The sequence below is a fragment of the Microcoleus sp. K4-B3 genome, from assembly GCF_036704615.1.
Classification (GTDB): domain Bacteria; phylum Cyanobacteriota; class Cyanobacteriia; order Cyanobacteriales; family Microcoleaceae; genus Microcoleus.
Genome location: NZ_JAUBSF010000032.1, coordinates 1 through 57,671, shown reverse-complemented (window position 1 = coordinate 57,671; position 57,671 = coordinate 1). Strand labels below are relative to the sequence as shown.

Annotated in this window: 42 protein-coding genes, 1 tRNA gene and 2 pseudogenes (1 of these 45 running past the window's edge); 21 read left to right on the top strand and 24 right to left on the bottom strand. The window is 45.1% G+C overall.

Annotation, left to right across the window (positions count from 1 at the left end; genetic code table 11):
• The 7 genes from QUA78_RS15845 to QUA78_RS15815 all read left to right on the top strand — a co-directional run.
• On the top strand, positions 1–452 hold the 3' portion of the coding sequence (locus QUA78_RS15845) for a Uma2 family endonuclease (RefSeq protein ID WP_333302187.1). The gene continues 88 nt to the left of window position 1, outside the view; only the last 452 of its 540 coding nucleotides appear in the window; its start codon lies beyond the left edge, outside the window; it ends in the stop codon at positions 450–452.
• A gap of 196 nt (positions 453–648) precedes the next feature.
• Positions 649–1,830, top strand: a complete 1,182-nt coding sequence (locus QUA78_RS15840; RefSeq protein ID WP_333302186.1) for a GTPase — start codon at positions 649–651, stop codon at positions 1,828–1,830.
• Between the two features lie 129 nt (positions 1,831–1,959).
• Entirely contained in the window at positions 1,960–2,505 is a 546-nt protein-coding gene (locus QUA78_RS15835; RefSeq protein ID WP_333302185.1) for a Uma2 family endonuclease, read from the top strand.
• 243 nt (positions 2,506–2,748) lie between these two features.
• Positions 2,749–3,066: a 2Fe-2S iron-sulfur cluster-binding protein gene (locus QUA78_RS15830; protein WP_333302184.1), complete on the top strand. Its 318-nt coding sequence runs from the start codon at positions 2,749–2,751 to the stop codon at positions 3,064–3,066.
• A 57-nt stretch (positions 3,067–3,123) separates the two neighbouring features.
• The gene (locus QUA78_RS15825; protein ID WP_333127563.1) at positions 3,124–3,315 is read left to right on the top strand and encodes a hypothetical protein; all 192 of its coding nucleotides are present in this window, start codon (positions 3,124–3,126) and stop codon (positions 3,313–3,315) included.
• On the top strand, positions 3,312–4,502 hold the full coding sequence (locus QUA78_RS15820; RefSeq protein ID WP_333302183.1) for a DUF3326 domain-containing protein: 1,191 nt from the start codon (positions 3,312–3,314) through the stop codon (positions 4,500–4,502). Before QUA78_RS15825 ends, QUA78_RS15820 begins: the two co-directional genes overlap by 4 nt.
• Before the next feature lie 31 nt (positions 4,503–4,533).
• Positions 4,534–5,127: a CPBP family intramembrane glutamic endopeptidase gene (locus QUA78_RS15815; RefSeq protein ID WP_333302182.1), complete on the top strand. Its 594-nt coding sequence runs from the start codon at positions 4,534–4,536 to the stop codon at positions 5,125–5,127.
• Between the two features lie 346 nt (positions 5,128–5,473).
• Here the strand turns inward: QUA78_RS15815 and QUA78_RS15810 are convergent, their stop codons facing one another.
• The 16 genes and pseudogenes from QUA78_RS15810 to radA all read right to left on the bottom strand — a co-directional run bounded on the left by QUA78_RS15810 (position 5,474) and on the right by radA (position 35,587).
• The gene (locus tag QUA78_RS15810; RefSeq protein ID WP_333302181.1) at positions 5,474–6,508 is read right to left on the bottom strand and encodes a methyltransferase; all 1,035 of its coding nucleotides are present in this window, start codon (positions 6,506–6,508) and stop codon (positions 5,474–5,476) included.
• A gap of 273 nt (positions 6,509–6,781) precedes the next feature.
• Positions 6,782–7,354 (bottom strand): REP-associated tyrosine transposase, encoded by a 573-nt coding sequence (locus QUA78_RS15805; protein ID WP_333302180.1) that lies wholly within the window; start codon positions 7,352–7,354, stop codon positions 6,782–6,784.
• A gap of 133 nt (positions 7,355–7,487) precedes the next feature.
• Entirely contained in the window at positions 7,488–11,330 is a 3,843-nt protein-coding gene (locus QUA78_RS15800; RefSeq protein WP_333302179.1) for a beta-ketoacyl synthase N-terminal-like domain-containing protein, read from the bottom strand.
• A complete protein-coding gene (locus QUA78_RS15795; RefSeq protein WP_333302178.1) occupies positions 11,323–15,942 on the bottom strand; it encodes an amino acid adenylation domain-containing protein in 4,620 nt (1,539 codons plus the stop codon). The genes QUA78_RS15800 and QUA78_RS15795 overlap by 8 nt, the downstream gene beginning before the upstream one ends.
• A 101-nt stretch (positions 15,943–16,043) precedes the next feature.
• Positions 16,044–17,222 (bottom strand): annotated as a pseudogene (locus QUA78_RS15790) (non-ribosomal peptide synthetase); the annotation flags it as partial.
• A 168-nt stretch (positions 17,223–17,390) separates the two neighbouring features.
• Positions 17,391–18,425 (bottom strand): methyltransferase, encoded by a 1,035-nt coding sequence (locus tag QUA78_RS15785; RefSeq protein WP_333302177.1) that lies wholly within the window; start codon positions 18,423–18,425, stop codon positions 17,391–17,393.
• A 285-nt stretch (positions 18,426–18,710) separates the two neighbouring features.
• On the bottom strand, positions 18,711–24,542 hold the full coding sequence (locus QUA78_RS15780; RefSeq protein WP_333302176.1) for an amino acid adenylation domain-containing protein: 5,832 nt from the start codon (positions 24,540–24,542) through the stop codon (positions 18,711–18,713).
• A 346-nt stretch (positions 24,543–24,888) separates the two neighbouring features.
• Positions 24,889–30,549, bottom strand: coding sequence for an AAA family ATPase (locus tag QUA78_RS15775; RefSeq protein WP_333302175.1), 5,661 nt, complete (start codon positions 30,547–30,549; stop codon positions 24,889–24,891).
• 712 nt (positions 30,550–31,261) lie between these two features.
• Entirely contained in the window at positions 31,262–31,468 is a 207-nt protein-coding gene (locus tag QUA78_RS32885) for an IS1/IS1595 family N-terminal zinc-binding domain-containing protein (protein ID WP_445302359.1), read from the bottom strand.
• Positions 31,469–31,544: 76 nt separating this feature from the next.
• On the bottom strand, positions 31,545–31,949 hold the full coding sequence (locus QUA78_RS15770) for a TIGR02588 family protein (protein WP_333302174.1): 405 nt from the start codon (positions 31,947–31,949) through the stop codon (positions 31,545–31,547).
• A complete protein-coding gene (locus QUA78_RS15765; RefSeq protein WP_333302173.1) occupies positions 31,946–32,800 on the bottom strand; it encodes a TIGR02587 family membrane protein in 855 nt (284 codons plus the stop codon). The genes QUA78_RS15770 and QUA78_RS15765 overlap by 4 nt, the downstream gene beginning before the upstream one ends.
• Positions 32,801–32,879: 79 nt before the next feature.
• A complete protein-coding gene (locus QUA78_RS15760; protein ID WP_333302172.1) occupies positions 32,880–33,119 on the bottom strand; it encodes a type II toxin-antitoxin system HicA family toxin in 240 nt (79 codons plus the stop codon).
• Complete coding sequence (locus tag QUA78_RS15755; protein ID WP_333177424.1) at positions 33,119–33,343, bottom strand: type II toxin-antitoxin system HicB family antitoxin; 225 nt, start codon at positions 33,341–33,343, stop codon at positions 33,119–33,121. Before QUA78_RS15755 ends, QUA78_RS15760 begins: the two co-directional genes overlap by 1 nt.
• A gap of 31 nt (positions 33,344–33,374) precedes the next feature.
• The gene (locus QUA78_RS15750; RefSeq protein WP_333302171.1) at positions 33,375–33,758 is read right to left on the bottom strand and encodes a type II toxin-antitoxin system VapC family toxin; all 384 of its coding nucleotides are present in this window, start codon (positions 33,756–33,758) and stop codon (positions 33,375–33,377) included.
• Positions 33,759–33,763: 5 nt separating this feature from the next.
• Complete coding sequence (locus QUA78_RS15745) at positions 33,764–33,985, bottom strand: type II toxin-antitoxin system prevent-host-death family antitoxin (RefSeq protein ID WP_333302170.1); 222 nt, start codon at positions 33,983–33,985, stop codon at positions 33,764–33,766.
• 45 nt (positions 33,986–34,030) lie between these two features.
• A complete protein-coding gene (gene radA / locus QUA78_RS15740; RefSeq protein WP_333398896.1) occupies positions 34,031–35,587 on the bottom strand; it encodes a DNA repair protein RadA in 1,557 nt (518 codons plus the stop codon).
• A gap of 163 nt (positions 35,588–35,750) precedes the next feature.
• Between radA and rpaB the strand changes: the two genes are divergently transcribed.
• Both rpaB and QUA78_RS15730 read left to right on the top strand, forming a co-directional pair.
• A complete protein-coding gene (gene rpaB / locus QUA78_RS15735) occupies positions 35,751–36,482 on the top strand; it encodes a response regulator transcription factor RpaB (protein ID WP_071587789.1) in 732 nt (243 codons plus the stop codon).
• A 160-nt stretch (positions 36,483–36,642) separates the two neighbouring features.
• Positions 36,643–37,293, top strand: a complete 651-nt coding sequence (locus tag QUA78_RS15730; RefSeq protein ID WP_333303844.1) for a cofactor assembly of complex C subunit B — start codon at positions 36,643–36,645, stop codon at positions 37,291–37,293.
• A 284-nt stretch (positions 37,294–37,577) separates the two neighbouring features.
• On the opposite strand, the gene hpsJ-A is transcribed toward QUA78_RS15730, so the two are convergent.
• The 4 genes from hpsJ-A to rfbB all read right to left on the bottom strand — a co-directional run bounded on the left by hpsJ-A (position 37,578) and on the right by rfbB (position 41,451).
• Positions 37,578–38,255 carry an HpsJ-like protein, cyanoexosortase A-associated gene (gene hpsJ-A / locus QUA78_RS15725; protein ID WP_333303843.1) on the bottom strand — a complete coding sequence of 226 codons (678 nt, stop codon included), beginning with the start codon at positions 38,253–38,255 and terminating at the stop codon, positions 37,578–37,580.
• Positions 38,256–38,434: 179 nt separating this feature from the next.
• A complete protein-coding gene (locus QUA78_RS15720; protein ID WP_333303842.1) occupies positions 38,435–39,103 on the bottom strand; it encodes a cyanoexosortase A system-associated protein in 669 nt (222 codons plus the stop codon).
• Entirely contained in the window at positions 39,103–39,954 is an 852-nt protein-coding gene (crtA, locus tag QUA78_RS15715) for a cyanoexosortase A (RefSeq protein WP_333303841.1), read from the bottom strand. The genes QUA78_RS15720 and crtA overlap by 1 nt, the downstream gene beginning before the upstream one ends.
• A 390-nt stretch (positions 39,955–40,344) precedes the next feature.
• Positions 40,345–41,451, bottom strand: a complete 1,107-nt coding sequence (rfbB, locus tag QUA78_RS15710; RefSeq protein WP_333303840.1) for a dTDP-glucose 4,6-dehydratase — start codon at positions 41,449–41,451, stop codon at positions 40,345–40,347.
• Between the two features lie 817 nt (positions 41,452–42,268).
• On the opposite strand from rfbB, the gene QUA78_RS15705 reads away from it, so the two are divergent.
• The 3 genes from QUA78_RS15705 to QUA78_RS15695 all read left to right on the top strand — a co-directional run bounded on the left by QUA78_RS15705 (position 42,269) and on the right by QUA78_RS15695 (position 45,209).
• On the top strand, positions 42,269–42,814 hold the full coding sequence (locus QUA78_RS15705) for a hypothetical protein (protein ID WP_333303839.1): 546 nt from the start codon (positions 42,269–42,271) through the stop codon (positions 42,812–42,814).
• Between the two features lie 592 nt (positions 42,815–43,406).
• Positions 43,407–44,012: a DUF1517 domain-containing protein gene (locus QUA78_RS15700; RefSeq protein WP_333303837.1), complete on the top strand. Its 606-nt coding sequence runs from the start codon at positions 43,407–43,409 to the stop codon at positions 44,010–44,012.
• Positions 44,013–44,318: 306 nt separating this feature from the next.
• The gene (locus tag QUA78_RS15695; RefSeq protein WP_333303836.1) at positions 44,319–45,209 is read left to right on the top strand and encodes a hypothetical protein; all 891 of its coding nucleotides are present in this window, start codon (positions 44,319–44,321) and stop codon (positions 45,207–45,209) included.
• A 97-nt stretch (positions 45,210–45,306) separates the two neighbouring features.
• On the opposite strand, the gene QUA78_RS15690 is transcribed toward QUA78_RS15695, so the two are convergent.
• The 3 genes from QUA78_RS15690 to QUA78_RS15680 form a co-directional block, all read right to left on the bottom strand.
• Positions 45,307–45,684 carry a transcriptional regulator gene (locus tag QUA78_RS15690; RefSeq protein ID WP_333303835.1) on the bottom strand — a complete coding sequence of 126 codons (378 nt, stop codon included), beginning with the start codon at positions 45,682–45,684 and terminating at the stop codon, positions 45,307–45,309.
• Between the two features lie 14 nt (positions 45,685–45,698).
• Positions 45,699–45,992 carry a type II toxin-antitoxin system HigB family toxin gene (locus QUA78_RS15685; protein WP_333303834.1) on the bottom strand — a complete coding sequence of 98 codons (294 nt, stop codon included), beginning with the start codon at positions 45,990–45,992 and terminating at the stop codon, positions 45,699–45,701.
• Between the two features lie 254 nt (positions 45,993–46,246).
• Positions 46,247–47,617: a hypothetical protein gene (locus QUA78_RS15680; RefSeq protein ID WP_333303832.1), complete on the bottom strand. Its 1,371-nt coding sequence runs from the start codon at positions 47,615–47,617 to the stop codon at positions 46,247–46,249.
• 153 nt (positions 47,618–47,770) lie between these two features.
• On the opposite strand from QUA78_RS15680, the gene QUA78_RS15675 reads away from it, so the two are divergent.
• The 4 genes and pseudogenes from QUA78_RS15675 to QUA78_RS15660 all read left to right on the top strand — a co-directional run bounded on the left by QUA78_RS15675 (position 47,771) and on the right by QUA78_RS15660 (position 51,321).
• Positions 47,771–48,634: a Uma2 family endonuclease gene (locus QUA78_RS15675; protein WP_333303831.1), complete on the top strand. Its 864-nt coding sequence runs from the start codon at positions 47,771–47,773 to the stop codon at positions 48,632–48,634.
• A 12-nt stretch (positions 48,635–48,646) separates the two neighbouring features.
• Positions 48,647–48,871 carry a DUF3370 family protein gene (locus QUA78_RS15670; protein ID WP_333303829.1) on the top strand — a complete coding sequence of 75 codons (225 nt, stop codon included), beginning with the start codon at positions 48,647–48,649 and terminating at the stop codon, positions 48,869–48,871.
• Between the two features lie 144 nt (positions 48,872–49,015).
• A pseudogene (locus QUA78_RS15665) lies at positions 49,016–50,221 on the top strand (DUF3370 domain-containing protein).
• 77 nt (positions 50,222–50,298) lie between these two features.
• Positions 50,299–51,321, top strand: a complete 1,023-nt coding sequence (locus QUA78_RS15660; RefSeq protein ID WP_333303827.1) for an S-layer homology domain-containing protein — start codon at positions 50,299–50,301, stop codon at positions 51,319–51,321.
• 97 nt (positions 51,322–51,418) lie between these two features.
• Here QUA78_RS15660 and QUA78_RS15655 read toward each other — a convergent pair whose 3' ends face one another.
• Complete coding sequence (locus QUA78_RS15655) at positions 51,419–52,999, bottom strand: peptidoglycan-binding protein (protein WP_333303826.1); 1,581 nt, start codon at positions 52,997–52,999, stop codon at positions 51,419–51,421.
• Between the two features lie 134 nt (positions 53,000–53,133).
• Between QUA78_RS15655 and alr the strand changes: the two genes are divergently transcribed.
• The 5 genes from alr to QUA78_RS15630 form a co-directional block, all read left to right on the top strand.
• On the top strand, positions 53,134–54,336 hold the full coding sequence (gene alr, locus QUA78_RS15650) for an alanine racemase (protein WP_333303825.1): 1,203 nt from the start codon (positions 53,134–53,136) through the stop codon (positions 54,334–54,336).
• A gap of 361 nt (positions 54,337–54,697) precedes the next feature.
• Positions 54,698–55,546, top strand: a complete 849-nt coding sequence (locus QUA78_RS15645; protein WP_333303824.1) for a mechanosensitive ion channel family protein — start codon at positions 54,698–54,700, stop codon at positions 55,544–55,546.
• 47 nt (positions 55,547–55,593) lie between these two features.
• Entirely contained in the window at positions 55,594–56,721 is a 1,128-nt protein-coding gene (locus QUA78_RS15640) for a patatin-like phospholipase family protein (protein WP_333303822.1), read from the top strand.
• A 153-nt stretch (positions 56,722–56,874) separates the two neighbouring features.
• Positions 56,875–56,963, top strand: a tRNA-Ser gene (locus QUA78_RS15635).
• Positions 56,964–57,182: 219 nt separating this feature from the next.
• Positions 57,183–57,671 (top strand): DUF6932 family protein (locus QUA78_RS15630; RefSeq protein ID WP_333398895.1); only part of this gene is annotated, 489 nt, incomplete at its 3' end.

Genomic DNA, 57,671 nt, shown 5'->3' with positions numbered 1-57,671 from the left:
AACTCGTGGAGAAAAATGGAGCCACGCTCAAGCATGGTAAAATTCAATCAAGCCTGGGTTGTGCTTGGGCAAATTACATGATTTCCAGCAAACAAGGAGGAGAAGTTTATATTTCACCACCTTGCCGCACTAACCAACAAATTCGCCGCCCCGATGTCGCTTATCTTACACCCGAATTAGTTGCACAATTTGGCAATCTTGCCACTTTACCCCAAAGTTTCCCTTTAATTGCCGAAATAGTTTCACCCACCGATATCGCTGAAGATGTATTTCTCAAAGCACAGGAATATTTAGAATCAAGCTGTCAGGAAGTCTGGTTAGTTTTTCCCGAAAGTCGTTTAATATTCGTGATGACTCAAAATCCAATATTGACATTTCGATCGGGCGATACCGCCAGCACCCAACAAATCCTGACAGGTTTTAGCATTGATGTCGATCGATTGCTAGCTTAAACTAAATTCTACAACCTTTCATTTAGCAGCACGCGACACAAAACTCTCCTCTACCCGTTGCACCAGTTCTTAAATCAAATTGCTACAATATTCTTAAGACTTCCCCAGTCCGCCTTCGCGGACTTCGTTTGTAGAGCATTGGAATTATATTCGGTGGTATTGAATTAATATCCCACCATTATCGGAGCAAACCGCCATGTCAGACGACTTTTCCTTAGACGAGCTTTTAAATAGAAGTTACTACGCCTTCAAAGATGCAGAAAATCAAGTGGGACAGTGCAATGTTTTAGTCATCGGCAAAACCGGAGTCGGCAAAAGTACCCTGATCAATTCCGTTTTTCGCCAACGCTTAGCAGAAACCGGAGTCGGCCGCCCCATAACTCAAGGCATTCGCCAATATACAAAACCGAATTGCCCAATTACAGTCTACGATACTCCCGGACTCGAACTCAACGCCGAACAAATTAAAGTTATTCAATTAAACGTTGCTAAACTAATTGAAGACCAAAGACTCCTGCACCCTAAAGAACACATTCACGTCATTTGGTACTGCATCAATCACAGCGCCAATAGAATAGAATCTGTGGAGGAAAGCTGGCTAAAAGAAATGGAAGTCAAAGATGTACCAGTGATTTTAGTGCTGACTCAGACGACATCTAAAAAGCCGAGCGAATTTTTCAAGCAACTGGAACACATGAATTTACCAGTCAGTCAAATTATCCCCGTCATGGCTGAACCGGAAGAAATAGATGAGGATTATACAGTAAAATCTCACGGTTTAGATAAGTTGGTAGATGCAACTTTTCAACTGCTGCCCGAAGTAGCTAAAAAAGCTTTTGTTAAAGAACAAATTGCCAACATAGCGCTCAAATCAGATATGGCATTTAAGTATCTAAGTGCTTATGTTGCAGGTTCTGCCATTGTCGGTGCGACTCCTGTACCGTTTGCTGATGCGCCGATTTTGATGACGATGCAAACGGCAATGATTGCTAATATTACAGTGATTTTTGGAATGCCCTTTGATAAGGGGTTTATTTCGGCGATGCTGTCGGCAATTAGCGGTGCTGGCGGGGTGACTGCTGTTGGCAGAAGTATTGTTACTAATTTGATTAAAATGATTCCTGGTGCGGGTACTGTTGTCGGCGGTGCAATCTCCGGTGCAACGGCAGCAACTCTCACGCTTGCCCTCGGTTTGGCTTACATTGAAGTGCTTAAAGCTTATATGAAAGCTCAAGTTAATGGGGAACAACTTTCTTTGCAGCAGTTAACCAAGATGTTTGTGGAAATGTACAAGGATTATGCTAGTTCTGGGCGTAAAACTTTGAAGGATGAGCAACAGAATCAACCTAAACCTCCCAATCAAATTGAGATTGATTAAATTGGGCATGGGGCATAGGGCATGGGGCATAGGGCATAGGGCATAGGTTATTTGTTAGTTCCAATTACCAATTCCCAATTACTACCAATTGATTGCTACAATATCAGTGAATTCTGCAAAAGGGAGTAAATGGCTATGGTAATGGCTGCCGTTTTATCAGAAAATGTTTCTCTAGAAGACTTTATGGCTAATCCCCCCGAGTGCATGGAATGGGTGGAGGGGCAAATCGCGGAGAAAAATGGCATGACAGTAAAACACAGTCGAATTCAATCTAGACTAGATCGTTCTTGGGGAAATTACAAAGATTCTAGCGGACAGGGAGGCGAAGTTTATGTCGAAGTTCCTTGTCGTACTGACAGGCGAGTGCGCCGTGCTGATGTAGCTTATCTGACTCCTGAACTTGTGGCTCAATTTGGCGATGTTCCTACTTTGCCTCAAAGTCCGCCGTTAATTGCTGAAATAGTTTCTCCTATTGATAGTGCAGAAGAGATTTTTCTTAAAGCACAAGAGTATTTAGATTCGGGTTGTCTGGAAGTTTGGATAGTTTTTCCAGAAAGTCGCTGGATATTGATCGTGACTCAAACTCAAAAGTTAAGCTTTAATCAGGGTTCTACCGTCAGCACTCAGTTAGTGCTGACGGGTTTTAGTGTTGCTGTTGAGGAATTGTTGGCTTGAAGGCAAAAATTAGTTACGTATAAGTGCTTTCTGGCAGAGTTCGCCCGCGATCCTCGTGATAATTTGTGAAACAGTCCTTGACAAAATGCAGATCGCTCGCCCCAGGCAATTAATAAAAATTTTTAGCAATAAAAAGTGCAGTTGTAAATTTGCACAAAATCACCAACAGCGGTAAAATACTCATTGCTTTGTTTGCAAATCTAGCGTAAATTCCAATTGGGAATTAAAACGAATAATTGAAATATGTCTAAGACTTACACTGTTGAATTGATCCACCAAGGCTCTACCTATACGGTTGAAGTGCCGGAAAATCAACAAATTTTGCGGGCGGCCAATGCTGCGGGCATTGATCTGCCGAACTCTTGCAATGCGGGGGTTTGTACTACTTGCGCTGCTAAAGTTATTGAGGGTGAAGTTGAGCAAGTTGATTGCATGGGCGTTAGTCCCGAACTTCAGGCAGAAGGTTATGTGTTGCTGTGCATTGCTTATCCCCGATCGAACTTGAAGATAGAAACCGAAAAAGAAGACATTGTGTACCATCGCCAGTTCGGTAAATCCTAGGACTAAGCTAAAATTTACCTAAGTACCGATCGCAGTAAAACCACTATGGATCGCCCGATGACTACCCATTTCATTTCCGCAGAAGTTGACCTCCACGATACCGCCGAAGAATTGCACTCGGCTATTGAAATTGAACTGCAAAAGCACGGGGAACCCCTGCGGTGGGCAGTCACAGACGTGGATGTCGATCGGCAAAAGGCTGTGGTAGAAGGCTACGTGCTCGTGGAAGCATCCCCCGCAACAGTGTGAACCGGCGCCCTTTAACAGTGGTTTTGATAGTCCCCACAGGCGTTGGAGCCTCGATTGGTGGGTTTGCAGGAGATGCGCTGCCCGTTGCTAGGGCGATCGCCCAAATTTCAGATACCCTGATCACTCACCCCAACGTCCTCAACGGCGCTCAACTTTATTGGCCGATACCTAACGCTCTCTACGTTGAAGGTTACGCCCTTGACAAATTTGCTGCCGGATGCTGGGGCTTACAACAGGTACATCAAAATCGCATCGGCTTAATCCTAGATTCCGCGATCGAACCAGACTTGCAGTTGCGGCACTTGCAAGCCGTTGATGCTGCTAGAGCCACATTAGGTTTGAATATAACGGATTGCATTTTAACCGATCGCCCCCTGCAAGTAGAATTGCGTATTTCTGAATCAGGGGCATCCTGGGGGACGATCGGCAATCCAGACAGTTTATTGCGCGCTGCAGAAAAATTGATCGAACAAGCAAGAGTAGAGGCGATCGCAGTTGTAGCCAGATTTCCCGACGATGAAGGCAGCCTTGCCCTCGAAAACTACCGCCGCGGCAAAGGAGTTGACCCCCTCGCCGGCGCGGAAGCTGTCATCAGCCACCTCATCGTCAGGACGTTTAAAATCCCCTGCGCCCACGCCCCCGCGCTGTCTGCGCTTCCCCTCGATCCGCACCTGTCCCCGCGATCGGCTGCTGAGGAAATCGGCTATACTTTCCTACCTTGCGTCCTTGCCGGCCTCAGCAAAGCTCCCCAATTTGTCACTCCTGCTGTGGGACACGCATCTTGCCTGTCGCAGGTATTGGGCGGGCATCTGGCCCGCACGCAGGTATTGGGCGGGCCAGATGCCCGCCCCACAAGAGAGAAATTCTATGCAAACAGGCGAGATTTCGAGTCCCAGGATTTGTGGGCCGATCGAGTCGATGCGGTGGTGATACCCGCCACAGCCTGCGGCGGCAGTGCTATTCTGAGTTTGAGCGGGCGATCGTCCGTACAAATCATCGCTGTGGGCGACAACAAAACCCAGATGCAGGCGACTCCAGAAAAACTCGGAATCAAAGCTTTGCAGGTAAACTCATATTTAGAGGCGATCGGAGTTTTGGTCGCTTTGCGAGCGGGCATTAGTCCAGTTTCCTTGGGTGCAGACATCTCCTCCCTGCGTTGTTTGTCTGACTCAACAAAACAAATCTAAAATCTCAAACCTCAAATCTAAAAGTGATTAAGTGGCAGAAAAACTTCCCGGAAATCCTGAAATTGAACCCTTGACGCGCACCCAAGTTTTAGTAGCAATGGGCGTGACAGCAATTATGTTGCTGGCGGTAGCTAAATTGTGGTTGCTATTTGGATCGGTATCGCTTTTGCCAGTCAAATTGATAGGAATGGACTTGCTCAAAGGATGTGCGCTCGGACTGGCAATTACAGGCGGCAGTGCGATCGTTTATCACCTCTGGCCCGGTTATCGCCGGAGTGCGGATGTGTACTTGGAAGTAGTGCTCAAACCTTTGTTTTGGCCTGATTTAATTTGGCTGGGACTGCTGCCGGGACTTAGCGAAGAATTGCTATTTCGAGGCGTGATGCTGTCTGCTTTGGGATTGAATGTTACCGGTTTAGTTTTATCGAGTTTTTGTTTCGGCATTCTGCACTTGGGAGGCATGGATCAGTGGCCTTATGCTGTTTGGGCAACGGCTGTCGGATTGCTGTTGGGTTACAGCGTTTTAGCTACTGGGAATTTGTTAGTGCCAATTACGGCTCATATCTGCACGAATTTGATTTCTAGCTGTGTTTGGAAGTGGGAAAATCATGCGGTGAAGCGGTAGGATAGATGGATATCGACCATAAACCGGGCGATTGAAATTGCTAACAACGCGATCGCACAGTCAAAGTCCGATCGTTTTTTCGCTTGGCTGCAACATAATGGTGAGGTATTTGCCTGACACATAGCAAGTTCGATGCTCTGTTTGGACTCACAATTTGTTCAAGTCCCGATAATAGCAATTATGAAAAATATTCCTACAGTCATGAGGTTGGATTGCACTTCGTTCCACCCAACCTACTTTTGTTGTTGTTGCAGAATTTTTCAGAATTGCTATAAGAGGATGGAGATTAATTGAGCAATAGGAATCCTACACCAGAATAATCCCGGTGTTTTTAGAGCTGGGAATGTCAAGCAGGTTTCGCCTCGATCACACTTACTGGCCCTTTTGTTTCTATCATATTAGTCACTTTAAACCCTGCGGAAGAAAGTAAATTATAAAATTCATCCTTTGTCCGCATAAAAGTACCCCCCAGAATGAACAAAGTTAAGCTACCCATGCCAATAAATGGCGACATTTTGCCTTCAGGCAACATAAAATCAACAATCATCAGCCGATCTTTAGCTGTCATAGCTTGATAGCAATTTTTAAGAATTGTAATAGCATGAGCATCGTCCCAATTGAGAAGGACACGAGAGAGTAAGTAAAGATCGCCAGTAGGGGGAACCGCCTCAAAAAAGCTGCCTCCAACTATTTGACACCTATCTGCAACTCCAGCCACTTCCAAAACCGGATTTGCATCGACAACAACATCTTCGCGATCGAACAAAATAGCTTGTAGCTTGGGATTCGCATTCAGAATCACAGCCGTTAGAGTTCCAATTCCCCCTCCAACATCCACAAGTGTCTTAACGTCTGAAAAATCATAAGCTTCAAGCACCGGAAGCAGCCACTCCCTTGTTGTCTCCTTCATCCACTCATTAAAATTTACTGCAGCATCAGAATTCTGCTTCAAATAGCTATAAAAATTAGTCTTAAAAGTATGTTCAAATGGAGTTTCTCCAGTCTTTATACCGTAGAGTAAATTCCCCCATCCCTGATATAGTTCATCACCCATTGCCATCACTGTACCTCGTAAAGAATCAGAAGTACCAGTTATAAGATGTTTTCCCAGAGAATTTAAGCAAAACTTTTCATTATCTTCCAGAGAAAATACACCAACGCTTACTAGCATACGCATCAGGTGATAAATACCCTGAGAATTTACACCAGCAGCTTTCCCCAGTTCATCAGCAGTCTTAGAACCATCATTCAGAATATCTGCAATTTCTAGTTTTGCCGCTACAAAAAGAGCCTGGGATATTTTAAACCCGTACATCATTTCTAGTAGCAATGACGATGAGTTTTCGTCTTCTGGTTGTGCATTCTCTGTATATAAAGTCATGAATTCTCCTTAAAAAATCATCTATTTAAAAATTGCAGAGGTAAGTAGTTGGGCTTCAGCCCTCTTAAAAAGTACGTAGTTGGGCTTCAGCCCTCTTAATGCGCCCAAGCGGTACGTACAGAGGTAAGTAGTTGGGCTTCAGCCCTCTTAAAAAGTACAGAGGTAAGTAGTTGGGCTTCAGCCCTCTTAAAAAGTAAGTAGTTGGGCTTCAACCCTCTTAAAAAGTACGTAGTTGGGCTTGAGCCCTCTTAATGCGCCCAAGCGGTAAGTACCTTAATCATCCCATCCTTTTCCACAATCTCTTACCGGATATTCTACCCATGCACTTCTTAGCCACTCTCTTCCATGATACTCTAAATACGAATGTAAGCTACTCGCTGACCAATCATAAGGAGATTTTGCCCAGCCATGTTTGACAGGATTGTAATGGATATAATTAATGGTTGTATAATAATGTCTTTCCGAACGAATAGCGCGATCGCTAAACGAATGCCACACTTTACCTGTAAGATTCTCCTCAAGATTCCATTGTCGAGCTAATGGGCCGTGAATGGAACGAAAGAGTACACTTAAGTGTGACATATTAATATGATGCACTAAGAGATGATAATGATTTGGTAAAACTACCCAAGCATTAATTTCTATACCATCTGAAATAAACCTATCAAAAATTATATCTAAAAGTTGCTGACGGCGTTCCTGAGTATTAATGCGAGATTTATGCTCAAAACAACTAACTGTAAGATGGTAAAATTCAGAATCTTGCACTGGATGAGGTGGAGAATGAGCAGGATATCCCTTAGCCAACCTTTGATTGACAAGTTGCACCCGTTCTTCGAGTGTCAATTTACGATATTCATACATAAAGGTAAGTAGTTGGGCTTCAGCCCTCTTTAAAAGTAAGTAGTTGGGCTTCAGCCCTCTTTAAAAGTAAGTAGTTGGGCTTCAGCCATAAGAGGGCTGAAGCCCAACTACGTACCTAATCAAGATATACTCTAAGTTGTTCAGCCATAACCTGAACATGAGGAGGGTAATTCATAGTAATATGATTTCCCGGCACTTCTCGAACCTCTACTCCTCCTGTAGCAACCTCAATCCAGGGCAATTCTGGATTTTTGGCATTAACTTCATTTTGCTCTGTAGCACGGAAAAATATAATTCGACCTCCATAAGTTTGAGGGATGTAATTTAGCATCGCTTGGGCGTGTACTTTAAACAGATGAAGAAACTGGCGAATCTGAGGTAATCCAAAATCGGGAGGAACTACCCTATTAGCGATCTTTACCTGCTCCAAAAAATAGAGAAGTTGCTCATCAGGCTCTAGTTTTTGAAGGACATCCATAGAAAGAGATAGATTGAACCCAACACCTAATAAATATAGCAAAATTGCTGTATCATCTTCCGTTTCTAAAACAGGCATTTGACCTGGACCAGGAGTATCTATTAAAGTTAGCAGTGCTATCTTTTCACCTTGGGCATTGAGTTGCTGTGCCATCTCAAAAGCAACAGTGCCTCCAAAGGAAGAACCACCCAAAAAATAGGGGCCTTCAGGTTGTTGAACTCGCACTGCTTCAATATAGCGAGCAGCCATTTCCTCAACTTTAGTAAAAGACTCAGTTTCCCCATCTGAGACGTGCGCTTGTATTCCAAAAATAGGCCGATCAGAACCTAGATAACGTGCTAAATCCCGATAAATGTAAACGTGACCGCCTACCGGATGAACTAAGAACAAAGGTTGTTTAAAACTACCGCGCTGAATTTCTACTAATAAAGATTCAGAAGCTGGCTGGAGTAGCTGGTTAGTATTATCCGATAAGTCGGAATTGTCTTTAATTAATGCCGCCAAAGCTGCAATAGTCGATGATTGCAATAGGCTATGGGGAGACAAGGATTTTTGCAGTGTTTCGTTTAATTTAGTTATTAGTTGAACGGCTAATAAGGAATCTCCGCCTAAATCAAAAAAATCATCATGAATCCCTACTTGCTCGATACCGAGAAATTCTTGCCAGATACTAGCCATAGTTTGCTCAATCTCATCTCTAGGAGCAATATAGGTATTGTCTAAATTCGGTCTAGAGTGGTGTGGTGTTGAATCGACTGGTTGGGAATTTTCATCTGGTAAAGATGCAATTTTAATCGGTTGCTCGATTCCTGGTGCTTCAATCCAATAACGTTGGCGCTCAAACGGATAGGTCGGCAATGGGAGACGATAACGCTGCTCATCAGCATAAAATTTAGACCAATCTATTTGTACTCCTCCTAACCAGAGTTTACCCAATGTAGTAAGTAAGAAAGCTAAATCTGAATTTTGGTCTTGTGGATGGCGCAATGAAGAAATTACAATCTGCTCAGCCCCCTTGTTAGGATGCTGTTTTGCTAGCGTGTTCAACGTCCGTCCGGGCCCCACTTCTAGCAATATTTGATTTTGGTCTTTTAATAGCTGTTGTAACCCATCTGCAAAGCGTACTGTTTGCCGCAAATGTTGAGCATAATAACTCGGATTTGTCGCCTCTGCCGCTGTAATCCAATTACCAGTAACGTTCGACAAATATGGAATTTTAGGCGATTTCAGCTTAACTTTTTGCACCTGTTTGGTAAATGGTTCTAAAATTGGCTCCATCATCTGTGAATGGAAGGCATGAGAAGTGTGCAATCTGCGACAATCTACACCTTTATCGAGTAGTTTTTGTGCCAATTCATCTACGGCATCAGTAGCACCTGAAACCACGCTCATAGATGCTCCGTTAATCACAGCTAAATCGAGTTTATTGCCCAAAAATGCTTGCACTTGCTGTTCTGGAAGTGGAACTGCAAGCATGGAACCACTCGGCAGTTGTTGCATTAATTTACCTCGTGCAGCTACCAAGGACAAGCCATCTTCCAAGGAAAAAACACCTGCTAAACAAGCGGCTACATATTCACCAATACTATGACCAATCATCGCTTTAGGATGTACTCCCCAAGACATCCACAATTTAGCTAAAGCGTACTCGATCGCAAACAGTGCTGGTTGTGTGATCGCCGTCTGTTTTAGTTGGTTTGTAGCTGCTTCTGCTTGTGCTTCACTTGGATAAAGTACGTCGCGTAGATCAATTTCCAAGTGAGGTTTAAGAATTTCCGAACATAGATCGATTTGTTCGCGAAATGTTGGTTCAACTTGGTATAGTTCCAAGCTCATATTGATGTACTGCGAACCCTGTCCTGAGAACATAAATACGACAGGTCGATCTTTAGACTCTTGGAAGCTAGTAAAAACTCGTTTTGCATCGAGTGTTTCGAGGGCAATAACACTTTCTTCTATGTCATTACCAACTACTATCCGTCGATGGCTGAAAGCTCTTCTACCAACTTGAAGCGTATAAGCAACATCAGCAAGATTTCCATCTGGATGTTGCTTTAAATATTCGCTCAAATTTACCGTTGCACTATCAAGTGCAGAGCTAGTTTTTGCCGATAAAACCAACAGTTGTGATGGTCTAGATTCTCCCGATTTTTCTACAGTAGGCGCTTCTTCTAGTACCACATGAGCATTAGTTCCACCGATGCCAAAAGAACTAACTCCAGCACGACGGGGAGTTTTACCTGCTTTCCATTCGGAAAGCTTAGTATTGACATAAAAAGGACTGTTTACAAAATCAATCTTGGGATTAGGCTGTTCAAAATGCAAGCTAGGCGGTATTAACTTGTGTTTGAGAGCTTGGACAGTTTTGATTAAGCCAGTGACACCAGCAGCAGTATCCAAATGTCCGATATTGGATTTGGCAGAACCGATCGCACAAAAGCCTTTTTTCTTAGTTTCAACAGAGAAAGCTTGCGTCAGCGCCGCAATTTCGATCGGATCGCCGAGGGGTGTTCCGGTTCCGTGAGCTTCTATATAGCTGATAGTTTCAGCGGGAATTTCTGCTAGTGCTAGAGCATCTGCGATCGCCCGCGCTTGACCATCTATACTGGGAGCTGTGTAGCCAATTTTGAAAGCACCATCATTATTAAGCGCAGAACCTTTAATCACCGCATGAATATAATCTCCGTCTGCGATCGCCTCCTCTAATCTTTTCAAAACCACAATTCCCACACCGCTACCGCTAACAGTTCCCTGTGCCTTAGCATCAAAGGCTCTACAGTGTCCGTCTGGCGAAAGAATCATTCCCTCTTTATAAAAATATCCTGTTTTTTGGTTAGTGCCAATAGAAACGCCACCAGCCAAAGCCATATCGCATTGATAATTTAGCAAACTTTGGCAAGCCATGCTAATAGCAACCAATGAAGTAGAACAGGCTGTTTGGACAGTAATACTCGGCCCTTTCAAGTTTAATTTGTAAGAAACGCGAGTTGACAGGAAATCTTTCTCATTGGCGATCGTAAGTTGGAAATCTCCAACTGATTCTCTGAGCTTGCGGTTGGGATAAAGGTTGTGCAATAAATAAGTATTGAAACTCCCTGCACCTGCGTAAACCCCAATCGAACCTTCGTAAGTTTCCGAGTTGTAGCCAGCATTTTCTAGAGCCTGCCAAGCCGACTCCAAGAAAAAGCGGTGTTGTGGATCTGTGATTTCAGCTTCTCTAGGATTAAACCCAAAAAATGAAGCATCAAACAACTCAATATCTTCTAGTACGGCTCTTGCTTTTACATAGCGGGGGTCACGCACCACTGATTGGTCAATACCTAAAGATTCTAATTCTTGTTCAGAGAAGAAAGAAATAGATTCCACACCATCGCGTAGGTTTTGCCAGAACTCATCAACATTTTTAGCACCAGGAAAGCGACCGGCCATGCCGATGATAGCGATACCTTCTATAGACTCGGAAGTTTCAGAGTTATCCATTTTTATTCTTTCCTTGCAAGCGCTGTTTTTGCTTTTGGCGATGGATTGCGTCTTTTTGTTTATTGATGCGATCGCGGCTTTGCCCAACAGAGGATTTTTCCTCGGGTTCCTCACTTAAATATTTAGCCAAAGAGCTGATGGTTGGATATTTAAACATCTCCATCATTGAAACATCTCTGTCGATCGCTTCTCTCAGTTTACTCTGAGCCTGAGCCATCAGTAATGAATGACCGCCTAAATCGAAGAAATTATCATCGACACCGAGTTTCTCTAGGTGTAATACCTGTTGCCAAACGGTAGCGATCGCTTGCTCGATATCGGTCTGCGGTGCAACATAAGTTGTTTCTAACTCTATTTTAAGAGCATCTGGAACTGGTAGCGCCAGAGCGTCTACTTTGCCGTTGGGTGTCAGCGGCAAGGCATTCAAGAACACAAAGCTGGAGGGCATCATATAGTTGGGCAGCTTCTGCTTGAGAACATTGCGTAAACTCCTCACCGCTGTGCGTTGCAAAACTTTCCAGAAACCCTGAGTTTCCAGAAGATACGCTATGCTCTGTTGAAAAAGATCTTGTTCGATCGCACCCAGAGCCAACTCAATCCCTGCTTGGTTTCCCCGACACCAAGCCACACTTCCCGCCAACCACCGCTCTTCACCGGAACCGGGCATACGCAAGCGCAGGCGGACGGTTTGACCGGGCCCACAAGTATCTGGCACGCCCAGTATGCCGACGCCACCGATGGAAATGTCTTCTGTGCGAAGTTCCACCGCTGGATGACCGTCAAATTCTCCCAGACACTCGCTCTTGAAGGGAGTACGTTCTGGTGTGAGGTTGGAAACGATATAGGCTACGAGGCGCTGATTGCCGGACGTATCTTCCCGCTTCATAACTACAGACTCTCGTACATCCGGGTGTTGGCTCAATATCGCCTCGATATCGCCCAGTTCGATGTCCAATAAATTATCATCGACACCAACTTTTTCTGGGTGTAATACTTGTTCCCAATCTGTAGCGATCGCATCTTCGATCTCAGTCTGGGGTGGAATATAATCCAACTGTGGGTTAAAAGTATCTGGCTCTGGCAGGGTCTTGCGGTCTATTTTGCCGTTGGGTGTCAGCGGCAAAGCATTCAAAAACACAAAGTTGGAGGGCATCATATAGTTGGGCAGCTTCTGCTTGAGAACATTGCGTAAACTCCCGACTGCTGTGCGTTGCAAAGCTTTCCAGAAACCCTGAGTTTCCAGAAGATACTCTATGCTGTGTTGAAAAAGATTTTGTTCGATCGCACCCAGAGCCAGCTCAATCCCTGCTTGGTTTCTCCGACACCAAGCTACAGTTCCCTCCAACCATAGCTCCCGATCTAATCCGGGCATACGCAAGCGCAGGCGGACGATTTGACCGGGCCCACAAGTATCTGGCACGCCCAGTATGCCGACGCCACCGATGGAAATGTCTTCTGTGCGAAGTTCCACCGCTGGATGACCGTCAAATTCTCCCAGACACTCGCTCTTGAAGGGAGTACGTTCTGGTGTGAGGTTGGAAACGATATAGGCTACGAGGCGCTGATTGCCGGACGTATCTTCCCGCTTCATAACTACAGACTCTCGTACATCCGGGTGTTGGCTCAATACCGCTTCAATCTCGCCCAGTTCGATGCGGAAGCCGCGAATTTTAACCTGCTGGTCGATGCGACCGAGGAATTCGATATTGCCGTCGGGTAGGTAGCGGGCTAAGTCGCCAGTTTTGTAGAGGCGATCGCCTTGTTCATGGCTAAAGGGGTTGAGGATAAAGCGATCGGCTGTTAGGTCGGGTCGGTTGAGGTAGCCCCGCGCTAAACCAGCACCACCAATATACAATTCTCCCGGAATGCCGATCGGGACAGGTTGTTTTTGGGCATCTAGAATATAGACCTGCGTGTTGGCGATCGGTTGTCCTATAGGAATAGAATTTTCTATCAGATTTACCTCTGTTATCCGGTAGCAGCAGGTGAAGGTGGTGTTCTCCGTCGGGCCATAACCATTAATCAACTGGCATCCTTTTAGTTCTTGCAGCACTTTTTGTACGTGAGGTACAGATAATACATCGCCCCCCGCTAGTAGTTGACGTACCTGTTTTAAGTCCTCTAACTGTTCGTCCACCATGATGTGAAACAATCCAGCGGTGAGCCACAGCGTCGTGATCTGGTATCCCCGAATAGCCTGTCCTAACTCCTGCAAAGATGGTGTATGAGGGGGCATGATTACCAACCGTGCTCCATTGAGCAGGCTGCCCCAAATCTCCAAAGTCGAGGCATCAAACGAGATAGGAGCCAACTGTAGGAAGACTTCTTCTGCACTTAGGTTGACATAGTTGGTATCTTTGACTAACCGCACTACGCCCTGATGGATGACGCTAACCCCTTTGGGTATCCCGGTAGAGCCTGATGTATACATCACATAGGCTAAGTTGTCAGGTGTCACTTGAGGTGAGAGATTTTCCTCACTCTGTCGCTCAATGACTTCCCAGTCTGTGTCAAGGCAAACGATACGTGCTTGGTGTTCAAGAAGAGATTCGACCAACCGCGTCTGAGTCAGCAGCAGTGGCACAGAGGCATCTTCTAGCATGAAGGCCAACCGCTCTTTAGGATAAGCCGGGTCTAGCGGTACATAAGCCCCACCAGCTTTGAGAATGCCCAGCAGACCTACTACCATTTCTAGCGATCGCTCTACACCAATACCCACCAATACCTCTGGCCCCACACCCAAATTCCCAAGGTGGTGCGCTAGCTGATTAGCTCGTTGATTCAGCTCTTTATAGGTAAGTTGCTCATCCTCAAAGACTACTGCCACCGCATCAGGTGTCTGCTCCACCTGAGCCTCAAATAACTGATGGATACACTTATCCTTGGGGTAATCTGCCTGAGTATCATTCCAAGCCACCAGAATTTTGTGACGCTCTGGATCAGATAGCAGCGGAATTTCAGCAACGCAACAGGCAGGGTCGGTGACAATACCTTGCAAAAAAATAGCAAACTGATCTTGCATCCTGGCAATGCTGTCATCATCCAACGCCGAGGTGTTATAGAACCAAAAGCATTCTTTTCCATCTGACGCAATAACTAGAGTCAGCTCATTCCCAGGCTCTGCTTGGTAGTTATCCAGCTTTTCTACCCGCTCTACGACCACCGGAAACATTTGCTCACAATCAGTCTGCGACAATGAACGAAGAGCCGGATACCGACGCACGACATCACGCGCATAAGTCAAGTGAATTTTGGTTAACTCCACCTGTTTCCTAAAAGCTTCAAAAACTTCCTCAAAACTTTGCTCGTACTCTATATCTACCCGACGAGGAACATGGGAGGCAAAAAGGTTTTCCAGTCCTACCATCTCCTGCTGTAACTTTACATCACTAAATCCGATATCAAAACATCCAGTTCCTCCGATACGAGCAAGATAAGTGGCAAAAGCAGCTTCCAGAAATTCGCCCAGGTTCCATGCTGGATGGCGTTTTTCCAGAAAGGTAGTGATCTCATGTGAGATGGGTATCTCTACACTCGCGTACTGCTTCGACTTTAAGTGCGATACACTCCTCTGTGCATAGGGAATCTTGATGGGCTGTAACCTCGTCAGTCTCTCTACCCAGAAAGCCTCGTGCTTAGCGATTAACGCATCAAACCTCTCAATGCGCTTCACCCTATCCGGCTCGATGTCTTTAAACTGATACCCAACTTGCAGTCTAAATCTCGCGACCAAATCAGGAATCGGTAGCACTTGACCACCTATAGTTAGCACCTGGTGCAGCGCTACGGAATAACTTGCTGTAGAAACTTTAAGAAAACTCGGTTCAATCGCTGTTATCGTTCCTGGAGGAGACTTAGGTTGGTCACCTAATACTTCGAGCTTAGAGACTACGATCGAGTTGTTCCCTATGACCAACTTTGCCCGACCTAATCGATTGGGGTATGGACCAAAGTCCAAAGCCCTAACGAAGGCATCTATATCATGGGCACAACAATTGAATGAGATCACACCTCCAGCACGAGGCCTTTTGTAGCGCCCAAAATAGGTTCGCTCATCTAGATTCGGCTTGCTCACCTTGGCTTGACCACTTGAAAGTTCGTCAATTAACTGAGCAAATGAACAAATGGCAGCCTCATAACACTTCCCATTGAGGGTAAAAGCGGTCTCGTCTGAGTTAATTTCGACAGAAATCTGCTTGAGGATATTACCCCCGTCAACCATAGCGCTCATCACATGCCAGGTAACCCCATGAGTCTTCTCCCCATGCATCAAAGCCCAAGAGGTAGCATTCACTCCCGCATATCTTGGCAGGAGGGCGTCATGGTAGTTGATGGCCTCAATGCGCGGCAACTCCAAAATTTCTTTGGGTAAAACGGAGTTGTTGACAATGCTGAACAGGTAATCAAAAGGCTGCTGACTTAAAACTGCTACGAGATTATCTGTTTGCTGGATGTGAGGTATGTCCTTTCCTTTCGCCCAGCTACTTATCGATGCATCAGAGGAGATGACGCCTAAAATCTGATGACCCCGCTCTAAAAGAAGTTCAGCACATTGGATAGGTAAAGTTCCTTCTCCAATAAGAAAGCAACTAAATTGATTCTGAGTATACATATTTTTATTGCTTATAGTTTGAGCCAATCAATTCAACAATGTTTGCCACAGGGTCTTTCCACTGCGAAAGAAAATCACTTCATTCCGTATTAAGAGCGATCAACTGTTTCTGAATTCCCATCCAAACAGATGACACGCGCTTGGTGTTCGGGAAGAGACTCGACTAAATGCTGTTGTGTAAGCAACACTGGCGTCTTGGAATGTTCCAACATGAATGCCAGTCTGTTTTGGGGATAATTCGGATCTAGTGGTACATAAGCTCCGCCAGCTTTAAGAATAGCCAATAAACCTACAACCATCTCTAGCGATCGCTCTACACAGATGCCCACCAATACCTCTGGCCCAACACCCAAATTCCCAAGGTGGTGCGCTAGCTGATTCGCTCGTTGGTTCAGTTCTTTATAGGTCAGTTGCTGGTCTTTAAAGACTAATGCGATCGCGTCGGGCGTGAGCTCTACCTGCTCTTCAAATAACTGATGTATACAAGCATCTTTAGGGTAATCGGTTTCGGTATTATTCCACGCCACTAACTGCTGCCATTCAAACTCAGTTAACAGAGGTAACAGGGCAATTTTCTGTTCTGGGTTAGCAACAATGGCTTCGAGTAAAGTCTGAAAATGCCCGATCATCCGCTCGATTGTGTCAGCATTAAACAAATCTGTGCTGTACTCAAAACGACCAACTAAGCCCTCCGATGTCTCCTGTAATTCCAGGGTTAAATCAAACTTTGCCGTTTCGGTATCAATATCTAACTCGCTCCAATTCAGCATCGAATCAACGCCTGACATTGGCGGTTGCAAAACAAAAGCAACTTGAAACAGGGGATTTTGACCTAAATTCCGCTCTGGGTGCAGTGCTTCTACCAACTTCTCAAAAGGTAAATCTTGGTAAGCAAATGCTCCCAAAGTCACTTCCCGCACCCTTTCGAGCAACTGCTCGAAAGTAGGGTTGTCCTTGAGATCGGTACGCAGCACCAAGGTGTTGACGAAGCACCCAATTAGCTGCTGAATCTCTGGCTGGTTGCGTCCTGCGGTGACAGTGCCTACTACAATGTCGGTCTGCCCCGTGTAGCGATAGAGTAAGGTTTTGAAGGCTGCCAGCAGTGTCATGTAGAGGGTAACACCTTCTTTTTGACTTAATGAAGCGATCGCTTCACTCAAAGTTTGAGGTAGCGCGACACATTGCTTTGCACCCCGAAAACTTTGCATTGGCGATCGCATTCGATCAGTCGGCAGTTGCAGTGTTGGCAGATTCGCTAGTTGCTGCTTCCAATAGGCGAGCGGGTTGGCTTCTTCACGTAGTAGTTCTTCCATCGGGTCTGTAATTGACACTTGAGCGCACCCCCTGTTTGATTGATTACGTGTTTTGCAAAAACTATGCTCTGTGATGTTGGCTCGTTCATCGTTCAGAATTCACCCGCACCACTTTGCCTTGTGACAAACTTGTTTTTAAGCACGTTTCGCCTCTATCGCACTGAACGGCCCATTTATTTTTATCATATTATTCACTTTGAATCCAGCGGATGAAAGTAAATTACAAAAATCATCCTCTGTACGCATAAAATTTCCGCCCAGAACAAACAAATTTAAGCTAATCATACCAATAAATGGCGACACTTTTCCTGGAGGGAAAATACAATCAATAACCATCAGCTTATCTTTAGCTGTCATAGCTTGGTAGCAATTATTAAGAATTGTAAGAGCTCGATCGTCGTCCCAATTGAACAGGACGCGAGAGAGTAAGTAAAGATCGCCACCAGGGGGAACCGAATCAAAAAAGCTGCCTCCAACTATTTGACACCTATCTGCAACTCCAGCCACTTCCAAAACCTGATTCGCATCGATAACAACATCTTCCCGATCAAACAAAATGGCTTGCATATTGGGATTTCCATTAAGAAGAACAGCCGTTAGAGTTCCAATGCTTCCTCCAAGATCCACAAGTGTCTTAACTGCTGAAAAATCATAAGCTTCAAGAACCGGAAGCAGCCACTCCCTTGTCGTTTCTTTCATCCATTCATTAAAATTGTCGCCAGCCTCAGCATTCTGGTTCAAATAACTATACAAACTCGTGTTGAAAGTATACTCAAACGCAGTTTCGCCAGTCTTCATACCGTGTAGTAAATTCCCCCATGCCTGATATACTTCATTACCATTTGCCATAACTGTACCCCGTAAAGAATCAGAAGTACCCGTCAGGAGATGTTTGCCAAGAGAATTTAATTCAAACTTCTCATTATTTTCCGCAGAAAAAACACCAATACTTACCAGCAGACGCATCAGGTGATAAATACTACGAGAATTTACATTGGTAGCTTTGGCAAGTTCATCGGCAGTTTTAGCTCCATTACTCAGAATATCGGCAATTCCCAGTTTAGCCGCCACAAAAAGAGCCTGGGTTTTTTTATACCCATAGATTATTTCTAGTAGCGCTGACGATGAGCTTTCACCTTCAGGTTGGGCATTGTCTGTATATAAAGCCATCTGGTTTTCTCGAAAAGTTATCTGTAAAGATTTATAGGAAGCCTGTGATCGCAATGAAATGGTGACTTAACCAGTAGCAGTATTTTTTAGAGTATCTACCATATTGGCAGATTTTAGAACAATTACACAATACTCAGAGATTTGTCAAGAGTTACTACAAACTTTTTTACTCTTCTGAATTTTGTAGTAAAATACACTAGCACAGTTTCGATAAATGAACCAGTTATCCGGTGTCACCCCGCTGTATAACGAGCGATACCATCTATAGAGTTGTGATTTTCAGAGTTATCCATTTTTATTCTTTCCTTGCAAGCGCTGTTTTTGCTTTTGGCGATTGATTGCTTCTTTTTGTTTTTTAATGTGTTCTCGACTTTGCCCTAAAGAGGATTTTTCCTCTGGCTCCTCACTTAAGTACTTAGCCAAAGAGCTGATAGTTGGATATTTAAACATCTCAATCATTGAAACATCTCTGTCGATCGCTTCGCGCAGTTGGCTATGAGCCTGAGCCATCAGTAATGAATGACCGCCTAGATCGAAAAAATTATCATCTACACCTACTTTTTCTAAGTTTAATACCTGTTGCCAAACTGTAGCGATAGCTTGTTCTCTCTCAGTTTGGGGTGCGATATAAGTTGTTTCCAATTGTGGGTTAATAACATCGGGAGCTGGCAGCGCCTTACGGTCTACTTTACCGTTTGGTGTGAGCGGCAAATGATTCAAAAACACAAAACTGGAAGGGATCATATAGTCGGGGAGTTTCTGCTTCAGAAAGTCCCGCAAGCTCCCGACTGTTGTGCGTTGCAAAACTTTCAAGAAGCCCTGAGTTTCCAGAAGGTAATCTATGCTTTGTCGAACTAGAGCCTCCTCAGTCCGGCTGAGGGCGAACTGAATCCCACATTGCTGGCCTTGTCGCCAGACTATCCTGCCCTCCAACCATTGCTCCTCACTCAAACCAGGTAGGCGCAGGTACAGACGGACGGGTTGACTGGGCTGATAAGCATCTGGTACACCTATTATGCAGACACCACCAATGGAAATGTCTTCTGTGCGAAGTTCCACCGCAGGACTTCCGCCAAATTCTGCCAGACACGGGCTCTGATAAGGCACTCGTTCTGGTCTGAGGTTAGAAGTAATATAAGCTACTAGGCGCTGGTTGCTGGAGGCATCCTCCCGGTTGATAACTAGAGACTCCTGCACATCCGGGTGTTGGCTCAATACGGCATCGATCTCGCCGAGTTCGATGCGGAAGCCACGAATTTTAACTTGGTGGTCGATGCGGCCTAGAAATTCGATGTTGCCGTCGGGTAGATAGCGGGCTAAGTCGCCAGTTTTATACAAGCGCTTGCTCGGTTCCTCGCTAAAGGGATTGGGGATAAAGCGATCGGCTGTTAGGTCGGGTCGGTTGAGGTAGCCCCGCGCTAAACCAGCACCACCAATATACAATTCTCCCGGAATGCCGATCGGCACAAGTTGTAGTTGGGCATCCAAAAGATAAACCTGCGTGTTGGCAATGGGCCGACCGATGGGCGGTAGCTCTTTACTATCGGTACATTCGGCGATGGTGGCACAGACGGTGGATTCGGTCGGCCCATAGGCGTTAAAGAACCGACGACCTGATGACCATTTAGCTATGAGGTCGGGGGAGCAGGCTTCTCCGGCGACTATTATTGTCCGCAACGCTGGTAGTTCATTCGCGGGCAGTACCGCTAGCACTGATGGTGGTAGCGTAACAGTCGCGATCGCAAAGTCGCGCAAAAGCTCAATTAGAGTTGCTCCTGGTAGCAGAGAGTCCCGCGTTCCCATTACTAGGGTAGCTCCCGCCAACAAGGCCATGACAACCTCCCAGATCGAGGCATCGAAGCTCACAGAGGCGAACTGGAGGACACGGCTGTTAGGTTGCACATTGAAGATCCGCATCTGTGCTGTAGCTAGGTTGCTTAGCCCAGAGTGCGCCACTAGAACACCCTTGGGCTTCCCAGTAGACCCCGAAGTGTAAATCACATAGGCCAGATTCTCAGGGGTTAAGCTGCATCCAAGGTTTTCCTCACTCTGTCGCTCAATGATTTCCCAGTCTGTGTCTAGGCAAATGATACGCCCTTGATGTTTGGGAATAGATTCAACTAACCGCGCCTGAGTCAGCAGCACTGGTACAGAGGCATCTTCTAGCATGAAAGCTAAACGCTCTGGGGGATACGCGGGGTCTAGCGGCACATAAGCCCCACCAGCTTTGAGAATGCCCAGCAGACCCACTACCATTTCTAGCGATCGCTCTACACAGATGCCCACCAGTACCTCTGGCCCCACACCTAAACTGCGGAGATGGTGCGCTAGCTGATTCGCTCGTTGGTTCAGCTCTTTATAGGTAAGTTGCTCATCTTCAAAGACTAATGCGATCGCATCGGGCGATCGCTCTACCTGCTCTTCAAACAACTGGTGTATACAAGCATCTTTAGGATAATCGGTTTCCGTATTATTCCACGCCGTTAATAGTTGGCGTTCCAACTCAGTTAAAAGAGGCAACTCGGCAATTTTCTGCTCTGGGTTAGCGACGATGCTTTCCAGTAATGTCTGAAAATTTCCCAACATCCTAGTGATGGTTGCCGAATCAAATAAGTCAGTGTTGTACTCAAGGCGACCAATGATGCCGAATGGTCTCTCATCAAGCTCAAGGTACAGATCAAACTTTGCCGCACCGGTATCGATATCTAGCTGGCTGATTTTCCATTCATCCATTTCTAGCAGCGGGGGTTCGAGGACAAAGGCGACTTGAAATAGAGGGTTATGGCTCAGATTCCGCTCTGGCTGTATTTCTTCTACTAGCTTCTGGAAGGGCAATTCTTGGTAGGCATAAGCCCCTAAAGTCACCTCCCGCACTCTCACCAGTAATTCCTTAAAACTGGGGTTGCCAGAAAGGTCAGTACGCAGAACTAAAGTGTTGAGGAAGTAACCAATCATCCCCTCTAGCTCTTGTCGGTGGCGGATGTTAGCGGTAGTACCCACAGGAATATCGGTCTGCCCTGTATAGCGGTAGATCAATATCTGGAACGCTGCCATCAACATCATAAACAGAGTGACACCCTCCCTACGACTGAGATCCTTAAGCATCTCGGTTAGGCTCAGAGGTAGGGCTAAACATTGCCTCGCACCGTGAAAAGTCTGCACTGGCGATCGCGATCGGTCACTGGGCAGTTGCAGTGTTGGCAGATTAGCTAATTGCTGCTTCCAGTATCTCAGTGGGTTTTCCAGCACCTCGCCCTGTAGCCATTGCCGCTGCCAGTGGGCAAAGTCCGCAAACTGAATCGGCAGTTCTGGGAGGGGCGATGGCAAGCCTAAAGAAAGGGCGGTGTAGAGTTCCGCGACTTCCTTCAACAACACGCTGTATAGAGAAACAGCATCAATAACAATGTGGTGTATGGTCAGGAACAACCTGTAATCTGTCTCGCCCAACTGCATGAGAGTAGCCCGCAGCAGTGGCCCAAGGGCGAGGTCAAAAGGCTGTTTCGCTTCCAAAGTTGCCAGCCGTAAAGCTTCAGACTCCCGTTCTACCTCTGGAAATTCCCCAAGATTTACCACTGGCAACGTAAATTTAAAGGCATCTTGAATTACCATCACTGGTTGCCCATTCACAAGAGCAAAGGTGGTTCGCAAAATTTCGTGACGCTTGATGATTTCGCTGATGCTGTGCTCTAGTGCGGCAATATTGACAGAACCAGGCAGGCGAATGGTAATCGGTTCGTTATAGAAAGGTGTATCGGGAGCCAGTTGACATAGAAACCACAGTTGTTGCTGGCTGAAAGATAAAGGCAAGTCCTGGTTCCGGGAAATTGCTTGAATTGGCGGAGCCTGGGGTATGGGAGCTTTTTGACTGGCGATTTCCAGATTGTGAGCAATATCCGCTACTGTGGCAGACTCAAACAAGGTACGCAACGGTAATTCCACCTGGAAGGTGTCTCGCATTCGAGTTGCAATCTGCGTGACTAGCAGAGAGTGACCTCCCAATTCCAAAAACTTGTCGCGAATACCAACTCGCTCTAGTCCCAGCACTTGGGCCCAGATTCCTGCCACTACCTCTTCGACAGGAGTTTGAGGTGCTACATAATCTTGTCGTACTTCGGAAATTTTAATGGCAGGCGCTAATAGCTTCTGCCGATCTATTTTGCCGTTGGGCGTTAGCGGCAAGGTTTTCAGGAACACAAAGCTGGAGGGCACCATGTATTCGGGCAACTTATCTTTCAGGAAGTTACGCAACTTTCCTGCGACGGTGCGTTGCAAAAATTTTAAGAAGCCTTGGGTTTCTAAAAGATAATCTATGCTCTGCTGAATTACAGCTTCTTCAGTGGGTGTGAGAGCTAACTCAATCCCTGCCTGATTTCCCTCACACCAAGCAACAGTTCCCTCAAAACATTGCTCTTCGGTATTTCCGGGTAGTACGAGGCGCAGACGAACCTGCTTACCTCTTGACCAATCATCGGGAACCCCAACCACGCCGATACCACCGATGGATATGTCTTCTGTGTGTAGTTTAACGGAGTGATCGCCGTCAAATTCTGCTAAACACTCGCTTTTGAAGGGTGTGCGTTCTGCGGTGACTTTGGAAACAACATAAGCTACCAAGCGCTTCTGTCCGGGTACATCCTCTTGTGCTGCTACCACTGCTACCTGCACGTCTGGGTGTTGTCCCAGCACTGCTTCAATCTCGCCGAGTTCGATGCGGAAGCCGCGAATTTTCACTTGGTGGTCGATGCGACCTTGAAATTCGATGTTGCCATCCGGCAGATAGCGACCCAAATCGCCTGTACAGTAAAGGCGATCGCCTGTGTGCGGATGAGTGATGAAGCGCTTGCTAGTCTTTTCCTCATCTCGCCAATAGCATCTCGCTAAACCGATTCCTCCAATATAAAGCTCCCCGACTACTCCCTCTTGACACGGCTCCATCGCTTCGTTGAGCACGTAAAAATGTTGGTTGGTCATTGACCTACCGTAAGGGATGCTTTTCCATGCTGGGTCAACGGTTTCGATGGGATATAAAATCGACCAGATGGAAGCCTCGGTTGCACCTCCTAGACCGATAATCGCAGGGGTTGAAGGTTGGTCTAGCTCAGATATTGCACTCCTGCACTGGGTGGGCGGGACGCCCACCCCACCAGAGGCTGATTTTTCTTGTGGGATGGGCATCTTGCCCGTCCTACTCAATTGAGTTGCAATATCCAAGTCTAAACTTTCGGACACCGACCTAGAAACTAAAGCTTTGATTTGAGCTGGCAAAGTCAGGGGTATCCAATCGCCGCTGAGAAGAACTAATCGCAGAGATGAAGGTAAATCTTTGCTATGACTAGCGGCATAATCCACAAGCATCTGCATCAAGGCGGGTGCGGAGTTCCAGATGGTGATTTGTGCTTGGGCGATCGTATCCACCCAGTGAGCTGGATCTGGCGATGCTGAGGATTGGGGGATAACAACGGTTCCTCCCGCAGCCAGCAAGCCGAAAATGTCGTATACAGATAGGTCGAAGCTGAGGGAGGATAGAGCTAAGACGCGATCGCCTGCTCCTACTTGAAAGCGGTGGTTAATATCGAGGAGTGTGTTAACGGCACCGCGATGCTCGATCGCTACTCCCTTCGGTTGACCAGTAGAGCCGGATGTGTAAATCACATAAGCTAAATTATCCGGTGTCACCCCGCTGTCTAGGTTTTCTTCGCTGAAGCGATCGACTATTTCTGAATTCCCATCTAAACAGATGACACGCGCTTGGTGTTCGGGAAGAGACTCGACTAAATACTGTTGTGTAAGCAATACTGGCGTTTGGGAATGTTCCAACATGAATGCCAGTCTGTTTTGCGGATAATGCGGATCTAGCGGTACATAAGCTCCGCCAGATTTGAGAATACCCAACAGACCTACAACCATCTCTAAAGAGCGCTCCACACAGGCTGCAACCAATACCTCTGGCCCGACACCCAGAGTCTTCAGATAATGCGCCAACTGGTTAGCTTGGGAGTTTAATTCCTGATAAGTTAGCTGCTTCCCTTCAAAAATTACTGCAATAGCCTCAGGCGATCGCTCTACTTGGAACTCAAATAGCTGGTGGATGCACCTATCTTGAAAATTACCTAGCATTTTATTCTTCCTTCGAGCAAGCAATACTGAGTTTTTTGCTCCGTTCCCATAAGCGTTGCGGAGTTTAAGAGCGGTTCCTAGCCAAAAGACTTAAATTATTTCAGTAAGTTTGCCCTCATCTTGGGGTGATAGCGGCAAACAACAACCCAATAAAGCTAGCTTCGGTAGACTTTTGCTGCGATCGCCTAATTGCCTTATTATATAAGTTAAGCGAGGTGTTTTTGTGATCTAGGTCACTATTTAATCTACCTTTTTAAGAGAGCGATGAAAATATTTACCCTTCGCCCCGTCGCTTTTCTAATGCCACAAGGAAAGTAAATTCCTGGCAGCGAGCACAAGCTCTATCTCACTTTTGCAGAGTTCCCTGCTTGAGTGGAATCTCAATCACGAATTCTGCTCCCTGTCCAAGCGCGGAAATACAAGTCAGCCTACCATGATGTTTTTCTACTACAATCTGGTAGCTAACAGCCAATCCCAAACCAGTGCCAGAGCCGACACGTTTTGTAGTAAAGAAAGGGTCAAAAATCTTCTGGCTTACTTCCTCTGTCATCCCCGCTCCATTGTCGGCAATCCGAATTTCTACTTGGTTACTATTTATAACACTGGTACGAATACGAACTTGTGATTTTTTCTTAGCCCTTGATGCTATAGGAGAAGTCGCTAATGATTCCTCTATAGCATCAATCGCATTGCTGAGTATATTCATAAATGCTTGGTTCATGAAGCCGGCGTAACATTCTATTTCAGGGAGATCACCATACTCTTTGATAATTTCAATCCCAGGATGGTCGGGCTTAGCTTTTAGCTGATTTTGCAACAATAGCAGAGTGCTATCGAGTCCTTCATGGATATCTACTCGTTTCATTCCCGCCTCATCCAATCGCGAGAAATTCCGCAGCGACAAGACAATCTGGCGGATGCGTTCTGCCCCTTGCTGCATCGACTCAAGCAGCCTAGGAAAATCGGAAATTAAGAATTCCAGATCGATACTTTCTGCAAAATTCAGAATTTCAGGAGTTGCATTAGGCAATTGATCCTGATAGAGATTCAGCAACCCCAGCAAGTCATGAAAATAGTCGCTAGCGGGGGTAAGATTGCCGTAGATAAAGTTAATTGGGTTGTTAATTTCGTGAGCTATCCCAGCAACCATTTGCCCCAGACTTGACATTTTTTCAGTTTGAATTAGCTGAGTCTGTGTCGCTTGCAATTCTTTTAGGGTAAGTTCAAGTTGAATTGCTTGTTCTCTCAGCAGGCTATTTTTTTGTTTTAACTGCTGAGTCCTCTCTTCTACTTTTTGTTCAAGCGTTTGGTTGTAATCCTCTAATTGTTCATTAGCTGTTTTCAAGTTTTGAGTAGCGGTTTCCAATCTCCCATAGAGCATCGCATTTTTAAGGGATATAGCTATCTGTGAAGAAAGTATTTTTAATAATTCCAGCCTTTCCATTGTAAAGGCACCTGTTGTTATATTATTTTCCAAATAAAGAATACCAATTAGCTTGCCTTGATTAATAATAGGCATAGATAATATTGACTTGGGTTTTGTTTTTAGGATGTAAGGATCGTTTATGAATCTTTGTGACACTGAGGCATCATTTAAAACCACATTTGCTTTAGTTATGCCTACATAATTAATTATGGTAATGGGCAGATTATCACTGTTTTCGACGGGTGATGCTGAACACAATACAACCATATCTCTATCCACAACACCTGTAGCTTCTATCACTAACTTTCCATCTTTTTCTAAGATCAGGCACCCTGTTGTAGCTCCAGCATTTTCCATCACAATTTTAAGTAACTTATCTAGCAACTTATCAAGAACTATTTCTTCAGCCAAGGCTAGATATGCTTTGTTCACAGTGGACAAATCCAAAACCGCCGAATTTCCTCCAATGGTCGATGTTGTTGTTCTATTAATCTCTATGCCTCTGGATTCTCGCACCAGAATCTCGGAAAATACCAAAGGATATCTAGACTCTAAATCTTTAACTTTAGTTTTTGCTCCCCAACGAATATACCCATAGTAAGCTTGTGTCAGATAGATTCGAGCAAAATTCTCTCTTCCTAGGAAGAAATAAAACTCGGCTGCTAGTTCCGATGCTAGTGCTTCTTCCTGAATGTATCCTTGTTCTTTAGCTCCTGCTATAGCTCGATCGTAATATTCCATTGCTTCTACAACTTGCCCTTTAATCCGTGCTTTCTCAGCCTCCACAAGCTCATACTTATGCTGGAAGTTAGAGGGGGCATGAAATGCCCATTTCTGCATTTTTTGTTGATTAGCATCTACAATAGCAAGGTATTCCTGTTGAGCCGAGATTGAAACTTGAAAATACTGCGCAAGGAGAGCCAGCGAATAATAGAAGTTGTGAGGAGCTGAAATTACCATGCTCATGACGCTGACTGCGTGTTCTGCTGCTAAACAGGCGTTAGCAACAGCATTTGTAGGTTCTTTAAATAGATAAAAGAGAATCGTCTTGGCGAGATAAGCAATAAATAGCAAAATTCTATTGTTAGTTTCAATTAAAACAGGCAACATTTGTGTTTCATTAAAACTCTTGCCAACTAACAGAAATTTCGCCTCAGCTTCATTTTTAAGATTGAGAGTCAGTTGGTGGAAGATCTGGATGTAGTAGATAGAATAGTCTTGTTTGAGTTTGAAGACTAAATTAAGATATTGCTCTTGCTCTTCTTCTACTATATCTAATCGCTCCCCCGTCAAAAAGATGCCAGAGCAATAGACAGTAGCATTATAGCCCGCATACTCTATATCTCCAGTTTCCAGCCCACTTTGCAGCCCCTCTCGTAGTGATGTTAATGTGTCCTTAATATGAACCTTCCAGGGCTTGATTATACCATCAAATAAATTGCATACTTTACATTGAAGTTCTCTAGCATTAAATTTATCCAACAGCTTTAAAGCTAGCTGACCTGCATGATAGGCTGCATTTATATCCCCAGTCATTGAATATATAAAATTTCCATAAAAAGCATAAGCAAAAGCAGCCAGTGAGGAATGACCCCGTTCAACACAGAGCCTCGTTTGGGTAAGTACAAGCAGGGGCACAATATCTGGCTTGACTGTGCAAGCAGAAGAAATAACGCTCATCAGTATCCGCAAGGCTGCTAATTGATACGGGTCTGTCATCTCTGGGATATTATCTAAGTCTGCGAGGTTTGGCAATTCAACCACAAAACCCGCGCCACCTTCGTCATTTGACAAAGAGACACCCAGCATATCCAGCACTGACAGCCCAGTATCAATGGCTTTTAACATCTGATTTTGAGCCATATAATACTGGATTTGTAGCTCGTATACTTTCACTCTTTCGAGCAGGGTGCTAGCTTGTTTCAAAACAACTTCAGCAAGAGCCGCTGACCTTTCGTAATTCGTAGTAAGATATTCTGCTTCTACGGCTTCTACATAAAGTGCTAGAGTCAGATCGTAGTTACTCTGCCAACTATTTTCTGTTAATAGTTTTAACCCTACTCTTAATTGCATGACAGCAGCTTCATAAGCTGACGCTGCTTTGGCTTTTTTACCCGCCATTAAATTCAATTGAGCCAACTTGTATTTTTCTTCTAGATCGGTAATTAATTCTACTCCGATATTTAGCTGATTAACTATATCAAATACATTTTCTTCTAGTGCATCTTGATGTGTATTATGCAACAATAGTTGACCAATTTTTAGGTGCGTAGCTTTTTGCTCCTCAGAAGGAATCAGAGAATAAGCCGCTTGCTGCACGCGATCGTGCAAAAATTTGTAGGATACTTTGTAAGTATTAATTTCTGATTGGGTTTCTCGATCGCTACCCATTACCAATGACTCATTACTATTGAAGAGTAAAGGAAGTTTATAGGCACTTTCCCCGATGGGTAAAATTAGGGCTTCCTGAAGCCCATCCCATAAAGCAGATGCCGTTTCTGATATAGATTTTTCACTTACTATTGCTAAAACGTCTAAATTAAACCTGTTGCCAATACAAGCTGCTAACTTGAAAACTTTCTGGGTGTTGAGAGGTAGTTTTTGAATGTTCCTAGCTATGAGTTCGACGACATTATAATCTGCGATCGCAATACTTTGAATTTGCCCCATATCCCACTGCCATCTGCCCATCCTGAAGTCAAATGTCAACTGTTTTTCTGCGTAAAGGGAGGTGAGAAATTGAGTTATAAAAAAGGGATTACCTTGAGTTTTATTGTAAACTAACTCAGCTAATAAGTTGCAATTTTCTATTTCATTGTTATTGTTTTTAGCAAGCAACCTTTCTTTCTCAATTTCTCCGTGTGGCTCGGAAAAACAAGTAACAGGGGGGACTGGTGATGAGCAGTTGTCACCCAACGTGTCAGCAACTAATTGATTTACTGTACTAAGTGTCAACGGTTGGAGGACGATCTTATTTATTATTGCTCCGCATGAATAAATACTATCTAAAGTCTGCATTAAAGGATGAGTTGGGCTGACTTCGTTATCTCGATAGGCTCCAATTACCAATAAATATTGACTATCTCGGTCAGTTAGCAGCACATGAACCAATTTCAAAGAAGCTGAATCTGCCCACTGCAAATCATCTAAAAATAAAACTAGCGGATGTGCTTTTTGGGTAAAAATATGAATGAATTGTTTAAAGACAAGATTGAAACGGTTTTGTGATTCGCTGGCTCCTAATTTAGAAACTTCAGGTTGCTCACCAACGATCAATTCCAATTCGGGAATAACGTCAATTATCACTCTAGTATTTTTGCCTAAATCATTTAAAATCTTCTGTTTCCAAAAGTTGATTTTTTCCGGGCTTTCTGTTAATACTTGGCGAATTAGTTCTTCAAAAGCTTCAATTAAGGCTCCATAGGGAATATTCCGTTTAAATTGGTCAAACTTACCTGCGATAAAATAACCCCTTGCTCCGACAATGGGTTTGTGAATTTCATAAACTAAGCAAGATTTACCTATTCCTGAGTAACCGGAAACTAGCACGATTTCGGCTGTTCCAGCGCTAACTCTGTCAAAAGCATCCATTAGATTGGCTACTTGTGTTTCTCGTCCGTACAGTTTTTGTGGGATCAGAAATTGACCGGACTTATCACGCTCACCCGGAATGAAGTTAGAATTTTTGCCAGTTTGTTGTAATTGATTTAGACATTGTTCTAGATCCGCTTTCAGACCATAACCACTTTGATATCTATCCTCAGCAGTCTTGGCTAATAATTTCATCACTATGTAACAAATTGCTTTGATAATCTTATCATTTTGAAGTTTAAATGTGGGATTATCGCTCGTAATTTCTAGTCGGCTGTTTTGCTCTTTTGCCATAATTTCCCAGAGTGGGATCGGCTGTTTCGCGATGTGGCAGTGAACTAATTCCATCGGATCTGTAGCCTTAAATGGTAATTCACCGCACAGCATTTCATAGAATGTGATACCTAAAGAATAGAAGTCGGTGCGGTAGTCAATTGAGCGATTCATCCGCCCTGTTTGCTCTGGCGAGATATAGGCGATTGTGCCTTCTAGTAAATTGGGATGGCTGAGTGTTTGGGTTTCTCTCGACAAGCGCGTGGCAATGCTAAAGTCAGTAATTTTTACTTCTAGCGTAGCAGGAGTGATGATGATATTTGTCGGCTTAATATCTTTATGAATAATTTTGTTATCATGCAACTTACCCAGAGTATCTGCTAACTGAATAGCAATTGTTAAAAAGTCTTTGAGTTCAAGTTTGCGACCATTCAAAAAGTTTTTGAGGGCTTCTCCTCTTGAATCTTCCAATATCAGTGCCAGACCATGATGATGATTTTCCAATCCATAGGGCTTGACAATACCTTCTAAATTGAGATGTCGGGAGATTTCATATTCATGTCTTAATTGCATAATCTCTTCGAGAGTAGGATACTCTGCGATCAGGGCTTTGATAATCACAGAAGTCTGATCTTCCCTCCTCTCTGCGCGATAAACTACTGTATTTAAACCCTCATTAATTTTTTCTATTAGTTTGTAATTTTCCTTGATATTCATAAATATTGAACCTCTCTTAACAGTATTTGATGCTGTGCGAAAGTAAATAGTGGGGGCAGTTTGGCTAAATATGGTTTTGTTTCTTTAATTAATAATATTGAAACCCTAAAAAAATATTTTTTCGTTAACTAGCTTAAAAAAGTCTGAACTTTTGTAAAACATATTACCCTTTTTATCTAAGTTTTATATTTTTGATGATATCACATCCCGCAGCTAAGTAGACAGGCGCAAAAAAATATAAATAGTCTATAGGGGCAGGTTTAGCCCGTAATCATTGCTAGGAGAGATTTTGCCCTTTTAAAACCCGCCCCGCCCACCTTCGTTTACAGCGGTTTTCAACCGTATTAGGTACAGTAACTACAAGGAGTGAACGAATTTGTGAGAGATTTGAGAGCGATCGAGTCGAATCCGTCCACAAGTGCTGACTCTCAGGTGTAATTACTTACGTGCAGCAACCGAACGTAGATATCCTTTTAGCTGAGACTCTTCTGTTTTCAATCGGATTTAAATCGGGAGAATAACGAGACAGGTAAATAACTCGCTTCTCCTACGGATTCAATCAACCAGGCTTCGGGGTACCCCAGCATATTTCTCATTAACGTAGGTTTGGAGCCAGTGCTGAGAAATGTGGATCGCACGAGCAATCTCGGCAAGTGAAATACGTTCTAACAACAATCGATCAATTAGTTCTCGTGTCTGCTGGTCAATCACCTTATAAATGCGGATGTTCAACGAATTGCCGATCGCACTTAACACACTTAAACCGCTGTTTACTGTTGTGAATGCGACAGTTTTTGACTGTCTGGCAAGAAGAACAGTTAGGAAAAAGAGGCTTTGTAAGCGATATATTAGCAATAACTACTGCTAATATAGCATCATTAGTTCTAGGGTACTCCGAGAAAAACCTGGTTTTTTTCATAATCGCTAGAAAATCACAACCGTGCCATCTGGCATTTTGTACATCACTACAATGTATCATTACTTTTTTAGCACTACTAAGGCAGTTTGTAACTGCTCGATCGCACAATCAACTCACCTTGACGCGGATCGCGGCTGAAGATAAAAGCTCCTTCTTGAGTTTCGCCGCTTGACAAAAAATCAATTTGTTGGTCGCCGGATTCCAAGACTTCGCCGTTAACGCGCAGTTCGGCAATAATTTGCACTGATTCTGCCGTTTCGCCGCCCGTGTTGGTCACTGTAAACGGTACGTAAAATTGCCCTTGATTTTCGCGAATTGGCGTGTTGCGAGTGACAGAAATAATCGGAGGTTCTTGCTTTTTAGTCAGCCAGTTGTAGAGTACGAGCCCGGTGAGGGTAAAAAGGATGAAGCAGGCGATCGCAAATGTCACCCATTCAGCAGGAGTTCTTTTTTGTTGCTGTTCGTTATTACTTTCACTCATACCGCCAACCTCCCTGCCGCGCCGCCAATAGTCGCCGGCAATCCCAATACTAACGTATAGCTCAACCAAATCGACCACGGATCGTCAAAACTGAGTTTTTGGAAGAAAAACATCATAAATGCAGAAGCCGCCAGCGACACTAAATACGCCATGACAGTTTCGCTGAGGGGATGCTGAAAAATCCCTTGCTGTTGCTGCCGTTTGGCTTGATAAGTAAAGCCTGCTACAAATACAATACCGTAGGAAATTAGCAGCGAAGCGGCGATAATTGCTAATTGCCAAGGCGGTGAAATACCTGCCGCTAGCATGGGAATTTCGTCAGTTGGGGCGATATTGAAAGCAATTATCATCGCGCCGATTAAAGTAGCGCCGATATCTGCTAAAGTTGGATTAATGGTAGGTTCCTTTTCGCTGTCTGAACTTTGATAGCGATCGCCGCTCAAGAAACCGCTTGCCAGGGCAACTCCCAAGGCAAACGGGAGACCTTCAAAGATGATTTTCCCCAAAGTTTGTTGCAGCGGAGTCTCCACCGTAATTTCCCTGAGCAAAAACAGGACAAAAGCCGCGCAGACAATGCCGATCGCGATCGCTTCTACGGTATCGATTGCAGCATCTAGCCAGCGGATGTCCTTTGTTTTGCGAAAACCTTCAGTGCGAGTCAGCAAGAAAACGACGATAAAAGTAGTTGCGATCGCGATCGACATTTCCGCTGATGTAGTATACGAACCGATCCACCAAACCTCCATCGTATAAAGCAGGGGAATACCGAACAAAAAGCCGCCAGATGCGCCTCGAATGATGTCGTTTAGTTCATTTGACCACTGATTTTTGCGTCTTTTTAATTTGTTCATTTTTTAGTGAAAACGTACCTCAAAAAAGGCAATCTATAATTTGACATATTTCAAGTGTTATCGTAGATAGCATCTGCACTCAACTTTGTGCATAAGCTATTAAAAATTCCTCTCTAGAAATTCCCGCCTGAGTACAAATTGCTCTCAGTGTCCCTGATTTTATTTGATCGTGGTTAGGCATTACTAACGGAGTCTCCGTGCCATCCTGATTCTCTCGCACCATGACAATATGTTCGCGTTCTCTAATAATCCGAAAACCCAACAACTGAAATGTTCTGATGACTTGTCTTTTAGAAGCATCGACAGGAAACTTTGACATTAAATAGCCACCTCTGCTTCTACTAAAAAAGTCTCGATCGCAGGTGATTCGTTTTCCATTGTTTCTTTGCCAAATACTTCGATGTAGCAACGAATAGCTGACTTGACATCAGCTAAGGCTTCTTCATAGGTGTCACCTTCACCAACTACGGCACCTTTGATACCAAGGGGATAGGCTACATAACCATCGGAATGTTTTTCAATGATGATTCTAAATTGTTTCATCTTCGCCTCTTTATTTTTAAACTAACTTAATTCACCACACCCGCGCGATCGCATAAGCATCAAAAATAGCATCAACGCTCAAAATCGGTATCTGTTCCGCCATAGATTGTGCAATTATCAGCCTGTCAAAGGGGTCACGGTGATGCAAAGGCAGTGAAGCCACAACCTCAATGTGGTCGAAAGTTATTTCCAGTATATCAATTCTATTAACTGCGATCTGGTGCTTGATAAACTCCATAAAAGGCATACTAAAAGTTAGCCTGCCTATACTATGTTTGATCGCCATTTCCCAGACGCTAGCTGTACTGAGGAGAATATCGTTCTCTCCGTTGTCAATTAGCGATCGCCCTGTTGCGGTGAGTCTCGAACTGTCTGTCGTATACCAAATAAAGGCATGAGTGTCCAACAACCTCATTCCATTTACTCCTTAAACTCTTCTAGCGGTTCGTCAAAATCATCGGACATCCAAACCATTCCTTTGGCACTTCCTGCTTGCCGATTGGGTTTAGCTTGTTTGGGAATTACTACCAATTTTACAACAGGCTGGTTATCTTGAGTAATCGCCACTTCTTCGCCTCTCATCGCCGCTTCGATTAATTCCAGAAGCTTTTCTTTTGCCTCAATAATGTCTACTTGATACATAATTCGTGCCTCCTTACTCTCAATTTCCAACATTACCATTCTAACTCAATTCAACAAATCATCTTCCTCCAAATCAACCGATTGCAACTCCATATCAACAGACTGCAACTGAGCTGGGGTAGCAGGAATCGCCGCAATAATTGCATCGATTACCTTCGCCACCGGAATAATCTCCATCCCTAACTCTGGTACGGGTTGATTCTTAGGAATAATCGCCCTTTTGAAACCCAATTTCGCCGCTTCCCTCAGCCGCAATTCTAATTGGGAAACCGGCCGCACCTGTCCTCCCAAACCCACTTCCCCGAGCAAAACAGTACGCGCATCGATTACCCGATCGCGAAAACTGGCCACAACGGCGATCGCAACTGACAAATCCGCGGCCGGTTCGTCCACCTTCAACCCGCCCACCGTCGCCAAAATCACATCTAATTTAGATAAAGGAATCCCCACCCTTTTCTCCAAAACAGCTAAAATTTGCTGCAATCTAGCATTGTCCACACCAGTAGTAGTACGGCGCGGCGAACCAAAACTCGCAGGGCTGACTAACGCCTGAATTTCTACTAAAATCGGTCGAGTTCCTTCGCAAGTAACAGTCGTCGAAGTACCGGGAGAAAATTCATCTCTATTCCCTAAAAACAACTCCGACGGGTTATCTACTTCTCGCAAACCGTTTGCTACCATTTCAAAAACACCGATTTCGTGAGTCGCGCCGAAACGGTTTTTCATCGATCGCAAAAGTCGATGAGAAGCAAAGCGATCGCCCTCAAAATAAAGTACAGTATCTACCAAATGTTCCAAAACCCTCGGCCCTGCCAAAGCTCCATCTTTCGTAACGTGACCGACAATAAATAAAGTAATATTTTCCCTTTTCGCCACCTGCATCAAAGCAGACGTACATTCCCGCACCTGAGCCACCGAACCCGGAGCCGATGTTAAACTAGCAAAATAAATAGTTTGGATGCTGTCAATCACCGCCACATTCGGTTTCAGCGCTTCCAACTCCCGCAAAACAACCTCTAAATCCGTCTCTGGAAGCAAATAGAAATTCTCCGCTGAATTGTCCTCCGAATCCTTTTTAGCTTCCCCGTTGCTGCCAGATTTATGCCCGCCGTTGCTTGACAACTCAACCGGATTAGCCACGCCCAAACGCTGCGATCGCAACTTCACCTGCTGGCCGGACTCCTCCGCACTGACATACAGTATCCGATCCTTGCGCGCCAACATATTCGCCACCTGCAACAGCAGCGTCGATTTCCCGATTCCCGGTTCCCCCCCAATCAACACCAGCGAGCCCGGAACAATCCCGCCTCCCAAAACTCGATCGAGTTCCCCGTAACCAGAAGGCCAGCGAGACTGAGTTTGGTCGGCAATCTGCGATAATCTGAAAGATACCCTTGGTTGACCCTTCGACTTATCAGGGGGCGAACCGCCCACTGTCTTAGTTGTCACCCCAGTTAAACCAGCCCGCGACACACCAGCAGTAGGTTGTTCTAACTGCTCGTCAAAAGAATCCCACTTCTGACAGCTAGGACATCTGCCAAAATATTGTGGTGAATCATAGCCGCATTCCCGACAAATATATTGTATTCGAGGCTTAGGCATTGTTTTATGATAAATAGTCACCCTTAAAATTTAGAAAAGTCTGAGTTAAAGCAATTATCAAGCTTTCAGACCGATCGCCACACATGATTCAATTTGTGTCTTCTATGATAGGGTACAAAAAATTAACATTATCTGAAATGTAACTTAAGGAGTGCTCGGTAACTTGGAAAACCATAAAGAAAAAATTCTGGTAGTCGATGACGAAGCCAGTATCCGCCGCATTCTGGAGACTCGCCTTTCCATGATTGGCTACGATGTCGTTACCGCTGCTGACGGCGAAGAAGCTCTCGAAACATTTCGCAACACCGAACCCGACTTAGTGGTTTTGGACGTGATGATGCCAAAGCTAGACGGTTACGGCGTCTGTCAGGAGTTGCGTAAAGAGTCAGACGTGCCCATCATCATGCTAACTGCTTTGGGAGACGTAGCCGATCGCATCACCGGTTTAGAATTGGGTGCCGACGATTACGTCGTCAAACCTTTCTCTCCCAAAGAACTCGAAGCCCGCATCCGTTCGGTACTGCGGAGGGTTGACAAAAACGGGGCGTCGGGGATTCCCAGTTCCGGAGTCATCCACGTCACCAATATTAGGATTGACACCAACAAGCGCCAAGTTTACAAAGGCGACGAACGAATTCGGCTCACGGGCATGGAATTCAGCCTGTTAGAACTGCTTGTCAGCCGTTCTGGAGAGCCTTTTTCGCGATCGGAAATTTTGCAGGAAGTGTGGGGATACACGCCAGAACGCCACGTAGACACCCGCGTAGTGGACGTTCACATCTCGCGGCTTAGGGCAAAGTTGGAAGACGACCCCAGCAATCCCGAATTAATTCTCACCGCCCGCGGCACAGGCTATCTCTTCCAGCGAATTGTCGAAATTGGAGAAGTAGGATAAAGTCAGTTGGCAGTTGGCAGTTGGCAGTTGGCATTAGTTAAATTACCAACTACCAATTACCAATGACTAATGACTAATGATTACTGACTGATGACTGTTGACTGTTGACTGTTGACTGTTGACTGTTGACTGCTGACTAATGATTACTGACTAATGACTAATGACAAAATCCGATCCCAATAGAGTTTTGCGGCAATTGCCCTTAGTTGCAGGAGGGTTAGCAGGTACGCTGCTAATGGTCAACCGCTTGCTGACAGAGCAAATCACAGATTCTCAAGCTCGTTCCGACGCTTTGGGAGTAATTATCAGCGCTCTGCTGATTTTAACAGGTTTGCTGTGGCAGCAGGTGCAAGCGCGATCGCCCGAGTCGGTAAAACTTATCGGCGAAGAAGGTTTTGAATTTGCGCCGGATTTGCCGGAGGCTGTGAAAATAGAATTAGCTTGGGCGTCGCGTTTGCTGTTGACAAATACCGCCACAAGGTCGATCGTAATTGTGTATCAGGGAAAAGTCCTATTGCGGCGCGGCATTTTAGGCATCAATCCCGAAGTCAAACCAGGGCCGATATTGCAGCGAGTGCTCGACAAAAATAAACCAGTTTATTTAGTAAATCTCAATATTTATCCCGGGCGAATTGAATTTGACTATTTGCCAGAAAATACTCAAGGAGTTATCTGTCAACCTATCGGCAGCCAAGGCGTTTTAATCTTAGGTGCTAACGCGCCCCGCAGCTACACCAAACAAGATGAAAACTGGGTTGAAGGGATTGCCGACAAACTCGAAAATACGATCGCTCAGCACCTAAATTCCTAACTTCGTTAATATTACCCACAGTCAGCGACAAGACAGTCGTTTCCCTACAATTAATCGAACGATAGTTACATCCGAGGGGGGCTCATGATTATTTTGGGTAGGGACACGGCACTGCCGTGTCCTCGGTTGCTAGTGCAACCGGAATTGATATTACATCTAATATCATGTCCGGTCGATCGCTTATATTTATTTGCGAGTGCTAGCTTCTGCGCGAGCGAGCGAGACGCTCGCACTCAAATGATAACTGATTAACCGGATATGATATAACTCAAAACTCAAAACTACTACCGAGCCCAATCAGTACCGCGCCACAGCGTAAAAAACAAAACACTAGAAATCAGCGCGCCCAGCAGCCACTTAACAGCATTTTTAAATAACCCCAAGCGCTGACTTGACTGAACCGCAGCGCTTTGCGTCTGTAACCGTTCCTTAGCCGGAGTAATTCTCGAAAGAATTTGCTCCTTCAATTGCTGCGGGTTTTGCGCATCCGCTTGTACCCCCAAACGGGTAAGTTCCCCCGCCAAATTCCTTAAATCTTCAGGAGTACCCTTATTCAGCCGTTCTTCCACCTGCTGCAACTGAGCTAATTGTTGGTTTGCTTGAGTAGTAATTTGCTGGTTGTTTTGGTTGTTGACGTAGATAGTACCAAAAATTCCCAAAGGCAGCATCAACAGAAAAACCAGACCTAGCAGCAGACAAACCCAAGACAAAACCTTCAAAAAAAGGTCTTCCAAACCTCTGCGATCGTACCCTTCTCCAAAAAATATCAGCGCCATTGCCAGTAGAGGAACTGGCACCCGTTCCACTACAGCCCCAATCGTCTGCAATTCCCAGAGGCGATTGCCAAAATTTGCTGGTATAAGAACTGCAATCGTATCTAATACAGACAGAATTAATAGACCGTAGCCAATCCAACGCAGCCTGTAGATAGAAAAACCTTGCTCGCCTTGTACGTCATTCATAAAATAATCAGAATTGTTGTTAAGAAAAATCTCTCTTGACCCCGCCCAAAAACGGATACCGTGCCACGTACTCCTGTCGTGGAGAGTCAAAAATTTTAGACTCTTGTTCAAGCTTCCAGATTCACCTGTGGAGTAAATCTAAAATCTAAAAGCTAAAAGCTAAAATCGACTGACTCGACTCAAGGCTCGGGAAATCGCGGCTGCCACCACCCATACCAAGAAACCCAAGCATTCTCTAGAATTTTTTTGGCATCTTCTGGAGTTGTTTTATCCAAAGGCACAGACATCTGAGTCCACAAACAGCGCCTGTCTTGAATATTTCCCTTACCCAACAGCCAAAACAGAATACGGTTTGGCTGCCAATCGCGAGTATTTCGATTATATCTAAACTGTTGGGAAGTTACTGTAGCACCGCCGCTAGGATTGATACACGAACTCAAATACAGTCGATTTGGCTGTTGCAAAATTCCGTGAAACCCCGCGCCTTTAGTGTTTACTAATGCTAGTTTACCAGGAGACGACTTGAGAACAGTATGTCCTTTCATCATACCTTCCACATCCCCAATGGTGTTTACCGCATAGCGCATCTCTATTTCTAGAGCCATGCTATTTTTTTGATATTCATATTTCCTGGCAGCTTTGAATTCTGAATTGTCGCTAAGTTTCAGCGGCGCGCTCTTCTGCATTTTCCAATCGGCTAGAGGCACCGACTCTGGAAACTCAAACGGGGTTGCCAGATTCTTGTTGGCAGATGGATAGAAAAATAATTTTCCGGCAACCAACAAAACCCCTCCCAAAGTAATAGCCAACAGGGAAAGCCTAACTGGTTTCCAAGAGGTAATAGCCATTAGCAATTCTGTTCTTCCTTATTTTGGGGTTGATCTTTCAAAATAGCAAACCAGCAGAATAACCCGAAAATAGATACAGCAATCATCGAAAAGATTACCGAACCATTTCCTTCGTGCCAGTATTTAAATGCTTGGGGTTGAGATAGCGATACCAGCACTGCCATGAGAGCAACTCGCCCTGCATTCACTACAAATGCAATAATTATTGCCACGATTGGCACTACAATTTTCTGCCCCGTAGTTGTAGGAAACATCAGCAAGAAAACCAGAGCCATTCCTAACAATTGTAGCATCGCATTCACCCCCGAACAGCCGTGATAAACATCCACGCTGCCCGTTTCCAGGATTAGACGAACCCCTTTACGCACCACTTCAAAGCCTAGATAGTGGAGGAGAAAAGCTGAAAATTTTGCTGTTAATAGGGCAACATCAACGAAGACTCCGATCAATCCGGGAGGAATAGCTGTATAGGCAAGAATTAGAAGTTCCTGCCAATATTGTTTCAGTCCTTTTGTTCCCGAAGCCAGCAATGCGAGACTGATTCCCGACAAAAAAGGGGTTGCTCTGATAAAAAAGTCGTATCCAGATATGGACGAACTTTTGAGCAATATTAAAGCAATTAACGATGACCCAAAGAAGCTGGCGAAAACTCCGCTTTCAAAAGTTAAGGATTCGTGCCTTTCCCAAATGAGAAATGCTACGACTCCCCAAAACAGTAACATTGTACCGAAGAGGTCAGTGTCGTTTGTTCGGGAAGTCAGAGTTAGGTGCAGGGCAATCAAACCGGAGGCGATGCCTAACAGCCAGTATTTAGGTTCTTGGACGTGCTTGAGCCAGTTGATTTCGGTCATTGCTACTTTCTGTTTTTAGTAAAAGCTTCTAAAACGCTTTCTCAATCTGGTAACTCTATACAAATTATCCGCCACAAACACTTGAATTTATGCCTTTGGGATGATTGTTAAGTAAATCTTTACAAAAGTTGACAAAAGTGAATGTTTGTGATATTTACCTCCACCTAATTAAATCTGAAGTTAGGCGCTCATACCAAAGAAAGCGGGTTTTTTTACTCTGATCGATCGCACTCCACGAAAGATTTTCCTCCGTCAAACCCAGTTTCTGCGCCAGGAGTTTAAATGTAAAGCTTGAAGGCAAGACAAAAACCTTTCGGGACGCACTCTTGAGCTTGAAAACCGGGTTTTTACCCGTTCCCGTTTCTCGCGGCCAGTGCGTCCAGGAGTAGATTAATTAGAGTAGACTTTCCGGTAGTAAGTTTGATATTCCTCGGAAAGCAGGGGTTCCCACCACTCGCGATGGGCTAAGTACCATTCCACAGTTTGTCGCAAACCTTCTTCAACTGTTACTGAGGGAGTCCAACCTAACTCTGTTTTAATTTTGCTGGCATCAATAGCATAACGCCGATCGTGCCCCGCTCTGTCTTTGACAAATGCGATCAATTGTTCGCAAGGACGGGCGGGTAAATCCTCAGCTAATTCGTCCATTAGCTGGCACAGCATTTTTACTAAATCGAGATTTTTTACCTCGTTGTTGCCGCCAACATTGTAAGTTTCCCCAGGCTGGCCGCGGTGGATAACGACATCTAAAGCGCGGCAGTGGTCGAGAACGTAGAGCCAATCTCGCACGTTTTGACCGTCGCCGTAAACTGGCAGCGGTTTACCTAATAACATATTGATGCACATTAATGGAATGAGCTTTTCTGGGAAGTGATAGGGGCCGTAATTGTTGGAACAGTTGGTGATAATTGTGGGGACGCCGTAGGTGTGGAAATAGGCGCGGGCGAGGTGGTCGCTGCCAGCTTTGGAGGCTGAGTAGGGACTGTTGGGCGAGTAGGCAGTTGTTTCTGTGAAGGCTGGGTCATCGGGGCCGAGACTGCCGTAAACTTCGTCGGTAGAAACGTGGAGAAAGCGCATTTCTGCTTTGAGAGAGGGCTCATCAATTGCTTCAAAATGCTTGCGGAAGGCTTCTAAAAGTGTGAAGGTTCCGACAACGTTTGTTTGAACAAAGGCTGCGGGCCCGATAATTGACCTGTCAACGTGGGATTCTGCGGCAAAGTGGGCGACTGTGGTGATGTTTTCTTCTTTGAGCAAGGTATCGACTAGGCTACGATCGCAAATATCCCCCTGCACAAACCGAAAATTTTCTCCTCCTTCCAAAGTTGCCAGGGTTTGTCTGTTTCCGGCGTAGGTTAAAGCGTCGAGCACGACTACTCGATCGCCCGGATAGCTGCTGCACCAGTGATGTACAAAATTCGAGCCGATAAATCCAGCCCCGCCCGTCACCAACAATCGGCGAGGGACTCGCTCAATGCCTTGATTCCCGCTGTCTGTCATAAAAATAAGAGTTTTTCCAATAACTAAGCCTTTTCAAAAGTAGCCTTAAAAGTAGTTTGTCACCAAGTGTTTGCGGCTCTGTAACTAAATTTTCTACGGTCTCACCTCAGATTTTCTAATTTGGGCGCGATCGCGCATATTGGTTCACAATACTTCAAATTATTCCGTCCTGTTAGTCAAAACGCTTACAGAGCAACCATTGCAGATTTTCAAACGGACAATTTTAAATTTGAATTGCGTCAGGCTATAGTTGAAATTTGCGATCGATCCGCGATATGGGCGGCGCGCAGAGTTGATACATTTGTAAAGAGCTGTTACCATTAATTTTTTAATTGTCCTTTACAATCTCCAGAACACCGTCAACGACCCAGGTCTAAAGACACACGCTTGCTTCTAGCCTCAGACTTAAACCACAGTTGACCAGACTAAGTGCCTTGCACTACGTTAACGGTAAGAGTTTAAAGACCTACCAAGGGATGCGAAGCTAGTTCCTTGCTCTAGAAATTTAGGATTAAACAGATTTATTGGGTTAAGTCAGTGTCCTAGATATAGTACCGGCCGTTAACATTGTCGAAGCTAACATTACCCCGAAAGGGAGGCTCCGCAAGGATCAAACATTATGCGCTCGCGGGGTTGCCAAATTAGACATGGTAATTGTCAAGGGTGAAAGTACATCACATTCATTACACCGAATTAAGCAATCCCCGTGTAATGGAAAGATTCAAGGCGGTTGAAACCGCCGAGCTGTTTCCCACGAGCAGGCTAAAGCCGCGCTCGTTTCCCAGTTGCTCGTTTCCCACTTACCGAATTTTTTTTTATGAAGAAGTTTCAAGTGTTAGCTGGCATTGCTTCCGTCGTCGCGATCGCAAGCAGCATCGCCATAGGTGACGCTGCATCTGCTTTCCCCTGTTCCTACAGGAACTCTGGGGGGGATAAATCTGGTTCGGGGCCAACGATCCTGGGTTCCGGCGGTTCGGATGGAATGAATCCGTGGAAATCCTACAAAAAAGCAGCTCTCGGTTTCCTAGGTTTGGCTGGAGTTTTGGGTGGCGGTGCGGCTTACATGAGCTACCGTGCCGGCCAGCGCGCTTCTGCTGCTTGCGCTGCGATGACCGATAATTTTGAAGTTTTTGAAGAGCCGATCGATCCGATCGCAGATGCAGCCGTTCGCGAACACCTGGAAGTTCCGGCGTTGCTCGATTTGGCGGCGGCGGGTGCTGTAGCTGAGTCAGCAGATGCGGTTGCAGCCGTTCGCGAACACCCAGAAGCTCCGGGCGGCGAGCTGGATTTGCCAGTTTCGCCAGTTGCCGAGTTGAGTTCTGAAATTGCGATCGAACAAGTCCAAAGCGCGATCGTCAAATAGTTATTTCAAACCAAAGTATTCGGTCAACGCACCTCCACTCTTGCAAGATTGGAGGTTTTTTGAATTAAATTTATCCACCGACAATTTCCTGTGATATCAATTCCGGTTGTATCGGAATTAATTTTACCCGAAATCAGGACACGGCAGTGCCGTGTCCCTACAATCGATCGCGGTAGGGAAACGGCACTGCCTTTTCCTCTATCTCATTCCGGCGCAGCCGGAATTCATATGATTGCGATCGCGAAGCACTGCAAACAATTGACAAATGAATCGATAGCACACAATATCATATACCGGCAAAGCAAAGGAGTGCCGAATTAAGATCAATTTTAAAAAGTCTTGCTACAAATATCAAATTTTTACCAATTATTATTAAAAATCGCAGATACCCGTCAGGAAACGGGAGTGCCGTTTCCCTACTGTATTTGATCGGATTGAAAAATGCTATAAAATTAGATGACTCAAAGCGAGACAGTACGCTGCGGAGGCGATCGCCAGAAATACTCTTCATATCAATCTGAGGGTAGACGGCAAAAGTTCAAATCGCCTGCTACGGTGGGAAATATAGCCCTACAGATTAAAACTATAGGTTATGAATGCTTGGCGCGATCGATTCAATCAATTTACAGGTAAAACTCGACTGGCAGTTTGCCGGGTGTTCGTTCACCTAACAGGCGAAGAAGTTGCACCGCTGTTAGGAGTTCTCAACCGCACCGCCAGACAAGCAATTGATGCCGATGGCGACCTAGAAGTTTTAGGAGAAGGTCTTGTAGAAATTTGCAATCACCTGTTGCAGTACGACAACTACTGGCAAGCAGCAGCCAATGAAGGCGATGTTTTTTGGAATGAAGGCGAAGCCGGCGATTATGTGGATGAACTTTTCACTGATTCAGCCGAGCGCTATCTCAGCGAGCCTCAATACAGCACATCTGTTTACGATAAAAATTCCCCCTTGTCTTTGCCGGTAACTAGAAATGTCGTAGTGATGCTGACAGTTGCTTATGAAGGCGAAGTTCCTGCCCTAGAAACTGACCTAGCTGACATCAGCGCGCTGAAAGTCGGTTTAAAAGCAATGATTAATTTAAATTACCAGCAAAAACTCCGAGCTGTGCAAGTTCACTTTTCTCCCGCACAGTTGGGTGACGAACTTACTAACGACCAAGTGTTGGTCAATTTCCCCGAACTCATTCCCCTTTAAAAACTAGAAAAATTCCAACGATCGATCTAAGCGGCGAAGAGAATTCGCTCCGACAAAAACGATGTCCGCTCCAAGCGGACGATCGGAAAAGTGGGAAAATAACAAAGGTTTGCAGTGAGGAGGGAATTCCTCAAGCTGGGAATAAATAAGAACTCAAGTCCTGACTGCAAGCTGGATTAGCGATAGAATGTAAATCGAGTCGTTGATAATTACCCATTACCTTGATTCAGAACACGCAATTCACAGAACCCGAGCTAGAAGTTGTTTGCTTCTTCCTTTTTCCTTGCTAATTACCAATTACTATTTATGATGCTGCGAAAACTGACAATTTATTTAATGGCTTTAACTTTGTTTTGGACGGCAACCGCCTGCGGTTCTCCTACCCCACAACTTCCTGCCAATCCTGCTGCAAATAGTAATGTTAACACGGTGCGTCCTGCTGCTGCAAACAATAACTTGGCTCAAGGTCAATATCCCGTACAGCAAGCTACCTACGACGATGCGAATGGTGAATACAGTTTGATGTTGCTGAATACTCCCGCCGGCAGTCCCCCAGTTTACCGCACTACGGATTTGCAAATGGCTCGCTTAACGGATGAAGAAATATCGGCAGGCAAGAAAAGTTATCTAAATGTGAATAACAATCAAGCGGTTTTGCATTTGACAGAAGATTTTAAAATTGAGTACGTTCACAACGTGACGGAAACTGTCAATAACCCTCAAACCGGTCAGCCCCAAACCGTAGTAGTGAGACAGCAATCTGGCTTCTGGGCGCCGTTTGCTGGGGCTATAGCCGGTCAGGCGATCGGCAGTTTGTTATTTAGACCGCAATATTATATGCCGCCAGTCTATCAGCCGGGAATTATGACAGGATATGGCGGGTATGGCAATACTTACAGCCAAGCTGTTAACCAATATCAAACTCGCTACCGAACCCCGCCTCCTGAGGTGAGAAACCGTCAAGTTTTAAGGACTACCGGCCGCCTGCGATCGCCCACATCTAACCAGCCAGTAAGACCCTCAGTACGTCCAAATGCCAATAATCGATCGACCGGTTCGGGTTACGGCGGCAGCACTTTGAGGCGATCGCCCAACTCAACTTCCCCGCAGCAAAGGCGGAGTCCGAGTTTTGGTAGCGGCAGGAGTTCTCGTCAACCGAGTCGGAGCGGCTCTTTCGGGAGTGGCAGAAGGCGTTAAGAATGTAGGGTGCGTCGCCCTCGAATATCTGCGCCTTAGTGGGAAGTTTCCTGCAGCGACGCACCCTACAACTACCAAGGTCGATCGAGTTATATTGTTACGCGGGGATTTTTACCGACTTATAGGGTTGGATGAGAATTTCAGCGGGAATCCCCAGTTCTTGATTCAACTTCCGAATCATCTCCAATGTCAAGGAACGTTTACGAGATAAAACCTCGGATACTCTAGCCCGACTACCGAGACATGATTCTAAATCGCGACGAGACCATCCGCGAGTTTCCATGTAATAATAAATCGCTTCGATCGGATCGGGGATTGCGATCGGAATGTGTTTCTTCTCGTAGGCTTCCACTAAGGTACTGAGTACATCTAATCGAGCGTACTTAGGAGTGTTTGGGGCTGCATTAAACACTAACTCGATTTCTCGAAGGGCTTCCTGATAGTCGGTTTCATTTCTAATTGGGCGCAATTCCATACATCCACCTCTATTTAGACTATTTCTGCATCTACTTTGTCATACTCGGCATGAGTGCCAATAAATCGGATGAAAATAATACCAAGGTCATAACGAATTGCCACAATCAGCCGATAGCTGTTGCCTTTAATATTGAAAACGACACGGTTGTTGGCAATGATGCTGGCATTACGATGAGCAGTTTTCACATCGACCGGACTCTGCCAGTCGGCGTGAGATGCTTCGTAGTACCAAGTTTTCAGTGCTTCTTCGGTATCTGGATGAGATTCCCAGAAGTCTCGTAGGGTGCTGCGGAACAAAATACGCATAGCATCTATAATAGCGCGATCGCATTTTGCTCATTAGAAGGTAAAGTTTTCAATCTGGCGCTCGCGCAGCTTGGCGAGTTTGTGTGGCAATTTCAATGAGAGAACGGGTGGGAATTTGAGAAATAGTCATAAGATTTAAAGTAATTTAATTGGTGCTACGATTCTATGATATAGATTTGATTTGGCCTCTGCATCATAATCGATCACCTTTCGGCGCTGGGTGTGCATGAGCGTTGTTAGGCTGTGCCTTCATTTTATATAGCTATACAAGCTCTTTGAAATTCCCTCAGCCTTTCTTCAAAATCGTATATATAGAAAACCCAATTTTCAATATCACTATAAGAGTACTGAGAACTTCCAGATGCTAATTCAACATCAAAGATATTTTCATCTCCAAGAATAACTGGAGGCAACTTTAAATCTTGACTCATCAAAAATAGTGAATTGAGGCATGGCTCATGCTTACCAAAAATACCTCGGTTGACGTAATTCCTTCTGCCAATCTCTAATAAATTTTTTAAACGAGGCACTAGGGGTCCATCTAATATATTATTCTCCAAGCTTCTCATCTCATGGATAACCATTTCCTGTAAATCTGCAATGGGAGGTAAACCAGCAGATTCAATTGTCTTTTCAAGCCAATCGAGAACAGTCGAGAAATCTGTTTTTGGCGCATACTCTGATAAAACAAAAAAGGCAAAACCTCTATCCTGCATAGCTATCATTTGAGAGGCCCTTTCAGTAGTAATCTCTTGAATTTCTACTGGAAGGTGTTTTTCTTGAAATTCTTGAGATATTTTTAGTTGACCAAATACCTGAGAGGGAAGATTAAGACATAGAGATGATAATGCTGATGACAGTTCGTAAGCCAAGCTAATATTATTAATACTCATAAAATTAGCCAAGCAGTGGGTGGCAACAGAATAAACAGTTAGCGATGGATTGTATACTCTCTCCAAACAAGCCTGTTCAAATAGCTTTGATTCTACCAAAAATTCATCTGCACTTAACTGAGTTTTTAATAAAGGCAAAATATATGAAAACTCAACTTGTAGCTCAGCAGCCGTAGCAATTGTTTCCATCAAAGAAACAACAGATATAGGAACTCGTTTGATAAAAACGTTGTCAAAGTTACTAAATCTTGTGCTTATAAACGGGCGATCTGAGCGTGGTCTACCATCACTACCATATTGAAGCCCAAAAGAATACTTATATCTCCAAGGTCTTTTAGTCCAATCACTGACAATAGCTGGACCATCTACTTGGTAGTAATCTGCAAAATGGTTGCGTGAAACTTCTGAAAAAAGTTGTATTACTCGCCACAACTCATCCTCTTTTTGACTTTCAAAAGCGTTAAATGCGTTGTAAATAGTAACAAGGTTATTTTGTCCCCATAGAGTACTTGTATGATCTAACCAATGAGTTATTTCATGAACAAATACTTTATAAATTTTTTTTAAAAGATATGAATCTTTAGGGTTTTGTCTAAAATTTATAAGATGTTGTGACTCCACCGAATTAGCAACGACAGTCTGGGTCAAGAACTCATATTTTCCATCTGCCGTCAGATTTGGGAATCCATGCCAATTGCTTAATATTTTCTGGATCGTTTGACCTATTTGCATTTCGATAACTATGATAAAGCTTTAGACTTGTGTTAGTGATAGAAAAATAGCTTGTCAGACAGTATTCAGACATTATAAAGCAAAGCTCCTCAATTTACGATCGCTATGCTCTAATTAATAAAGCATCTGTCCTTTCACCATCGGATAGCTGACATGACCAAAAGCCTCAACCCCACAACATTACCCCCCGCTTTTCCAGATCACACGCAACTCCCAGACTCCGACGGCACGTTTGTGAAAAATTTCCAAGAACATCCCCAGAGTATCCTACTCACCGACTCCCTGGAAACTACACTGCAAACCCTCCACCCGGACGGACAATATGCGATCGGGCAAGATTGTGGCATCTACTGGCGCGAAACCGACCCTCCAGAAAAGGGAGCCGAAGCGCCTGACTGGTTCTACGTTCCCAACGTTCCGCCCCTAATAGATGGGGAAATTCGCCGCTCTTACGTGATTTGGCGCGAGTATATTGTGCCATTGATTGCGATCGAATTTGCTAGTGGTAATGGCTCAGAAGAACGAAACAATACTCCCTTATCTCGCTTACCAGAAGGTGTCAACCAGAAACCAGGAAAGTTTTGGGTATACGAGCAGATTATTCACATTCCTTACTATGCGATATACATCATTAAAACGAGCGAATTGGAAGTCTATAACTGGGTGAATACTCGTTATCGCCGTTTGCAACCGAACGATCGCGGGCATTATCCGATCGACCTGATGGGAGTAGAGTTAGGTGTGTGGGAAGGTAGCTATCAAAATCAGCATCAGCGATGGTTGCGTTGGTGGGATAATCAGGGGAATTTGTTGTTAACTGGTAGCGAACAAGCTAAACTAGAACGCCTCCATACCGAACAGGAACGCCAACGCGCTGACGCTGAGCGAGAGCGAGCAGATCGCGCAGAACAAACCCAACGGGATGCGATTCCCCAACTGCTGGCAATGGGTTTAACCGTAGAGCAAGTGGCTCAGGCGCTGTCGCTGTCGGTCGAAGATGTACAGAGATTGGGTTGACAGTTAACTTTCATGATTCAGAAACCAAATCTCTTTTCTCGAATTGCTGGTATTTCTACGATCGTCCTTTGTGCAGTCGGCGGATTGTTGTACGTCAAAAAACCCGTACAATCTATTCCCGCAAAACCAGCACCAGAGGAAATTGTACTAGATGCCGAAGTGCGCGAGCTCCCCGGACAACTCGACAACATCCCCCTCTTCAACAGCGACAGTCCCGAATGGGTCAATCGATTTTAGATTTTAGATTTTAGATTTTAGATTGACCCCACGGATAAATGCGGGGGCTTGAGGATTTTCGATTTTCGATTTGGGATTGATTCCACGGATAAATCACGTGGCGGGTACCACCTTTGAAATTCGCTTGTCAAAAAAGAAGGCATTTTGCTCTCAACCTTTCCCCCAGACGGCAAAAAAGTCCCCGCAGCTCACCTGAACTTTGCCTTTCAAGGGCAATTCAACCTGTTTGATCACCACTTTTCTCACACTCCGCAGAATTTTAGAACTTTGTATATCGGCGCTTTGCTCTACAATCCCAGCTCCGAACCCGTGACGGTGGAAGTGTTACAGGCAGCCAGTTACCTGATGGAACCAGACGCACCGTTCAAACAAAAACCAGCACTAAGTGAGAGTCCCAACGGCGAAGTATATTCCGGCCCTGGGATTCGCGCTGTCGATAACGTTTTGCGGGGAATGCGGCAGCCGGATTTTCCCGCAAAACTGCTCATTGCACCGGGAGAAACCGCATTGTTGATGAATCGCCCTATTCCCGTGCGGGGTCTGGAAAAGCCGATAAATGGTCGTTCTACCTTTGTGCGGCTCAAAAGTAGCGGCAAGGTTTATGCCGCTACTTTGGCAATGTATGCACCTCAAAATGCTGATGGGGGCGATCCTCTTCGAGGGCTGCGCCAACGCGCGCCAACTCTGGAAGAATGGCAGCAATTGCTGAATAATGGCGGTTTGGCAGGCCCCCGCGACAAAACCCCGACTCCCCCCGACGCGACTTCGGGAAGCATGATTTACGGTCGCGTGGCAGGGGTGCAGCAAGGTTCTTGATGGGAAGCGGAATTAGTCGATCGCGATGCTAAAAATCTGGCAATTCCCCAGACTGGAAAAGCGATATCCTATGCGATCTCTACCTTGCGCGGGGGCACTTTGGGAACCCAACAAGTGCAAGCCGGAAAAATGCTGGCGCGCTATCCCGACACCGTTTACGAAGCCCACGGCAATTACGGCGTACACTACAATCTGAGTCTGCCACTGCATAACACGGCACAGAAACCGCAAACGGTAGCGGTGAGTTTGGAAACGCCTTTAAAAGAAGATCGACTCTCAACAAATGGATTGCGATTTCGCCAACCTCCCCTAGATTTTCCCTATTTTCGAGGTACTGTGCGGCTGCGCTACCAAGATGATGGAGGTTACGATGTAACTCGCTACGTGCATTTGTGGCACCGTGTCGGTCAAGTTGTGGAACCGATGGTAAAGTTGAGGTTAGCTGCGACAGAAACGCGATCGGTAAAAGTTGATTTTATTTATCCTCCCGATTCCACGCCGCCGCAGGTATTGAGAGTGAGAACTTTGGAATAGTTGATTTAGCCTTCTCTGTTTCTCCCAGACCCAAAAAATATGTGATTTAATTTCTACATTGGTATGTAGGTGACAATATGTCTTCTTCACAACCCCCGTCAGGGGAAAGAAATCCTCTAGGATTGGATGAATTGATTGCGATCTTGGTTGCCTTCGGCACGATGGGAGCAATTTTATTTTGGGTAACAGGTAAAAATCCCGATCGATTGAATGCCAAAAATTGGCAATTTCCAGCCGTTTTCTCTCAACCTGCTGTCACGCCCGCGAGCCCGGGAATATTAACGCCTGCGCCGCCGAATTCGGATTTGCGATCGCCCGCTACAACCCTGGTTCCCTCAGAACCGGATGTCGCACCTGTGGCACCTTTAGGGCCGATTTTACCGGCAACTCCTCCGGTGGGGGCGATCGTCGTTGTTCCTCCCAAGCCAATTGTGCGATCGACTCCCGCTCCAGCAATTACCAAACCGAAAGCGGCTAAACCCAAAGTTGGACCCGTTATATTATCCGATGTTCCAGACAAATATTGGGCGCGTCCGTTCATTGTAGCTTTAGTCGATCGGAAAATTTTTGCTGATTCCACGGACAACAAATTTCGTCCCGACGAACCGATAACACGAGCCGAACTAGCGCGGTTAATTCAGCGAATGTCCGGCGACAAAGAAGCGATCCGAAAACCGATTGATTTTAAAGACGTAAAAGACAAGAGTCCTGCCGCTACTGCGATCGACCACACTGTCAAAACTGGATATCTTAAAGGATACCCAAACAATGAGTTCCGTCCCGAAAAACAGATTCCGCGTGTCGAAGTGATCGCAGCTTTAGCGAGCGGTTTAAACCTGAAACCATCAACAAAAGCAACCAAAACTTTACAAGTTTATACAGACAGGGCAAAAGTGCCGAAATGGGCAGTTAACAAAGTAGCGTCAGCCACAGAAGCTGGCATTGTTGTCAACCACCCGAAGCGCACACTTTTGGAGCCTAATAGAATAGCAACTCGCGCTGAAGTAGCAGCCATGATTTACCAAGCTATGGCCAAAAAAGGTCAAGTACCTGCTAAGTCTTCAGAGTATGTTGTGAAGCCTATAAAGTTGTCCAAATAATATTTTTGGGGCGGGCTACGAGCAACGCCCCACAATAAGATTTCATCGTTATTGTTTGTAGTAAGGACTGAAGCCTTCTCACTACGAACCAGCTAGATTAATCTTGAAACACCATAATGCTGCCCGAATAGCAAGCTACCCAAACCTGATTAGTTTCGGGATCGTAAGTAATTCCGATCGGACTTGAATTAACCTTCACTGTTTGCACCACTTTCATATCGCTCGTCCTAACTTTGCTAACAGTATTCGAGAAATAGTTGACTACATAAAGCAGTTTGCCTTCATCAGAAATAGTCATACTGCGAGGGGCTTTTCCAGTCGAAACTTTGTCCACCACTTTACCAGTTTTTAGGTCAATTTTTGCCACATTTCCTTCACCGTTTAAAGTGGTATAAAGATAATTTCCGTTGGGGTCGATCGTCAAATGACGCGGCGCATTGCCAATATTTCTCAGCCATTCTACCGAAAAGTCTATGAGATTCACTTTCGCAATATCCGAAGAACCCATGATGGCAACATAGGCATTTTTTGAGTCAGGAGTGACAACAATACCCCGAGGATATGCACCCAGTTTCACCCGCTCGATTTCGAGATTTTTATTGATATCAACAACGCTCAAATCCCAACTGCACCAATTGCTCGCGAGCGCGAAGCGATTGTCAGGTGAAACAGCATTGAATTTCGGAACTGCACCTACAGGAATTACCTTTTCTATTTTCAAAGTTTGGGTATTGATGCGGTACAGGAAACTTTGATCGTGTTTTGCCGCTGGAGAACACCTGTCGCTGCCGGGATTGCTAAACCCCGAACCGTACATTTTGTAGTTGGATACATAGGCATATTTGCCGTCTGTTGAAAAAGCTGCTTCTACGGGAGAGCCTTGATAATTTCCTTTAAATTTAGAAAAGCCGAACTTCGACAAGTTTACTGTATCGGGAATAGTCTTGACTAATTTAAAGTTCCTGTCGTAAACTGTGATTGTGTGGCGGTACATCATGTTTTGAGCAAAAAACAAACCCGAACCCGAATAAACTATTGATTTTGGTGATATATTGCCGTAAATTGTTTTTTTCCAGGTCATTTTTCCGAGAGTGTTGTCGGGAGGATTTACTAGGCTTTGGGGTTGTGATTCAGTTTCTCTATTTTCGGGAGTTTCTGTTTTAAATGGCGGCAAAGAGGGATCTTGAAATAGAGGTTCTTGGGGCTGATTTTGATTTGTATCTTCGGGTTGGTTAGTGTTTTCTGTGGCGGTAGGAGATGGCGAAGGTCGATCGACATTTGGCGAGATTTTTTCCGCAGCTTCCATGCTGGCGCTTTCCGGCTTATCTTTCAGCACTGACAAGGTTTTAGGGCCGACAATTCCGTCAACTTTCAGGTTGTTGTCTGCTTGAAACTTTTTCACAGCAGCGCGGGTGAGAGAACCGTAAAATCCTGTAGTCTTACCGCTAAAATATCCTGCTGCTTGCAGACTTTTCTGTAGTTTGGCTACTTCTGGGCCTGAATCGCCTTTTTTGATGGCGAGTGCGGGATTGACTAAATTTAAAATTGTGAGAGCGATCGTAAAGAAAAGTAAAGGAGTTGAGGCTAAATTCAGGTGCCTTTTTGAGTTGGTCGATCGAGTTTGACCCGCAGCCGTTTCCCAAGTTTCAGCTAAATGTAGGTAGGCCAGTCCGTCCATAGTTTTTACCGGGTATTTTTGGTGCTATGATACACCAGTTAACTTTCATGAAAGAGAGAATCTTATTATAATCAAACTTAGGGTAAAATCTCCAAGCAGTTTTTAATGGTGCAAGCAAGTAGGAGCGATCGACAATGTGGAGTAGGGAACAAACAACCGCAGAATCAACGACAAAAGAATCCCGCCAGACGGTGCTGGGGGACGGTGACGGGGGACTTTGCCAGCGGGCTTGGGTAGAAATGGATTTAGCAGCTTTAACTCACAATGTAAAAGAGCTTAAAAATCTCTTATCTCCTCACACAGAACTGATGGCAGTTGTGAAAGCGGATGCTTACGGACACGGTGCTGTTGCAGTCAGTCAAATAGCATTGCAAGCAGGTGCTAGTTGGCTGGGAGTGGCGACAATTCCCGAAGGCATAGAATTGCGAGAAGCTGGGATAGAAGCGCCGATTTTGCTGTTGGGGGCAACCCATACACCGGAACAGGTAAAGGCGATCGCCCAATGGCACTTGCAGCCCACTATTTGTACTGCCAAACAAGCCTTAATTTTTTCGGAAGTTCTGGTCGGTCTTAACCAATCTTTGCCAGTTCACGCTAAGTTAGATACGGGAATGTCTCGCTTGGGTACGCCCTGGCAAGAAGCAACAGAATTTGTGCAATTAGTCAAGCGGTTGCCAAATTTAAAATTAGCCAGCATTTACTCTCACTTGGCGACAGCAGACAGTCCCGATCCCGCAGTTATGAGAGAGCAGCACCAGCGGTTTAAACGGGCGATCGAGCAAATTAAAATAGCAGGAATTACCCCCCCTCGCCTCCACTTGGCAAACTCTGCTGCTGCCCTCGCTGACCCGGATTTGCACTACGATTTAGTACGAGTCGGTTTAGCTACCTACGGTCTATATCCAGCTCCTCACTTGCAGTCGATCGCCAATTTGAAGCCCGCAATGCAGGTAAAAGCTAGGGTAACGCAGGTGAAAACAATTGAAGCAGGAACAGGCGTCAGTTACGGCTATCAATTTATAGCTCAGCGGCAGACACAGATTGCCGTAATTGGTATCGGCTATGCAGATGGTATTCCGCGCAATCTTTCTAATAAAATGCAGGTTTTAGTCAGGGGTAAATTCGTGCGACAAGTGGGCGCGGTGACGATGGATCAGTTAATGCTGGATGTAACCGATATTCCCAATTTAGAAGTCGGCGAAGTGGTGACGCTGTTGGGCAAAGATGGGGAATATCAAATTACTGCTGACGATTGGGCAGTAATTTTAGGAACTATTTCGTGGGAAATTCTCTGCGGTTTTAAACACCGATTGCCCCGCGTAGCAGTAAACTATTAACAGTAGTCCGGCAGGGGTTTACACCCTTGCCTCATCGCTAAAGTGGGTTTAAACTGAGATGTTGCGTCATTGTCAAGAACGGGCAAGATGCCCGTTCCACAAAAAGTAGATTTTCTTGTGGGTGGGCATCCTGCCCGCCCATAAAAAGCTTATTGGAAATGGTGCAACCTATGAGTTAAAACCGACTCAAGATTTGGAGCGAGAAAGTCATCGATTTTAGTCCTATTTAAGAGGACTTTGGCTATGATACAGGGGTTTTGAACCCCTGTCGGTCTCGGAATGAGCGAGAAGACTGAGACTGGGTTTAGCAACCAATTACCAATTACTAATTACACTTACCAATTACCAATCTAAAATTAACATGACAGCCATCAGCAGAGTTCTACCAATAGCCGAAACCTTGTATTCCCAGCTAAATGCAGAAAGAACACAAGCCTTGGAAGTAGCCCAAGAATTCTCGAAAAAATTCGTAGAATTGGGGTTTAAAATTGTACCTCAACTGCTGTGGGCGATCGGCATTTTGTTAATTACGCGATTTGCGATCGGCTTTGCGGGCCGCGTGACTCGCCGAGCACTGAGTCGCACCGAAGCCACACTGCGGAAATTCTTAGTTCAAGCTGCTGAAATTACGATTTTGGTAGTGGGAGTAGTCGCCGCTTTGAGTCAGTTGGGAATTCAAACTACCAGTGTGGTTGCGGTGGTGGGTGCAGCGGGTTTGGCGATCGGTTTGGCGTGGCAAAATACTTTGTCGCACTTTGCTGCTGGGGTAATGTTGATTAGTTTGCGGCCCTTTGAAGTCGGTGATGCGATCGAAGCTGGGGATGTTAAGGGAGTGGTGGACAGCATCGGGATTTTTTCAACAACCGTGGTGACAGACGATCGCATAAAAATTATTGTCCCGAACAATCAGTTGTTTAACGGTACATTGAAAAATACAACGACAATGGGAACGAGGCGAGTAGACTTGAAAATTGATATTGGCGATCGACCGATCCGTCCGACAGTGGCTGAGTTATTAGAAATTGCCCACTCTCACCCCCTGGTTTTGGAGAATCCGCCCCCGACTTGTTTGGTAGCCGAGATTACTCCAGACACAACTATTTTATCTCTCCGGCCTTGGTGCGCGTCGGTGGCCTACGAACAAGTGCGATCGCAAGTTCAAGAACACGTCAAAGAAGCCATGAATGCCCACAAAAATCAAGAACAATAGATATCAATCTAAAATCTAAAATCCCAACTCTATCCGAGGTATTTCCCATGAGCAAGTGGTATCCGCAGCAAATTTTGCAAGAACCAGGTGTCAGGATCACCGCCACCGAGAAACAAACAATTCTCAGCAAATTTCCGCCTCCCGACGAAACCGGTGAAATCTATGCCGACGGAGTTTTTGAAGGCGGCGGCGTGCGCGGAGTTGCGTTTTTAGGAGCACTCAGATGCTGCAGCGATTTGGGCATCCGCTGGCGAAAACTGGCAGGCACTTCTGCCGGTGCAATTACCGCCGCAGTATTGGCAACCGACTTGTCAATTGATGATTTAGAGGAAATTTTAGGTCAGCTCGATTACAGCATATTTTTAACTCAAAAAAACAGTCCTCTAATTTTAAATGGTGACCCCGCCGACGACTTGCAATCCCCAGCTTGGACGCTGCTTTTCCTAACAGTTAGCCGTCAGATGGGAGAATATTCGGCGCAGCCGTTCCGGCAGTGGCTGGAAGCAATGCTCGGTCGAGGTAACTTGCACACTTTTGCCGATGTCAAACAAATCGTAAAAGACCGGGAATTAAAAGTAGTAATATCCAACCTCAGTCGGGGTGAAATGTTGGTACTGCCCGACGACTTGCGACGGCAGGAATCTGCCGATTCCGATGCTTTATACCAGCAGTTGCGACTCGCAAATCCCGAAGATTTTAGCGTAGCTGAAGCTGTGCGGTTGTCGATGAGTATTCCCCTATTTTTTGAACCGGGAAAACTGGGCGATGACTTAATTGTAGATGGCGGAATTCTGAGCAATTTCCCCCTGTGGATTTATGACAAACAATCCGTCGGTTCGACTCCCGCTATGCCCCGCTGGTTTACCTTTGGGTTTCGATTGGTCGATACCGGCATTGAGACTAAAGTTAAGATTGATACTCCCCTGTCGATGCTGGCGGCGATGTTCAGAACGATGATGAAAGCAAGAGACCGCTATCACCAGCGGGAAATGGATAAAGGCAGGGTGATTAATATTGATGTGACTGAAGCTGGGGTGACGACGACGGATTTTAATCTCGATGCCGATCGCAAGGCTAACCTGTACCGCTTGGGGTATTTGTATACTAAGAGGTTCTTTTTGAGTTCCAATTTTAGTTGGGAAAAGCACTTGAAAGCTAGGGGCTTTGGGGAGTAGGTTTCGAGTTTTGAGTTGGGCCAGAGGGGGAGAGCGGGGAAAATCTGCGTTTTGCCTGTGGCGAAAAGTATACAGGCTAAGGGATTGAGGAATTTTTGAATTAGGGGTTGGCAAAAAGAGGATGTGTGTGCTATAGTTAGTTACTGTCATCTTGGAGAGGTGGCTGAGTGGTCGAAAGCGGCAGATTGCTAATCTGTTAAGGGTGTTAACATCCTTCGAGGGTTCAAATCCCTCCCTCTCCGTTCTATTTAATCATTTATCGAGAAAGGTTTTTGGATTCATCATATCCTTAAAAGTTGCGTTTTCCGCTCATCTTTTGCTCACTCTTCGCGATCGGTAGCGCCACCTCAGTCTGCCGTGATCGTCAATGAAGCTATCGCTGCGATCGCAATTTTCCCAACCACGATCGCAATATGGTACGCTCAAGAGCCGGATATTCATCTGTGTTAAGGTGTGAGGAAGTGATTCCAGAATTCGATGAAAACGGCAACTTACCCCCAGGAGTACATTTTTGCGAATGGGAAGAATTTGTAGAACGATTTGGAAGCAACGAGCTGAGGTTGCGTTTAATGCGCGGACTGCGAATGGCAATGGAGCAACTCAAAGCAGGTGGTTGTCGGACAATTTATATCAACGGCAGCTTTGTTACCATTAAGCCAGACCCAGGAGATTTTGATGCTTGTTGGGATAGCGAGGATGTCGATTACGATTATCTCCGAAAAAATGCCCCTAGATTACTAAATCATTTGGATCGTAGCGCACAGAAATCCAAATATAAAGGTGAAATTTTTCGTTCAGATCAACCTGTAGGAGATTACGGCTTAACTTCTATACAATTCTTTCAACGTGACAGACAGTTAAATCCTAAGGGTTTTAGAGTGTTCCAACGAAAAAATGATCCAAAATTTCACTCACTTCGACAAAAGATTTCAACGAACCATTTAGTCAAA

Coding starts and splice junctions, on each gene's coding strand:
- QUA78_RS15840 (WP_333302186.1), top strand. CDS start 649: ATGTCAGACGACTTTTCCTTAGACGAGCTTTTAAATAGAAGTTACTAC.
- QUA78_RS15680 (WP_333303832.1), bottom strand. CDS start 47,617: ATGCAAATAGGTCAAACGATCCAGAAAATATTAAGCAATTGGCATGGA.
- QUA78_RS15695 (WP_333303836.1), top strand. CDS start 44,319: ATGATGCTGCGAAAACTGACAATTTATTTAATGGCTTTAACTTTGTTT.
- radA (WP_333398896.1), bottom strand. CDS start 35,587: ATGCCTAAGCCTCGAATACAATATATTTGTCGGGAATGCGGCTATGAT.
- QUA78_RS15640 (WP_333303822.1), top strand. CDS start 55,594: ATGAGCAAGTGGTATCCGCAGCAAATTTTGCAAGAACCAGGTGTCAGG.
- QUA78_RS32885 (WP_445302359.1), bottom strand. CDS start 31,468: ATGAAAAAAACCAGGTTTTTCTCGGAGTACCCTAGAACTAATGATGCT.
- QUA78_RS15670 (WP_333303829.1), top strand. CDS start 48,647: ATGATTCAGAAACCAAATCTCTTTTCTCGAATTGCTGGTATTTCTACG.
- QUA78_RS15785 (WP_333302177.1), bottom strand. CDS start 18,425: ATGGCTTTATATACAGACAATGCCCAACCTGAAGGTGAAAGCTCATCG.
- QUA78_RS15795 (WP_333302178.1), bottom strand. CDS start 15,942: ATGTATACTCAGAATCAATTTAGTTGCTTTCTTATTGGAGAAGGAACT.
- alr (WP_333303825.1), top strand. CDS start 53,134: ATGTGGAGTAGGGAACAAACAACCGCAGAATCAACGACAAAAGAATCC.
- QUA78_RS15720 (WP_333303842.1), bottom strand. CDS start 39,103: ATGGCTATTACCTCTTGGAAACCAGTTAGGCTTTCCCTGTTGGCTATT.
- QUA78_RS15745 (WP_333302170.1), bottom strand. CDS start 33,985: ATGTATCAAGTAGACATTATTGAGGCAAAAGAAAAGCTTCTGGAATTA.
- QUA78_RS15800 (WP_333302179.1), bottom strand. CDS start 11,330: ATGGATAACTCTGAAACTTCCGAGTCTATAGAAGGTATCGCTATCATC.
- QUA78_RS15830 (WP_333302184.1), top strand. CDS start 2,749: ATGTCTAAGACTTACACTGTTGAATTGATCCACCAAGGCTCTACCTAT.
- QUA78_RS15775 (WP_333302175.1), bottom strand. CDS start 30,549: ATGAATATCAAGGAAAATTACAAACTAATAGAAAAAATTAATGAGGGT.
- QUA78_RS15810 (WP_333302181.1), bottom strand. CDS start 6,508: ATGACTTTATATACAGAGAATGCACAACCAGAAGACGAAAACTCATCG.
- hpsJ-A (WP_333303843.1), bottom strand. CDS start 38,255: ATGAATGACGTACAAGGCGAGCAAGGTTTTTCTATCTACAGGCTGCGT.
- QUA78_RS15660 (WP_333303827.1), top strand. CDS start 50,299: ATGTCTTCTTCACAACCCCCGTCAGGGGAAAGAAATCCTCTAGGATTG.
- QUA78_RS15760 (WP_333302172.1), bottom strand. CDS start 33,119: ATGTCAAAGTTTCCTGTCGATGCTTCTAAAAGACAAGTCATCAGAACA.
- QUA78_RS15825 (WP_333127563.1), top strand. CDS start 3,124: ATGACTACCCATTTCATTTCCGCAGAAGTTGACCTCCACGATACCGCC.
- QUA78_RS15750 (WP_333302171.1), bottom strand. CDS start 33,758: ATGAGGTTGTTGGACACTCATGCCTTTATTTGGTATACGACAGACAGT.
- QUA78_RS15730 (WP_333303844.1), top strand. CDS start 36,643: ATGACAAAATCCGATCCCAATAGAGTTTTGCGGCAATTGCCCTTAGTT.
- QUA78_RS15655 (WP_333303826.1), bottom strand. CDS start 52,999: ATGGACGGACTGGCCTACCTACATTTAGCTGAAACTTGGGAAACGGCT.
- QUA78_RS15700 (WP_333303837.1), top strand. CDS start 43,407: ATGAATGCTTGGCGCGATCGATTCAATCAATTTACAGGTAAAACTCGA.
- crtA (WP_333303841.1), bottom strand. CDS start 39,954: ATGACCGAAATCAACTGGCTCAAGCACGTCCAAGAACCTAAATACTGG.
- QUA78_RS15780 (WP_333302176.1), bottom strand. CDS start 24,542: ATGCTAGGTAATTTTCAAGATAGGTGCATCCACCAGCTATTTGAGTTC.
- rfbB (WP_333303840.1), bottom strand. CDS start 41,451: ATGACAGACAGCGGGAATCAAGGCATTGAGCGAGTCCCTCGCCGATTG.
- QUA78_RS15645 (WP_333303824.1), top strand. CDS start 54,698: ATGACAGCCATCAGCAGAGTTCTACCAATAGCCGAAACCTTGTATTCC.
- QUA78_RS15765 (WP_333302173.1), bottom strand. CDS start 32,800: ATGAACAAATTAAAAAGACGCAAAAATCAGTGGTCAAATGAACTAAAC.
- QUA78_RS15675 (WP_333303831.1), top strand. CDS start 47,771: ATGACCAAAAGCCTCAACCCCACAACATTACCCCCCGCTTTTCCAGAT.
- QUA78_RS15690 (WP_333303835.1), bottom strand. CDS start 45,684: ATGGAATTGCGCCCAATTAGAAATGAAACCGACTATCAGGAAGCCCTT.
- QUA78_RS15770 (WP_333302174.1), bottom strand. CDS start 31,949: ATGAGTGAAAGTAATAACGAACAGCAACAAAAAAGAACTCCTGCTGAA.
- QUA78_RS15755 (WP_333177424.1), bottom strand. CDS start 33,343: ATGAAACAATTTAGAATCATCATTGAAAAACATTCCGATGGTTATGTA.
- QUA78_RS15685 (WP_333303834.1), bottom strand. CDS start 45,992: ATGCGTATTTTGTTCCGCAGCACCCTACGAGACTTCTGGGAATCTCAT.
- QUA78_RS15705 (WP_333303839.1), top strand. CDS start 42,269: ATGAAGAAGTTTCAAGTGTTAGCTGGCATTGCTTCCGTCGTCGCGATC.
- QUA78_RS15835 (WP_333302185.1), top strand. CDS start 1,960: ATGGCTATGGTAATGGCTGCCGTTTTATCAGAAAATGTTTCTCTAGAA.